The sequence below is a fragment of the Streptomyces aureocirculatus genome (assembly GCF_000720475.1).
In the GTDB taxonomy this organism is placed as follows: Bacteria; Actinomycetota; Actinomycetes; order Streptomycetales; family Streptomycetaceae; genus Streptomyces; species Streptomyces aureocirculatus.
The window spans coordinates 57,672-115,342 of the sequence record NZ_JOAP01000012.1 but is presented as its reverse complement, the minus strand read 5'-3'; the positions used below and the strand labels follow the sequence as shown (position 1 = coordinate 115,342).

Here is a 57,671-nt window from a genome sequence, read left to right as displayed (position 1 = left end):
ACGGACTTTACGCACGCCGGGTGGAAGGCCGCCTCGACCACGACCAGGTGCCCAAGCACATCGGCGTCATCCTCGACGGCAACCGCCGCTGGGCGAAGGCCTCGGGAGGCACCACCGCCCAGGGCCACCAGGCGGGCGCGTACAAGATCGAGGAGTTCCTCGGCTGGTGCGCCGAGACCGACGTCGAGGTCGTCACGCTGTGGATGCTGTCCACGGACAACTTCGACCGCCCCGAGGAGGAGCTGGTCCCGCTCCTCGGCATCATCGAGGACACCGTCCGCAGCCTCGTCGACGACGGCCGCTGGCGCGTCCACCACGTCGGCGCCCTCGACCTGCTTCCCTCCCGCACCCAGGCCGTGCTCAAGGAGGCCGAGCAGGCCACGCACACCCGCACCGGAATACTGGTCAACGTCGCGGTGGGCTACGGCGGCCGCCAGGAGATCGCCGACGCCGTCCGCTCCCTGCTGCTCGACCACGCCGAGCGCGGCACGTCCATCGAGGACATCGCCGAGAGCGTCGACGTCGAACAGATCTCCAAGCACCTTTATACGAGTGGGCAGCCCGACCCCGATCTGGTGATCCGTACGAGTGGGGAACAGCGGCTCTCCGGCTTCATGCTCTGGCAGTCCGCCCACTCCGAGTACTACTTCTGCGAAGTCTTCTGGCCGGCCTTCCGAAAAGTCGACTTCCTGCGTGCCCTGCGTGATTACGCGGCGCGGCACCGCCGTTACGGCGGATGACCCGAAAGCCCTGACGAGGTCGCGGTAACCAGGAGTTAACCAACGCGCCGTCATATGCCATGGCATGGCCGCGCTTGTTCGAGGGAATACCCCTTGCAGGTCGGCGCCCGATTCACGGACGCCGTATCTCAGCGGACGGCACGGGGCCGTCCGCCCGGGAGGCCCTTTGCACCAGGACGACCGCGCGCCGAGCGCGGACGACAGGGAGGGCCGGTGCACGGCCCGCGCAGGGTGGCCAGACACCGGCCCAGTTCCCTCCGTCGCTCCCCGACCTCATCCGAGGGGGTACGTCCTTCCGTGGTGACCAGCACAAAGCGCCAGCAAGGCCGGCGCACCTATGTTCTCGACACCAGCGTTCTGCTCGCCGACCCGAACGCCCTGTCCCGCTTCGACGAGCACGAAGTCGTGCTGCCGATCGTCGTGGTGACAGAGCTTGAGGCCAAGCGGCACCACCCCGAGCTCGGCTACTTCGCCCGGCAGGCGCTGCGCCTGCTCGACGACTGCCGGATCCGCTTCGGGCGCCTGGACGCGCCGATTCCGACCGGCGATCTGGGCGGCACGCTGCGCGTCGAGCTCAACCACTCCGACCCCGGCGTGCTCCCTGCCGGTTACCGCCTGGGCGACAACGACTCGCGCATCCTCGCCGTGGCCCGCAACCTCCAGGCGGAGGGGTACGACGTCACGGTCGTCTCCAAGGACCTGCCACTGAGGATCAAGGCGTCGTCCGTCGGCCTCCTCGCCGAGGAGTACCGCGCGGAGCTCGCCATCACGGACGCCTCCGGCTGGACCGGGATGTCCGAGCTGACTCTTTCGGCGGAACAGGTCGACCTTCTCTTCGAGACGGAGACGCTGTACGTCCCCGAGGTCGTGGACCTGCCCGTGCACACGGGCCTGACCATCCAGTCCGAGCGGGGGAAGGCGCTCGGCCGCATCAGCCCCGAGGGCAATGTGCGTCTCGTGCGCGGCGACCGTGAGGCATTCGGCCTCAAGGGCCGCAGCGCCGAGCAGCGCATCGCCCTCGATCTGCTCCTCGACCCCGACGTCGGCATCATGTCGATGGGCGGCCGCGCGGGCACCGGCAAGTCGGCGCTCGCGCTGTGCGCGGGCCTCGAAGCGGTCCTGGAGCGGCGCCAGCACCAGAAGGTGATGGTCTTCCGGCCGCTGTACGCGGTGGGCGGGCAGGAGCTCGGCTATCTGCCGGGCACCGAGGCCGAGAAGATGGGGCCCTGGGCGCAGGCCGTCTTCGACACCCTCGGGGCCGTGGCCGGCAAGGAGGTCATCGAGGAGGTCTCGGCCCGCGGCATGCTGGAGGTCCTGCCGCTGACCCACATCCGCGGCCGCTCGCTGCACGACGCGTTCGTCATCGTGGACGAGGCCCAATCCCTGGAGCGGAACGTTCTGTTGACCGTTCTGTCCAGGATCGGGGCGAATTCGCGTGTCGTACTGACCCATGACGTCGCCCAGCGCGACAACCTCAGGGTGGGCCGGTACGACGGAGTGGTCGCCGTCATCGAGAAGCTGAAGGGGCATCCGCTCTTCGCACACGTCACCCTCACGCGGTCCGAGAGGTCGCAGATCGCGGCGCTCGTGACCGAAATGCTGGAGGACGTGCAGATCTGACGGGTCTGAGGCCCCTGGTCGAGTTCGGCACCGTTGTGCGGTAGTTGGCGCCGTCCGGCGAAGCGAGTGAGCCTAGCCGGGCGGCGCCTTGGTGTGTCGGTGTTTCCGTAAAACTCGTGGGGCAAACGAGGTGTGAGCTTTCCCACGCAACGCAGAATTGCCTCCCGGCGTCTCGCTACGGCAGAGTCTGGGTCCTGTCAGGCCCCGCATACGGCACTCCTGTACCCCCAGCGGTACAGAACAACAGAACTTCATAGTGGTTGCCGTATGCCGCCCGAGCACCAAGCGGCGCTCCTGTCCCAGGAGTTGTCCACCGGGCCCGCGCCTCCCGTGACCGATGTACCCAGCGGAGGCCAGCGCCAGGGGCACGATTGCGTCCGCGGGGTCACCTATGCGGGCGATGCTGGAAGGAAACCGTGTGAGCCGGATCTCGGTCCGGGGATTCGCAGTGGCGTCGGCCACCGCGGTCACCACCGTCGGCGCCGTAGTGGGTGTTGCCTCGGGCGACACCCAGTCCTCGAACTCGAACGACATCGAGGCCACGGCAAGCGACGCGACTCTCCTCGCAGACATACCCGCGGGTCGGCACGCCCAGGTGCAGACCACGTCCGTGGCGCAGCAGGCGGACGCCCAGGCGATGGCCGCCGACACGGCCGCGAAGAAGTCCGCGGCGGAGTCCGCCCGCAAGCAGGCGGCCAAGGACGCCGTCGCCAAGCAGCAGGCAGCCGAGAAGGCCGAGAAGGCCGAGAAGGAAGCCGCCGCGAAGAAGGCCAAGGAGAAGAAGGAGCGCGAGAAGGAGGCCAAGAACACGGCCAGCCGCTCGTCCTCCCGCGACGCCTCCGACTTCGCGCCGCAGAGCTCCTACTCCGTCTCGCAGGTCCAGGCGATGGCGCGACAGATGGTGCCCGGCGGCCAGTTCCAGTGCTTCAGCAACATCGTGAACCACGAGTCGACCTGGAACTACAAGGCCACCAACGCCTCTTCCGGCGCCTACGGCCTCGTCCAGGCGCTGCCCGCCTCGAAGATGTCATCGGCGGGCGCCGACTGGCGGACGAATCCGGCCACGCAGATCAAGTGGGGCCTGGGCTACATGAACGAGCGCTACGGCAGCCCCTGCGGCGCTTGGGACTTCTGGCAGGCCAACCACTATTACTGAGGTGCTTGCGCTGGGCCTTCAGGAACCCCTCACCGGCCTACGGTGGGGGGTTCCGCCCGTGTACGGTCGGTCCGAACAGTTCCCCGAGGCAGCCGGGGAGACTCGGTGGGGAACGACGGGGTAGAGGACGGATCATGGCGCGAGTTCCAGGGTGGCGCGGCCGGGTGGGCTCCGCGCTGACCAGGATGGGAGAACGCCTCGGCGCGGGCGCGGCCACGGGTGATCCCGCGGACGCGACCGCGGACACGGCGGCGCGGAGGGCCTCCGGCGACGCCGGACCCGAGGCCCCGGCCGACATGTCGGCGACCGAAGGGACCTCGGCGGAAGGGGCGTCGGCCAGCGGGGCGACAGCGCCCGGGGAGACGGAAACCGAGGCGGCCGCGACCACCGGCGCCGTGGCCGCCCCGCCGAAGCTGTCGCTGCGCAAGCGGTACGCGGACCGGGTGCGGGCCGCGCAGGCCGACACCGACGACTTGACGGACGACCCGGACGCGTCCGCCTCCGACCAGGTGCCCGCCCCGCCCACCTACGCCCCCGACATAGGGGCCCGCCCCGACCCCGTGGACGCCGTGCCCTGGGGCATGCGGGTGGCCGCGGAGGCCGGGTGGCGGCTGCTCGTCCTCGCAGGCACCGTCTGGGTCCTGATGAAGGTCATCACCGCGGTGCAGTTGGTCGTGTTCGCGTTCGTCGCCGCGCTGCTCATCACCGCACTGCTCCAGCCGACGGTGGCCCGCCTCAAGCGGCTCGGGCTGCCGCAGGGGCTCGCCACGGTGGCCACCGCCGTACTCGGCTTCGTGGTCATGGGGCTTGTGGGCTGGTTCGTGGTATGGCAGGTCATGGAGAACGTCGACACGCTCTCCAGCCAAGTCCAGGACGGCATCGAGGACTTGCGGAAGTGGCTGCTCAACAGCCCCTTCCACGTCACCGAGGACCAGATCAACGACATCGCCAAGTCGCTGCGCGAGGCGGTGGGCGCCAACTCCGAGGAGATCACCTCCGCCGGGCTCGAAGGCGTCACCGTCATCATGGAGGCGCTCACGGGCATACTCCTCGCGATGTTCTCCACGCTCTTCCTGCTGTACGACGGGCCGCGCATCTGGCAGTGGTTCCTGAAGCTGGTGCCCAAGGCGGCCCGGCCGGGGGTCGCGGGTGCGGGGCCGCGGGCGTGGCGGACGCTCACCGCGTATGTGCGGGGCACGGTGATAGTGGCGCTCATCGACGCCGTCTTCATCGGCGTCGGCATCTACTTCCTCGGTGTGCCGATGGCCGTGCCGCTCGCCGTCTTCATCTTCCTGTTCGCGTTCATCCCGCTCGTGGGCGCGGTCGTCTCGGGTGCCCTCGCCGTCGTGGTCGCGCTCGTCACGCACGGGGTGTTCACGGCGCTTATGACGCTGCTCGTCGTGCTCGCCGTGCAGCAGATCGAGGGCCACATCCTGCAGCCGTTCATCCTCGGCCGTGCGGTGGCCGTGCATCCGCTGGCCGTGGTGCTGTCCGTGGCCGCCGGGGGGATGGTCGCCGGGATCGGCGGGGCCGTGGTCGCGGTGCCGCTGGTCGCCGTGACCAACACGGTGGTCGGGTACCTCCGCACCTACGCCCGCGAAGCGGCCCTCAAGACGGCGCCCCAACCTCGCGGCGCCACCGCCTCCGAGGTGGCCTCACCCCCCACCCCCGACTCCCCCCAGCCCTGACCCGGGCCAACCGGCCTGGCGGCCTCGTCCTCAAACGCCGGACGGGCTGAATCGGCCTGGCGGCCTCGTCCTCAATCGCCGGACGGGCTCAAAAGATCACTCTCGCCCGTCAGGAAGCAAGGGCGGGTGGGTGGGGAAAGCCCGTCCGGCGATTGAGGACGAGCCCGGAGGGCGATACACGTTCACACGCGTAGGGCCCCGCTCAACAAGAAGCGGGGCCCTACGGGCGGCGTAAGAGGAAGCGCGCCGCTAGGCGAGATGCGCCTCGGAGTCGAGCGTAACGCCCACAGCCTGGATCACCGCGGCGATCTTGAAGGCTTCCTGGATCGTCTCGCGGTCGACGCCCGCCTTGCGCAGCACCTGCTCGTGGGAGTCGAGGCACTGCCCGCAGCCGTTGATCGCGGAGACCGCGAGGGACCACAGCTCGAAGTCGACCTTCTCGACGCCCGGGTTGCCGATGACGTTCATCCGCAGACCGGCGCGCATCGTCCCGTACTCCGGGTCGGAGAGCAGGTGACGCGTGCGGTAGAAGACGTTGTTCATCGCCATGACGGCGGCAGCCGACTTGGCGGCGGTGTACGCCTCGGGGGAGAGGTTCGCCTTGGCCTCGGGCTCCAGCTCGCGCAGCACCTTCGGGGAGCGGGAGGCGATCGCGCAGGCGAGCACCGTGCCCCAGAGCTGCTGCTGCGGCAGATCGGAGTTGCCGATGACCGAGCCGAGGTTCAGCTTCAGGTCCTTGGCGTAGTCCGGTACGGCGGACTTCAGTTCGTCGAGTGCCATGTCAGAAGGCTCCGTTCACTCGCCGGACAGCAGCGCGACCGGGTCCAGGGTCTCGTCGCCCTTGCTCCAGTTGCACGGGCAGAGCTCGTCCGTCTGGAGGGCGTCGAGGACCCGGAGGACCTCCTTCGGGTTACGGCCGACGGAACCGGCGGTCACCATCGTGAACTGGATCTCGTTGTTCTGGTCCACGATGAAGACGGCGCGCTGCGCGAAGCCGTCCTCGCCCTCGATGCCGAGCGCACGCATGAGCTCGTGCTTGGAGTCGGCCAGCATCGGGAAGGGCAGGTCCGTCAGGTCCGGGTGGTCCTTGCGCCAGGCGTGGTGCACGAACTCGGAGTCGCCGGAGAAGCCGAGGATCTGGGCGTCACGGTCGGCGAACTCGTCGTTCAGCTTGCCGAAGGCGGCGATCTCCGTCGGGCACACGAAGGTGAAGTCCTTGGGCCACGCGAAGACGATCTTCCACTTGCCTTCGTACGTCTTGTGGTTGATCTGCTCGAACTCCTTGCCCGTCTCCAGCGAGACACAGGCAGTCAGGTCGAACTCGGGGAACTTGTCACCGACAGTGAGCACACGTACTCCTTGCAGCGGAGGAACCCTGTAAGGGGCTCCAGAGGGTTGGACTGCTGTCGATCGTGGCACAGAGTGCATTGATTAGGGAAATAGCTACACTTGGTTGTGTTGATCGGAGGTGGCTATCAGTGCGAGCCATAAATAGGGGTAAGCAACCCAGTCTGGCGCAGCTCCGCGCCTTCGCGGCCGTGGCCGAGCAGTTGCACTTCAGGGACGCGGCGGCAGCAATCGGGATGAGTCAGCCCGCGCTGTCGGGCGCGGTCTCGGCCCTGGAGGAGACACTGGGTGTCCAGCTCCTGGAGCGCACCACCCGCAAGGTGCTGCTCTCCCCGGCCGGGGAGCGGCTCGCGGTGCGCGCCAAGGCCGTCCTCGACGAGGTCGAGGCGCTCCTGGAGGAGGCCGACGCGGTGAAGGCGCCGTTCACCGGCGCGCTGCGGCTCGGTGTGATCCCGACGGTGGCGCCGTATCTGCTGCCGACGGTCCTCGGACTCGTCCACGAGCGGTATCCGGACCTGGATCTCCAGGTGCACGAGGAGCAGACCTCCTCGCTGCTCGAAGGTCTCGCGGCGGGGCGCCTCGACCTGCTCCTGCTCGCGGTGCCGCTCGGGGTGCCCGGGGTCACGGAACTGCCGCTCTTCGACGAGGACTTCGTCCTCGTGACGCCGCTCGACCACTGGCTCGGCGGACGCGAGGGCATCCCGCGCGAAGCACTGCGCGAGCTGAACCTGCTGCTGCTCGACGAGGGGCACTGCCTGCGGGACCAGGCCCTGGACATCTGCCGGGAGGCCGGGCGTGAAAATCTGGGGGCGGGGCGGAGCCCTTCGGCTGAGGGTGGCGGTGGCGGTGGGCGACGGGCGGGCGCGCCGGTGACCACGACCGCCGCCGGGCTCTCCACGCTCGTCCAGCTCGTGGCGGGCGGGCTGGGTGTGACGCTCCTGCCGCGCACCGCGGTCCGCGTGGAGACGAGCCGCAGCAGCCAGCTCCTCACCGGGTACTTCGCCGACCCCGCCCCGACGCGACGGGTCGCGCTCGCGATGCGGACGGGGGCCGCACGGGCGGCGGAGTACGAGGAACTGGCGGCGGCCCTGCGGGAGGCACTGCGACCGCTGCCGGTACGGGTGCTCGGGGCCTGACCGGGCCCGGCACCCGCACCGGCGGCGCGAGTCACGTCGTACGAGGAGTCACCCCCTGAGGGGGCTCACTTGAGGGGGCTCACTCCGTACGCAGCCCGTCCGGGCGCATCATGCGCCACAGCGCCGGCAGGCTCAGCAGTGTCACCGCCGCGACCAGGGCGGCACCCGCGGCGCACAGCGGCAGGAACACCAGCCAGTCGGACACGGTTTTGTCCACCATCCGGCACATCACGAACCCGAGGGCCAGGCCGCCGGAGATGGCGAGGCCGAGGCCGAGCACCACAGGGACCGCCGTCTGCCACAGCATCGACCACGCCATCGAGGAGCGGCGGGTACCGAAGGCGGTCAGGGCGGCGAGCAGCCGCTTGCGCTCGCGCAGTTGCTCCAGGGTCGAGACCAGCATGGACGCCGCGATCAGCATCATGGTGGCGATCGCGCCCGCCTGTAGTCCCTTCTGCACGGAGGCGTACTGCTTGTCGCGCTCGACCATGCGGATGGTGTACACCCGGATCAGCGGGTCGATGTGCGTGGCCGCGTTGCGCACGTACTCCTCGGCGTCCGTGACCTTCGGGTCGATCTGCACCAGGGCCTGGGTGCTCGCGTCCGCCAGCTTCGCCACGTCGATCGCGCCGGGCGTCACGAAGATGCCGCTGTAGCGGTCGCCCGCCGGGTCGGGGCGCGAGGTGATCGTGCGGGCCGACTTCGGCAGCGTCCACGGCCTGTGCTTCCCGCGTGCCTCGCTCGCGTCGTCGCCCCAGCTCTCGCTGTTGAGCTCCACCTGCTCGCCGGGCCGGGCCGTGCGGTCCACCCACTGGTCGAGTTCGCGGTCCCCGGAGTGCACGACGAAGGCGTCGCCGTCCTTGCAGGGGCCGACCCGCGCCAGTTCGCGCAGGGTCGCGCAGGTACCGACCGACAGCTCCGTGGTGGGCCGCATGTCGTCGCCGCTCTTCATCTCGCCCGGCCTGACCACGTACGAGGAGACCCGGCCGATGACACCCTTGACGCCCTTCGCGGCGCGGAAGTCGTCGATCATCCGCTGGGCGAGCGGGCCGCTGGCCTCCGGCGAGCTGACGTTGAGCTGGGCGCGCCGGGGGTCCTGGTCGGTGGTGGTGTTGAACTCGTCGTGCATGGAGGCGAAGAGCATCTGCAGGGCGACCGCGCCCGCCACCGCGACCGTGATGCCGCTGACCGCGCGTGCCGCCGTGCCGCTGCTCAACTGCAGCCGCCGGGTGGCGAGCTGCCACGGCACGGGGCCGCCGCGCAGTTGGGCCACCGCCGCCTCGACCAGCCAGGGCATCAGTGTCGCGAGGCCCACCAGGGTGAGGGTGGCGCCCGCGGCGATGGTGTACACCTGCACGTCCTCGCCGCCGGTGCGGGTCACCTGGTCCTGGTTGAGCAGGACAAGCAGGCCCGCGACGGGCAGCAGCAGCCGCCACCACAGCCGTCGGCGACGGGCCGTCGTGCTGCGCACCACGCCGAGCGGCTCGATGGCGACGGCACGCAGCGAGACCAGCGTGACCAGGACGGAGGAGACCGGCACCGCCACCACGATCACCGCCGTGAGCCCGGGCATCGGCACCATGTCGGACGGGAACGCGCTGACCTTCCAGATGTCGACGACGCCCACAAGCTCGCGTCCGCCGAGGAAGAACACGGCGCCGAGCGCGAGGCCGAGGAGCGCTCCGAACAGCGCCTCGCCCGCCGCGATCCGGCGCACCCCCCGCCGGTCCGCGCCGACCAGGCGCAGCGCGGCGAGCCGCTGATCGCGCCGGTCGCCGCCGAAGCGGACCGCGGTGCCGATGAAGATGAGCACCGGGGTCAGGAGCACGACGCAGATCAGGACGACGAGGACGACCAGGAGCGGGTCGAGCGGCTCGGTCTCCTCGTGGTACCCGAAGGCCTCGACGCGGTGGGCGCCCTGCGCCTTGGAGAGGGTGTCGGAACCGGTGTAGTAGTACAGCTCCTTGGGGCTGATCAGGCCCGGCTCGCCGATGGTGCCGATGATGCGGTAGTCGTCGAAGCGCTGCTTGAGGAGCTTGCCATCGGAACTGTTCATCAGGTCGCGCAGGGCGGGGGACACCACCATCTCGCCGCCCTTGGGCAGCTCGCTCACGCCGGGCGGACGCACGGGGTGGTCGCCGTCGGCGCGTACCGAGCGGCCACCGATCTCCGAGTCGCGGAAGCCGGTGCCCGCGTCGACCGTCAGGATCGTCGCGTCGGTCCGCTCGATCGTCTTGGCGGACATGGTGTCGGCGGGGTTGCGGGCCGCCGCGCGGGCGTCCCGGTTGGCGAGCAGGTCGGGCACGGACGCGGCGCCGAGCAGCAGGGCGACGCCGAGGCCCACGCCGACCGCGGTGAGCACGGTGCGGACCCAGCCCTCGCGGCCGCCGCCGACCGCGAACCGGACGCCCATGGCGAGGTCGCGCAGCCAGGCGCGGGCGCCGGTGGGCCCGGTGGGCCCGGGGTGCGGGACCGCACCTGCGGGCGCCGCGGGCTTCGTACGGGTCGTGCTCATACCAGGCGCTCCATGTCCCGGGACTTGCCGTCGCGGACGACGATCTCGCGGTCGGAGTAGGCGGCGACCCGGGTCTCGTGGGTGACGAGGACGACCGCGGCGTTGGTGGAGCGCGCGGCGTCGGTGAGGAGCTCCATCACGCGCTCGCCGTTGAGGGAGTCCAGGGCGCCGGTGGGCTCGTCGGCGAAGAGCACCCGCGGGCTCGTGACGAGGGCGCGGGCCACGGCGACGCGCTGGCCCTGGCCGCCGGACGCCTGGCCGGGGCGCTTGTCGCGTACGTCGTCGACCTCCAGGCGTTCCATCCAGGTCAGGGCGGTGCGCTCGGCGTCCTTGCGCTTGGCGCCGTTGAGCCGCAGCGGCAGGGCGACGTTCTCCACGCACGTCAGCTCCGGGACCAGTTGCCCGAACTGGAAGACGAACCCGAACTCGCTGCGGCGCAGCGCGCTCAGCGCGGTGTCGTTCATGTCCGTCAGGCGCTGTCCGTTGTACGTGATCTCGCCCGCGTCGGGGCGGACGATGCCGGCGAGACAGTGCAGGAGCGTGGACTTGCCGGAGCCGGAGGGGCCCATCACGGCGACGATCTCGCCGGGGTGGATGGAGAAGTCGGCGCCGTCGAGGGCGGTGGTCGGTCCGTAGACCTTGCGCAGACCGTCGGCGGTCAGCAGGGAACCCGCGGGAGTCATCCGGGGAGCACCTCCTTGGCGAGCTTGCCCAGACGCGCGGAGGTGAGCTCCAGCCAGCGCAGGTCGGCTTCGAGATGGAACAGGGCGTGGTCGCAGATGAGCTGATCGGCGAGATCGCCCCTCCGCTTGCGGTCGGTGAGGATCCGCATCAGGCGCAGGTGTTCGGCGCGCTGGGTGTCGAGGATGTCGGCGGCGTCGCGGTGGGTGAGCAGCGCGAGGACGACCTTGGTGTACAGGGTCGACTGGAGGTACGGCTCGGGCTTCTCCGGCGTCGCGAGCCACCGCTGGACATCGGTGATGCCCGCCTCGGTGATGGCGTACCGCTTGCGCTCGGGGCCTTCGCCCGCCTCTATGCCGTCGACCTCGACGAGGCCGTTCTTCAGTAGGCGGGACATGGTCGAGTAGACCTGGCCGTAGTGCAGCGGCTTGTCGTGCCCGAACTTCTCGTCGAAGGCACGCTTCAGGTCGTAGCCATGGCGGGGCCCGGATTCGAGGAGCCCGAGGAGGGTGTGACCGATGGACATGCGGAGCACTATACACACCACGTATACCCACGGTGTATACCCGCAGTGTCCAGCTCGACGGCAGCTCAGACGTTCGAGACGTGGGCAACCGTCTGTGGCCCTGGTGAGTCGATTTGGGTGGGACAGCACGGGTTCCCCGGTGACGGGTGCTGATTGTCACGTCCGGAAAAGGCCGGATCGTGGGGAGTTTGTCCTGGGGCGCGGTGTTAGCTTCGTGAGCTGACCTGCGTTGCCACGGGTACGGAGACGTACGCGGACGACGAGACGTACGAAGTCGAACCGTACGAAGACGACGAGACGAGCGGAGCAGCCACAGCCATGGGCCGAGCGGAAGACCGAAAAGCGCGGCAGCGCGGTGCGCGCCGGGCAGCGCCCGGTCGTTCGCCCGGCGACGCCCCCGCCACCGGCAGTCCTTCTGCCGCGGGTCTCTCGGGTGGCGGCTCGGCGGGTGGCGGCACCGGCGGCGGGGGCACGCTCGGTGACGGCGCGGCTTCCGGCGACGGCGGGCGCCGCCCGGGCCGCCGGGGCCGTACGGCCAAGCCCAAGCGCACCGGCATACGCCGCTTCTTCACCTGGAAGAAGCTCCTGGGCGCATTCTTCGGCTTCATCCTGCTCGGCATGCTCGGCTTCGTCGTGCTGTACCTGGTCGTGGACATACCCAAGGGCAATGCCGCGGCGAAGATCCAGAGCAATGTCTTCAAGTACAGCGACGGCACGTTCCTCGCCCGCACCGGTGACCTGAACCGTGAGATCGTCGACCTCGACAAGGTGCCGAAGAAGGTCCAGCGCACCTTCGTCGCCGCGGAGAACAAGTCCTTCTACAAGGACTCGGGCGTGGACCTGAAGGGCACCGCCCGCGGTGTCATCAACACCCTGTCCGGCAAGGGCAAGCAGGGTGGTTCCACGATCACCCAGCAGTACGTGAAGAACTACTACCTCACGCAGGACCAGACCGTCTCGCGCAAGCTGAAGGAACTGGTCATCTCGCTGAAGGTGGACCGCGAGAAGAGCAAGGACAGCATCCTCGCGGGCTACATCAACACCAGCTACTACGGCCGCGGCGCCTACGGCATCCAGGCCGCCGCGCAGGCCTACTACGGCGTCGACGCCGAGGATCTCGACGTCTCCCAGGGCGCCTACCTGGCCGCCCTGCTCCAGTCCCCGAGCTCCTACGACTGGACGTCCGCCACCCCGACCGGCAGGAAGCTGGTCAAGCAGCGCTGGAACTACGTGCTCGACAACATGGTCGAGGAGGGCTGGCTGCCCGCCGCCGAACGTGAGGCGCAGAAGTTCCCGGTGCCGAAGGAGCCGAAGCCCGACCCCACCCTGGAGGGCCAGACCGGCTATCTGGTGAAGGCCGCGGAGGCGGATGTGGAGAAGCAGCTCGTCGAGCAGGGGCTCACCAAGTCCGAGGCCGAGGCCCAGCTCAAGGCGGGCGGCTACACGATCACGCTCAACATCGACCGCGAGAAGCAGCAGCAGCTCAAGCAGGCAGTCGACAAGAAGCTCAACGCCAAGCTGGAGCCGAAGCGCAACAAGGCCGACGCGCGCGTGCAGGCCGGTGCGGTCTCCGTCGACCCGAAGACCGGCAAGGTCCTCGCGATGTACGGCGGCCGCGACTACGTGAAGCACTATGTCAACAACGCCACCCGCAGGGACTACCAGCCCGCGTCCACCTTCAAGCCGCTGATCCTCGCCGCGGCCCTCGAAGAGGGGGCGACCACGCAGAGCGGCAAGCCGATCACGGCCGACACGATCTACAGCGGCCGCAGCAAACGCCCGGTCGTGGGCAGTGACATCGGCTTCGCCCCGCCCAACGAGGACAACGTCTCCTACGGCCAGGTCGATGTGCAGACCGCCATGAACAAGTCCATCAACTCCGTGTTCGCGCAGATGGGCGTGGACGTGAAGATGGACAAGGTCCTGGAGGTCGCGGGCAAGCTGGGCATGGACACCGAGGGCCTGCCTGCCGTGCCCGCGCAGACCCTCGGCTCGATGGGGGCGAGCCCGCTGGAGATGGCGGGCGTGTACGCGACCCTCGACAACCACGGCAAGAAGGTCACGCCCGCGCTCGTGAAGTCCGTCGAGCACAAGGACCGCGCGGTCGACATGCCGGACCCGATCGGCGACGAGGTCATCAGCCGGGGCGCCGCGGACTCCGTCACCTCCGTGCTCACGGGCGTCGTCGACGACGGAACGGCCAAGTCCTCGGTGCGCGACGCCCCCGAACGCAACGGCCAGCAGGTCGCGGGCAAGACCGGCACCTCCGACGACAACAAGTCGGCCTGGTTCGTGGGCTACACGCCGAAGCTGGTCACGTCCGTGGGCCTGTTCGGCGAGGCACCGGAGAACGAGGGCAAGGGCAAGCACAAGGTCAAGCGGGGCGACCAGGCCTCGATGAAGGGGGCCCTCGGCCGCACCCGTATCGCCGGCGGCAGCTTCCCCGCCCAGATCTGGGCGGCGTACACCTTCGACGCGTCCGGCTCGCGCACCAAGTTCGACCTCAAGACGGACATGGGCGCCGGTGTCGCCCCGCCGCCCCAGCCGACCACGCAGGCCCCGCCGACCCCGACGATCCGGCCCACGGAGACGAAGGACGAGGACGACAAGCAGTCGACCAAGCCCCCGTCGCCGACGACGACGCCGACGACGACGAAACCGCCGACGACGCCGACGACGACGAAGCCGCCGACGTCCGCGACGACGAAGCCGCCGACCACGCCGACGACGACGTCCCCGCCGACGACGGAGGACCCGGACGACAGGGCGGACCGCTCCGACCGCTCCGACCGCGTGGACGGACGGCGCGAGGACTAGCGGCGGGCCGGGCCGCAGGGGCAGGCACGACGAAGCACTTGGAGCACACGTACGACGAAGGCGCCCGGAACCACGAGGTTCCGGGCGCCTTCGCTCCGGCCCGACCGCTCCGGCCCGACCGCTCTGTATCGGGCGTTCTGGTTCAGCCGCTCTGGTTCAGCTCGAACCAGACCACCTTCCCCGTGCTCAGCCGGGTGGCACCCCACCGCCGGGCCAGCCTGTTGACCAGGTAGAGCCCGCGTCCGCCCTCGTCCGTCGCGCGGGCCTGGCGCAGCCTCGGCAACTGCGGTACGTCGTCGCCGACCTCGCAGCGCAGCACGTCCGTGCGCAGCAGCCGCAGGGTGATCGGCCGGGTGGCGTACCGCACGGCGTTGGTGACGACCTCGCTGACGAGGAGCTCCACCGCGTCGTTCAACTCCGTCAGGCCCCAGCGTTCAAGGGCGCTGCGGGCGAGGCGGCGGGCACGCGCCGGGGTGGCGTCCTCCGGTTCCAGGAACCAGTACGCCACGTCGCTCGGGGCGATCCCGTCGAAGCGGGCCGCGAGCAGCGCGATGTCGTCGTCGCGGTCGCCGGGGCCGAGCATGTCGAGCACCTCGTCGCACAGCGCTTCCAGGGGCGGCGGATGGTCGGGTCCGGTGAGCTGGGCGGTAGCGGCGAGCCGCTCGCGCAGTTGCTCTATGCCGGTCCAGACGTCCCGGAGGCGGGACTCGACCAGGCCGTCCGTGTACAGGAGCAGCGTGGCGCCCGCGGGGGCGTCGAGTTCCACGGCCTCGAAGTCGACACCGCCGACGCCGATGGGCGCGCCCGGCGGCACCCGCAGGACCTCCGCGCGACCGCCCAGATGCAGCAGGACGGGCGGTGGATGGCCCGCGTTGGCGATGGTGATGCGGTGCGAGACCGGGTCGTAGACCGCGTACAGGCAGGTGGCCATGCGGTCGGAGCCGAGGCGCTGGGCCTGCTCGTCGAGGTGGTGCAGGACCTCCTGGGGCGGCAGGTCGAGTCCGGCGAGGGTCTGCGCGGTGGTGCGAAGCTGTCCCATGATCGCGGCTGAGGTCATCGAGTGCCCCATGACGTCGCCCACGACCAGGGCGACACGGCTGCCGGGCAGCGGGATGGCGTCGTACCAGTCGCCGCCGACCCGGGCGGTCTCGGCCGCGGGGAGGTAGCGCGAGGCGAGGCGCACGCCGGTGGCACGCGGCAGGGTCTCGGGCAGCATCGTGCGCTGCAACTCGTCCGCGATGTACGCCTCGCGGCCGTACAGGACCGCCTTGTCGATGCCGAGCGCGCTGTGCGTGGCGAGCTGGGCGGCGACGAGGAGGTCGTCCGCCTCGAAGGGGTGCCGGTCGGGGCGGCGCAGGAAGACCGCGGCGCCGATCACCCGCCGCCTGCCGCGCAGCGGCGCCAGGACGGCCCGCTGCCCGCCGGGCACCGTACGCCCCTCGCCGAGCAGTTCGGGCAGCGCGCCGAGCGCCGCCGTGGCGTCGGCGAACACCGGGCGCACGCCGCGGAGGACCTCGGCGAGGGCGCTGCCCACGCGGACCTCGCACAGCTCGGCCGCCGACGACAGGTCGGACTGCACCTGTAGGGCGGGTAGCGCACCGCCGTCGGTGTCCTGGTCCTCCGGGATGCGGTCGGTACGCCGGAGCCGCAGCACCAGCGGCCCCGCGGGACGCTCGTCGCCGACCGGCAGCGGGTCGCGCAGATAGACGAGGATCGCGTCCGAGAACGTCGGCACCGTGGCCCGGCACAGGCCCATCACGATCTCGTCCAGGTCGATGCCGCGGGCGATGCGCCGGGTGGCCGCGCCCACGAAGCGCAGCCGGTCGCCGTCGCGGCGCATGGCCGCGGGCCCCGGCGGGCGGGGCCTTCCGGTGCGGCGCTCCGGGCCGTCGGGGGCGCCCGGCACGCCGGTCGTGTCGGGTGCGGTCATGGCGCTTTCGCTGTCGGGACGGGCCGCCGTCCCGGAATCGGAGCGGGCGGGTGCGGGTACGCCCCCGGCGCCTTCGGGGACCGGGCGCGGGCGGTGGCTGTCAGGACCTTCGGGGCCCTCGGTGGCCGGCGTGGCGGACTGGGCGTGCTCGCTGCCCGCGCCCGCGTCCTGTTCACCCGTGCGTGCCTGCGCGGGCAGGGCGTTCATGGCTCCGGAGCCGTACGCGTCCGTCTCCGGGGCACGCAGCAGCGCCCCGCGGGGATCCGCGGGGGCTGGGGGCCGGGCACCTGGTGCCTCGCGGCCCTCGTAGGGGCTGAAGTGCTCCGTCACGCGTTTCGAATCCGTCCGTCCGGGGCTGCGCGCCGCGCGCGCCGTCCAAGCGTTGCTCAGCCGCGTCGGCAGTGCAGGAATAGCTGGTGCTCGGGTGGTGCGGTCGTGCTCGCGGGGGCGTACGTGTACGACTCCTCGTGGGCGATGTCGAAACCGGCGTCCCGCACGACCTGCCGCAGTTCGTCCCGCAGGTAACCGGATACCCGGATCGTGTGCCCCAGGAACGGAATCGCCGCGTCGTCCAGATCGGCCTCGACCATGGAAAGCCCGAGCAGACCGCCGGGCCTGAGCAGGGACCGCAGCAGCCGAAGAGCAGACGGTATCTCCTTCCGGGGCAGCATCAACAGCGTGAAGAAGCAGGCGATTCCGTCGAACCGGCCGACAGCGGCGGGTCCCGCACCGGATGCCCGCAGGTCGGCGAGGTCGAGGCGGCGGAACTCGGCCGCGGGCGGAGGGACGTTCGCGCGGGCGAGTTCCAGCATGCCGGGCGACAGATCGACACCCAGGACGGTGTGGCCCGCCTCGGTGAGCTGACGGGCCGTGGGCAGTCCCGTGCCGCAGCCGACGTCCAGGACGCGCGAGCCCGGGGGCAGCTCGGCGGCGAGCCGGCGCCCTGCGGCGAGCTGACCGTCCTTGTGCGGGAACGCGACGTCGTAGGACGCGCCGATGGCGTCGAAGGCCTCGGCCTGGCCCGTGCGGTCGTGGCCGCCAGGCGCGCTGTATTCCTCGCTCACGTTCAGCCGCTCCTTGATGACATCCTGTCAGGCGCTCTGGGGGCACGAGGAGTTACTGCTGTGCGCCCTTGCGGAGGACGATCCTACGTTTGAAGTACGGGGGCGCATCAAGGGTCTCATGAGGACACGTGCGCGGGCGTACGGTCCCAGTCCTGGGGCAGGGCGGGAATCCGCCATGTCGGATCGGGGCGCCAGGTCGGCCATTCGTCACCGAAAGGAGGTCCCCAGGAACGGATGACGTCCACCGCGGCGTGCCCCGCCGCGCGCACCGCGTCGGCCTTCTCCGGGCTCATCAGGCCCGCGTCCTGCGCCTGCGCGAACTCGTCCTCGTCGTGCCAGCGCCAAGTGCCGTCCGAGTCCACCGAGATGTCCAGGAAGTGGTCCTCGGAGTCCACGCCGCCGCTCCACCGGGTGCGCGGCTGCTCCAGGTTCACATACCAGTTCTTGAACCGCCAGCCCGGTTCCCAGAACAGCCACACCGACCACGGGTCGTGCGGCCGGGCCAGCTTCAGGACGCCGGTGCCGAACCAGTGGTCGCGACGGACCGTGCGCGGCTTGGTGTAGCGGGTGGCCAGGGGTTCCCGGTGTACGGGGGTGCCGTCAGCGAGGACCGGCTTCACGCATTCCGTGCCCGGGGCCAGCCACACCGCGAGCAGGTCGTCGCTGTCCTCGACGACCGTGACGGGCCGGCAGATGTGGAAGCGGGGGCCCGCGTTCTCCCGGTACCGCCACAGAATCTGCGTCCCCGGCGCCCAGTGCCGGGCCTTCCCTGGTGACGCCGTACCGTCGAGGTCTGTCATGAACAGATATTAGGTCCTGGCGGGAGCCTCCCCAATCCCGCCCCTTCCCGAACCAGGGGCGCTGCGCCCCCTGGACCCCAGCCTTATCGGCGCTCCGCGCCTCGTCCTCAAACGCCGGACGGGCTGAAACTCTCGCCGGTGCGGCAACGTTTCAGCCCGTCCGGCGTTTGAGGACGAGGCCGAAGGCCGATACGGGGTCTGGGGCGGAGCCCCAGGATCGGAGAAGGGGCGGGACTGGGGCGCCCCGCGAGGGCCTAAGGCCGCGTCATCCGCAGCACATCCAGCGCCTCGTCCAACTGAGCCAGGGTCAGATGCCCCCGGTCCACATACCCCGCGTCCAGAACGACCTCCCGAATGGTCCGCCGCTCGGCAACCGCCCGCTTGGCGACCTTCGCCGCCTCCTCGTACCCGATGTACCTGTTGAGCGGAGTGACGACGGAGGGCGACGACTCGGCGTACTCCAGGGCCCGCTCGCGGTGGGCGACGATCCCGTCGACCGTCCGGTCGGCGAGGAGCCGGGACGCGTTGGCGAGCAGCCGCACCGACTCCAGGACGTTCTTCCCGATGACGGGAAGCATCACGTTCAGCTCGAAGTTGCCCGCGGCCCCCGCCACCGCGACGGTCGCGTCGTTCCCCATGACCTGCGCGGCCACCATCAGGACGGCCTCGGGAATCACGGGGTTGACCTTGCCGGGCATGATCGAGGACCCGGGCTGGAGGTCGGGCAGGCTGATCTCGGCCAGCCCGGTACGCGGCCCGGAGGCCATCCAGCGCAGATCGTTGGAGATCTTCGTCAGGCTCACGGCGACGGTGCGCAGTTGCCCGGAGGTCTCCACGATGCCGTCCCTCGCGCCCTGTGCCTCGAAGTGGTCGCGGGCCTCGGTGAGCGGCAGACCGGTCGCGCGGGCCACCTCGGCGATGACGGCGGCGGAGAAGCCGGGCGGGGTGTTGATGCCGGTGCCGACGGCCGTGCCGCCGAGGGGAAGCTCGGCGAGCCGGGGCAGCGAGGACCGCAGCCGCTCGACGCCGTGCCGCACCTGCGCCGCGTACCCGCCGAACTCCTGCCCGAGGGTGACGGGCGTGGCGTCCATCAGGTGGGTGCGCCCGGACTTGACGACGTCGGCGAACTCCTCGGCCTTGCGTTCGAGGGCGGCGGCCAGGTGCTCAAGGGCGGGGATCAGATCGCCCGTCACCGCGGCCGTGGCGGCGATGTGGATGGAGGAGGGGAAGACGTCGTTGGACGACTGCGAGGCGTTGACGTGGTCGTTGGGGTGGACGTCCCGGCCGAGCCGCTCGGTGGCGAGGGTGGCGAGGACCTCGTTGCTGTTCATGTTGGACGAGGTGCCGGAACCCGTCTGGAAGACGTCCACCGGGAAGTGCTCGTCCCAGCGACCTTCCGCCACCTCGCGGGCCGCGCCGGCGACGGCCTCGGCGATGTCCTTGTCGAGCACGCCGAGCTCGGCGTTGACCTTCGCGGCGGCCGCCTTGATCTCGGCGAGCGCGGCGATGTGGGCGCGCTCGATGCGCTGCCCGGAGATGGGGAAGTTCTCGACGGCCCGCTGGGTCTGGGCCCGCCACTTGGCGTGGGCCGGGACCCGGACCTCGCCCATGGAGTCGTGCTCGGTCCGGTACTCGTCGCTGCCTGCGCCGCCGCTCATGTTCCGACTGTCCTTCCGTTCCGTGGTGCCCGCAACAGGCAGCCACGGAACGGTCGCCCGGCCCATGACTGCCTCTGAGAGGTGAGCCCCCGCCCTGCCCGGAGTATTCCCAGGGTCCCCGCGCGCCAGTGGAGAGCGGCGGGTGTCACGCCTGGCCGGGCGCCCGTACCGGGATGTTCATGATGGTCGGCGGCTCGGCCGGGGCCTGGAAGAAGTCGTTGCCCTTGTCGTCGACGACGACGAACGCCGGGAAGTCCTCCACCTCGATCCGCCATACGGCCTCCATGCCGAGCTCCTCGTACTCGACGACCTCGACCTTCTTGATGCAGTCCTGGGCGAGCCGCGCGGCCGGACCGCCGATCGAGCCCAGGTAGAAGCCGCCGTGCGCGGCGCAGGCGTCGGTGACCTGCTTGCTGCGGTTGCCCTTGGCCAGCATCACCTTGGAGCCGCCCGCCGCCTGGAACTGCTCCACGTAGGAGTCCATGCGCCCGGCCGTGGTCGGGCCGAAGGAACCGGAGGCGTAGCCCTCGGGGGTCTTGGCCGGGCCCGCGTAGTACACGGGGTGGTCCTTCAGGTACTGCGGCATGTCCTCGCCCGCGTCGAGGCGCTCCTTGATCTTGGCGTGCGCGATGTCGCGGGCGACGACCAGCGGTCCCGTGAGGGAGAGCCGGGTCTTCACGGGGTGCTTGGTGAGCTCGGCGAGGATGGCGTCCATGGGCTGGTTGAGATCGATGCGCACCACGGCGTCCTCGGCGGCCTGATCGGCCGCCAGGTGCGCGTCCGTCGTGTCCGGCAGGAAGCGTGCCGGGTCCGTCTCCAACTGCTCCAGGAACACGCCCTCCGCGGTGATCTTCGCGGTGGCCTGGCGGTCGGCGGAGCAGGACACGGCGATGGCGACGGGCAGCGAGGCGCCGTGCCGGGGCAGGCGCACCACGCGCACGTCGTGGCAGAAGTACTTGCCGCCGAACTGGGCGCCGATGCCGATCTTCTGCGTCAGCTCGAAGACCTTCTCCTCAAGCTCCTTGTCCCGGAAGCCGTGCCCGGTCGCCGAGCCCTCGGCGGGCAGCTCGTCCAGGTAGTGCGCGGAGGCGTACTTCGCGGTCTTCAGGGCGAACTCGGCGGAGGTGCCGCCGACGACGATCGCCAGGTGGTACGGCGGGCAGGCGGCCGTGCCGAGCGAGCGGATCTTCTCCTCCAGGAACTTCATCATGGAGGCCTCGTTCAGGACCGCCTTGGTCTCCTGGTAGAGGAACGACTTGTTGGCGCTGCCGCCGCCCTTGGCCATGAAGAGGAACTTGTAGGCGCCGCCGTCGGTCGCGTACAGCTCGATCTGGGCGGGGAGGTTGGAGCCGGTGTTCTTCTCCTCCCACATGGTCAGCGGGGCCATCTGCGAGTAGCGCAGGTTCAGCTTCGTGTACGCGTCGTAGATGCCGCGCGACAGGGCTTCCTCGTCGCCGCCCCGCGTGAGCACGTTCTGGCCGCGCTTGCCCATGACGATGGCCGTGCCGGTGTCCTGGCACATGGGGAGCACGCCCGCCGCCGCGATATTCGCGTTCTTCAGCAGGTCGAGGGCGACGAACTTGTCGTTGCCGGAGGCCTCCGGGTCGTCCACGATGCGCCGCAACTGCGCCAGGTGGGCCGGGCGCAGATAGTGCTGGATGTCGTGGATCGCCTCGGCGGCGAGCTTGCGCAGTGCCTCGGGCTCGACCTTGAGGAACGTGCGCCCGTCGGCCTCGAAGGTGGAGACACCCTCGGAGGTCACCAGCCGGTACGGGGTGGTGTCCTCTCCCAGCGGGAGCAGATCGGAGTACGCAAACTCTGGCATGACGCCCAATTCCTCACTCGGCAGACAGCGGCGCCACCTCCATTGGTGGCGCCCGACCAGCGTAGAGCGCTCCCGTCGCGCGCTTCTTGTGAGGTAAGGCTCAGTTGTCCCAAGCGCGCCCCGAACGGGGGTAGTCGCGATCTATCGCGTTTGGGTACGCTGCGGGGCGTGGACCCAGAGAAGCGTTCCCAGACCCCTTCCCGGTCGTCGTCCGGGCGGCTGCGGGCCTCCGATGCCGACCGCGACCGGACCGCCGACATCCTGGCCGACGCGCTCGCCGTGGGCCGTCTCGACCCGGAAGAACACAGCGAACGCCTCGACGGGGTCTACAAGGCCAAGACCCTCGCCGATCTCGAACCCTTCGTCGCCGACCTGCCGGACCCCGGCGAGAAGGCGGACGCCACGGCAACGGCGTTCGAGAAGGTCCCTTCCTGCCCCTCGCCAGGCGCCGTCCCTGACACCGCCGACGAGACCCTGTACGGGGTCTTCGGGGACGCGGTGCGCAGGGGCCGCTGGCGCGTGGGGCGGCGCACGCACGCGTACGCCCTCTTCGGTGACGTCCTGATCGACCTCAGCGAGGCGGTCTTCGAGCACCGGCAGGTCGTGATCAAGGGCTTCGCGCTGTTCGGCGACGTACGCGTCCGGGTGCCGGAGAACATCTCGCTGCGCGGCAGCGGCTCCGGCGTCTTCGGCACCTTCGAAGTGGACATGCTGGACGCCGAGGACAAGGACGCGCCAGTCGTCTTCGTCGAGGGCCTCGCCGTCTGCGGGGACGTCAGAGCCCGCCCCAAATACGGAAAAATCATCCGTGACCTGCGCGGATATCTGCGCAAACGGCTGGAGGGCTGAGCGGCGGCGACGGCGTGCGCGGCCCTTCGCGACGACACGATCCGGCCACGAGCGGGGCTCAGCAGGAACCGGAGCTTCCGTACGTCGGAACTCAGTGCATAGGCCCGCACACAGCGGGTAGAGCTTCGTGCATCGTCTCTCGCTCGCGAAGCCGTCGTCAGGAGTAGACCGTGCTGCAACCGACGCATCAGTCCCTGCAGGTCGCCGCTGTTCCGGCTCAGCGGGGACCTGTGCCAGTGCGCGAGCGGGACCAGGACAACCCATGGCACTCCGACGCCGTGTGCCGCCGGGACGAGGCCGGTCTGTTCTTCGCCCCCTCCAAGGAGCCCACGGCGGCGCGGCTCTCCCGCGAGGAGGCCGCCAAGCGCGTGTGCGCCCGCTGTCCCGTCCTCGTGGAGTGCCGTGAGCACGCCCTCCTCCAGCCCGAGCCGTACGGCGTCTGGGGCGGCCTCACCGCCGCCGAGCGCCGGGTGGTCCTGGCCCGCCGCCGCCGGCGCGACCTGGAGCTGAAGAAGACCACCCGTTCGACGGCGGGCACGATCGCAGCAGCGGGCTGAGACCGGCCGCCCGGCCGCCGGACCGCTGTCCTTCGGATGTTCTTCGTACGACGACGGGGGGCGCTCCCCGCACGGAGCGCGCGCCCCCGTGGCCGTACGCCGCCCGGCTACTTGGCGCGGTCGAAGTCGATGGCGCTGTAGGCGCGCAGCTTGGCGAGCCGGTGGTCGGAGTCGATCTTCCGGATGGTGCCCGACTTGGAGCGCATCACCAGGGACGACGTCGACGCGCTCTCCGCGCCGTAGCGCACGCCCCGCAGCAGCTCGCCGTCGGTGATGCCGGTCGCGACGAAGAAGACGTTGTCGCCGCCGACCAGGTCGCCGGTGGTGAGGGTGCGGTCCAGGTCGTGACCGGCGTCGAGGGCGCGCTGCCGCTCCTCGTCGTCCTTGGGCCACAGCTTGCCCTGGATGACGCCGCCCAGGCACTTGATGGCGCAGGCGCTGATGATGCCTTCGGGGGTGCCGCCGATGCCCATCAGGAGGTCGACGCCGGTGCCCTCGCGCACGGCCATGATCGAACCGGCCACGTCGCCGTCCGAGATGAACCTGATGCGCGCGCCGGTCTCGCGGATCTCCTTGACGATGCCCTCGTGCCGCGGCCGGTCCAGGATGACGACGGTGACGTCCTCGGGGGCGGACTTCTTGGCCTTGGCGACGCGGCGGATGTTCACCGAAACCGGGGCGTTGATGTCCACGTAGTCGGCGGCCTCGGGGCCGGTGACCAGCTTGTCCATGTAGAAGACGGCCGACGGGTCGAACATGGCGCCGCGGTCGGTGGCGGCGAGCACCGCGATCGCGTTCGGCATGCCCTTGGCGGTGAGCGTGGTGCCGTCGATCGGGTCTACGGCGATGTCGACCTCGGCGCCGGTGCCGTCGCCGATGCGCTCGCCGTTGAAGAGCATCGGCGCCTCGTCCTTCTCGCCCTCCCCGATGACGACGACGCCGTTCATCGACACGGTGTGGACGAGGGTCCGCATGGCCCTGACGGCGGCACCGTCCGCGCCGTTCTTGTCGCCTCGGCCGACCCAGCGGCCCGCGGCCATGGCGGCGGCTTCCGTGACCCGGACGAGCTCCAGGGCGAGGTTGCGGTCGGGGGCCTCCGGGGAGACCTCGAGTTCGGACGGCAGGGAGTGATGCTCGGTCATCGAGGCGCACCTTTCTGATACGAGATAAAGGACTGCGCCCGTAGACGTCCTCGGAAGGGCGGCGGTGCAAGACGGGCGGGCGGCCGGATGAGGGTGATGTCCCTGACTCTATCCGCAGGTCGAAAGAATGAGCAGGGCGCCCTACACCTGAGCGGGGGTGGGGTGGAGCCGGGGCTGCCACGGGGACCTGCGACGATGGGGGACGTGGCAGGCAGAAATGGCAAGCAGACCGTGCGGAACATGCTGCTCTCGATGGCCGTCATCGGCATCGTCGTAGCGGTCATCTACGTCTTCATCCCGCACGACGACTCCGAGGAACCCGTCAAGCGGGTCGACTACCGCGTCGAGCTCATCACGGCCCGGCGGGCCGCGGCCTACCCGGTGGCGGCGCCCCAGGGCCTGCCGAAGTCGTGGAAGCCGACGACGGTGCGCTACAACGGCGCGGACCACGACAGTTGGCACCTGGGCTTCCTCGACCCGGCGGGCGAGTACGTGGCGATCAAGCAGTCCACGGCCAAGCCCTCCGAGTTCATCGACTCGGCCACCCGGAGCGCCAAGAAGACCGACCGCACGGAGAAGATCGCGGGCAAGACCTGGCAGCGCTACCAGGGCCACCGCTACGACGCGCTCGTCCTGCGGGACAAGGGCGCGACGACGGTGGTGCTCGGCACGGCGTCGTTCAGGCAGCTCACGGTGATGGCGGAGTCCCTCGAGATGAAGCGGACGCCGATCCGCACGGACGCGTGACGGCTTCGGACACCAAACGCGTGACGTCTTCGGACACCAGGTGACGCGAGAGGCCCCCGGCGGTTGCCGGGGGCCTCTTCGTACGCGCGTGCCGGTGTGGCTCAGACGGTCGTGATGACGTCGTCGAAGGCCAGGCGCGGGGAGCGCGGGAACCAGGCGTCCTCGCCCGGCTTGCCGATGTTGACGACCATCAGCGGGGTGTGGTCGTCGTCGAGGAACTCCTTCTGCACACCGGCGAAGTCGAACCCGGTCATCGGGCCCGCGGCCAGACCCGCGGCGCGGACGCCCACGATGAAGTAGGCGGCCTGCAGGGAGGCGTTCAGCGCGGCGGCCTGCTCACGGGCGGTGCGCTCGGAGAAGAACGCGTCCTTGGCCTGCGGGAAGTGCGGGAAGAGCTGCGGCAGCTCCTCGTGGAACTCGTTGTCCGCGGAGAGGATCGCGACGAGCGGCGCCGTGGCGGTCTTCGGACGGTTGCCCTCGGCCATGTGCCGCACCAGGCGCTCGCGGGCCTCGGGGGAGCGCACCAGGGTCACGCGGAGCGGGGACTGGTTGAACGCCGTCGGGCCGTACTTGACCAGGTCGTAGATCGCCTGGACCTGCTCGTCGGTGACGGGCTCGTCGGTGAAGGTGTTGGCGGTACGGGCCTCGCGGAAGAGCAGGTCCTGGGCGGCGGGGTCAAGAACGAGGGACATCTTTCAACCTTCTCGGTACGTAGCTGAGGGCTCCGGTCGGCGGCGCGGGGAGCACGTGGGGGGTGCGGGCCACAGGCGCCGGCCGGTGAGATCGACAGTACGTCACTGAGGTTCAATCTTCAACTAAAATTGGGGCGCGGTGATCAGCTTCACAGGGGGAGCGGCGGTTCAGCCGTCGTCGTCCTGGGTGCCGGTGCCGGTGCCGGTGTGGGTGTCGTCCTCACCGTCGGCCAGGGCCGCGTCGAGGCGGGCGCGGGCGCCGTCGAGCCAGCGGCGGCACACGGCGGCCAGCTCCTCGCCGCGCTCCCAGAGCGCCAGGGACTCCTCGAGCGTGGTGCCCCCGGCCTCCAGGCGGCGCACCACATCGATGAGCTCGTCCCGGGCCTGCTCGTACCCGAGCGCCGAGGCTTCCGTGTCCGTACCGCTGGTCATGCGCCCACCCTAATTGTCGACTCGTACCGTGAACTCACCGTCGGCGACCCGCGCTCGCAGCTCCTCGCCGGAGGCCACCTCGTCCGCCGCCCGGACCACCGCGCCGCCGTCCGCCTTCTTCTGGAGCACCGCGTATCCCCGCTGGAGCGTGGCGGCGGGGGAGAGGGCCACCACGCGCGCGTGCGTGTGCGTCAGCTCCGACTGCGCGCGGTCCAGGAGGTGGCCGAGGGTACGGCGCGCGCGGTCCACGTACGCCGTGACCTGCTCCTCGCGCTCCTCGACCATGCGGTGCGGGTGCTCCATGCAGGGGCGGGCCAGGGCGTGCGCGAGGCCGCGCTCCTCGCGGTCCAGGAACGCCGTCACGCTGCGGCGCGCGCGGTCCCGCAGGAACGCCACGCGTTCGTACTCCTCACCGACGTCCGGCACGACCCGCTTCGCGGCGTCCGTCGGCGTCGACGCCCGCACGTCCGCGACATGGTCGAGAAGGGGGTTGTCCGGCTCGTGCCCGATCGCGGACACCACGGGCGTACGGCACGAGGCCACCGTACGCACGAGCTGCTCGTCCGAGAACGGCAGCAGGTCCTCCACACTGCCGCCGCCGCGCGCCACGACGATCACGTCGACCTCGGCGAGCGCGTCGAGCTCCTGCACCGCCTGCACCACCTGCGGGACGGCGTGCACGCCCTGCACCGCGACGTTGCGCACCTCGAAGCGGACGGCCGGCCAGCGGTGCCTGGCGTTCTCCAGGACGTCCCGCTCCGCGGCCGACGCGCGCCCGCAGACCAGGCCGACGAGCTGCGGCAGGAACGGCAGCGGCTTCTTGCGCTCCGGCGCGAACAGGCCCTCGGCGGCGAGGGACTTCTTCAACTGCTCAAGACGGGCGAGCAGCTCGCCGACGCCCACCGGCTTTATCCGCGCGGCCCGCAGGGAGAGCTGGCCCCGCGGCGCGTACCACTCGGGCTTCGCGTGGACGACGACGCGGGCGCCCTCGGACACGACGTCCGCGACGGCGTCGAACACCTGGCGGTAGCACGTGACGCTCACGGAGATGTCGTGCGACGGGTCGCGCAGCGTCAGGAAGACGACCCCGGCGCCCGGGCGGCGGGACAACTGCGTGATCTGTCCCTCGACCCAGACCGCACCGAGCCGGTCGATCCAGCCTCCGATGAGCCGGGACACCTCTCCGACGGGGAGGGGAGCGTCCGGGGACGTATTGAGAGCCATCCCGCGAGCGTATCGGCCCCCACCGACAGCCCCCGGCCACCGGCCGCCGAGCAACCGGCGCCTACGCCTCCCCCCGCCGAACCCCCTGCACCCCCAGGATCACCAACCCCACCCCCAGCCAGACAGCCCCCACCACCTGCGCGGACCCTGAGGCCTCGACGATCACGGCCACCACGATCGCCGCCCCGAGCACCGGCACCAGGATGTGCCGCCACCAGCTCACAGGGCCTCCCCGGCGCCGTACCGCGAACCACCCCACCACGCTCGCGTGCAACAGGAAGAAGGCGGTCAGCGCCCCGATGTCGACGACCGACACCAGATGGTCCATCCCGTCGTCGCGCCGCGCCGCCCACACGGCCGCCACCAGCGTGACGACGGCCGCGAACAACAGCGCGACCCGCGGCGTACCCGACTCGGTCTTCGAAAGGGCCCGCGGCAACCGCCTGTCCCGCCCCATCGCGAACAGCAGCCGCCCCGCGGCCGCCTGCCCGGCCAGCGCCGCGAACGCCGCGCCGATCGCCTTGCTGACCGCCACCAGGTCGTGCAGCCAGTCCCCTACGGACGCGTCCACCGCCGAGTAGAAGGCGGACCCCTGCTTGCCCGGGTCGGCGGCGAGATCCGCGGACGACACCGGCGTCAGCAGGGCCACCAGATACGTCTGCGCCACGAACAGCACACCCGTGAGGACCAGACAGAACAGCACCGCCCGCGCCACCTTCGCCGAGCCCCCCGTCACCTCCTCGGCGAACGAGGCGATCGCGTCGAAGCCGAGATACGAGAGGACCGCCACCGACACGGCACCGACCACCGCCGACAGGGCGAACGCACCCTGCGTGCCGTCACCCGTCAGGGGCGAGAGCCAGCCCCGCTCGGCCCCGTCCCGCGCGAGCACCACGATCGCCGCCACCACGAACACCAGCAGCACCACGATCTCCAGGGCGAGCACCGCGAACCCCACCCGCGCGGCGGGCCGCACCCCCCACAGATTCAGGGCCGTCGTCAGGGCCACCGCGATCGCCGTCCACACCCACCGGGACACCGACGGCACCAGCTCGTGCATGGCGATCCCGGAGAACAGATAGGCGACGGCCGGGATGAGCAGATAGTCCAGCATCGCCATCCAGCCCGCGACGAAACCGGGCCCGTTCCCGAGACCCACGCGCGCGTAGGCGAACACCGAGCCCGCCTGGGGGACCACCTTGACCATCTGCGCGTAGCTGAAGGCGGTGAACGCCATGGCGATCGTCGCGATGACGTAGACCAGCGCCACCGCGCCGTGCGACTTGGCGTCGAGCGTCCCGAAGACGCCGACGGGCGCCATCGGGGCGATGAAGAGGAGGCCGTAGACGACGAGATCCCGGAACCCGAGACTCCGCCTGAGGCCGTCCTTACCGGCCGCACCGTCCTTACTGGCCATACCGGCTGTACCGGCTGTACCGGCTGTACCGGTCCCGGCAGGGGGTACCTCCCCGTCGGGCGGGAGGGGCGCATTCGTCGAGTGGGGGGACATCGAGCCTCCGGGGTGCCTCCGCTGGTCGCGAACTGGCTCCCAGTCTCCCCACTCGGGCGATCTTTGACCTGTCGTACGCGGCCTTACGATGGTCGGTATGACTGCAACGCCTGGCACCCGCCGTGTCCTGCTCGCCGCTCCCCGTGGCTACTGCGCGGGCGTGGACCGTGCCGTGATCGCCGTCGAGAAGGCCCTGGAGCAGTACGGGTCCCCGATCTACGTCCGCCACGAGATCGTCCACAACAAGTACGTCGTACAGACCCTGGAGAAAAAGGGCGCCATCTTCGTCGACCAGGTCGAGGAGGTGCCCGAGGGCTCCATCGTGATGTTCTCGGCGCACGGCGTCGCCCCGACCGTCCACGCCGAGGCCGCCGAGCGCAAGCTCGCCACGATCGACGCGACCTGCCCGTTGGTGACCAAGGTCCACAAGGAAGCGGTGCGGTTCGCCAAGGAGGACTTCGACATCCTCCTGATCGGCCACGAGGGGCACGAGGAGGTCATCGGCACCTCCGGTGAGGCCCCCGACCACATCACACTGGTCGACGGCCCCGACGACGTCGTGAACGTCGAGGTACGCGACCCCGACAAGGTCGTCTGGCTCTCCCAGACCACGCTCTCCGTGGACGAGACCATGGAGACCGTGGGGGCGCTGCAGAACAAGTTCCCGAATCTGCTCTCGCCGCCGAGCGACGACATCTGCTACGCCACGCAGAACCGTCAGATCGCGGTCAAGAAGCTCGCGGAGGACGCCGAGCTCGTCATCGTCGTCGGCTCCAAGAACTCCTCGAACTCGATCCGCATGGTCGAGGTCGCCCTGGAGGCGGGCACCCCCGCCTCGTACCTGGTGGACAACGCCGACGAGATCGACGAGGCCTGGCTCGAGGGCGTCACCACCGTCGGCCTGACCTCGGGCGCCTCCGTCCCCGACATCCTGGTGGACGGCGTCATCGAGTGGCTGGCCGAGCGCGGGTACGCGGACGTGGAGACGGTGAAGACGGCCGACGAGTCGATCACGTTCTCGCTGCCCAAGGAGCTGCGCAGGGACCTGCGCGCGGAGGCCGCGGAGCTGTCCGCGGGGCAGTAGCGGGCGCTTCGTACCGCCGGCAGCTTCGTACCGCCAGCAGCTTCGTACCGCCAGGAGCCGCGTACCGTCGGGCGCTTCGCACCCCGGGGCGCCTGGCACCGTAACGTGGGATCCATGCAGATCTTCGGTGTGGACATCGGCGGATCAGGGATCAAGGGCGCGCCCGTGGACCTGGAGCGCGGCGACCTGGCGCAGGAGCGGCACAAGGTGCTGACACCGCATCCGGCCACGCCCCACGGCGTGGTCGACTGCGTGCGCGAGGTCGTCGAGCACTTCGAGTGGACCGGCCCCGTCGGCGTGACCTTCCCGGGCGTGATCACGCACGGCACGGCGCGCACGGCGGCGAACGTCGACAAGAGCTGGATCGGTACGGACATCAGGCGCCTGGTCTCCGAGCGCATCGGGGGCGCGCCGGTGACCGTCCTGAACGACGCGGACGCGGCGGGCGTCGCCGAGATGCACTTCGGCGCGGGCCGCGGCCGCACCGGCACGGTCATCGTCCTGACCCTGGGCACGGGTATCGGCAGCGCCCTGTTCACCGGCGGCCGCCTCGTACCGAACACCGAGCTGGGCCATCTGGAGCTGCACGGCCACGACGCCGAGAAGCGCGCCTCCTCCAAGGCCCGCGAGGACGAGGACTTGAGCTGGGAGCACTGGGCGGGTCGCCTGCAGAAGTATCTGGCGCACGTGGAGATGCTGTTCTCGCCCGAGCTGTTCGTCATCGGCGGCGGCGTCAGCCGCAAGGCCCACAAGTTCCTGCCCCTGATCAAGGACATCGAGGCCGACATCGTCCCGGCCGAGCTGCAGAACAACGCGGGGATCGTGGGCGCGGCGATGGCTGCGCGGGCGGAGGCGCGGGGCGCCGACGCCTGACGGCGGCGCTTTCTCCGACCCCTCCGGTGGCGGGCCGGGGCGGCGTGCCGCTGCCTGAGGGGGCGGGCACGCGCGGCAGCCCGGGGAGGCGGGCCGCGGCGCCGCTGCGGGGGCGTGCCCTCCGGTGCCTGAGGAGGGCGGTACGCGCCGCTGGGGGGAGGCGTGCGTGCCGGTGCCTGAAGTGGGTGGGCACGCGCCGCTGCGGAGGGGGGCGCGCGGCAGCCCGGGTAGGCGGGTCGCGCCGCTGCGGGGGCGGGCCTGCCGGTGCCTGAGGAGGGCGGTACGCGCTGCTGGGGGGAGGCGTGCGTGCCGGTGCCTGAGGTGGGTGGGCACGCGCCGCTGCGGAGGGGGCGCGTGCGGCGGCCCGGGGAGGCGGGCCGCGCCGCTGCGGGGGCGGGCCTGCCGGTGCCTGAGGAGGGCGGCACGCGCCGCTGGGGGAGGCGTGCGTGCCGGTGCCTGAGTGGGTGGGCACGCGCCGCTGCGGAGGGGGCGCGTGCGGCGGCCCGGGAGGCGGGCCGCGCCGCTTCGGAGGTGTGCCTGCCGGTGCCTCAGGAAGTGGGCACGCGTCGCTGTGGGGGCCGCATCTGCCCCGGGCCCTGCCCGTGCCGCTGCTGTTGCTGCCGCAGCCGCTGCTGCCGCCGGCGCGTCATCAGCTTGATCTTGCGGGTGCTCGCGATGACACCGGCGACCAGCGTCCCGCCGTACAGCCAGCCCGCGTGCATCGCGAGCGCGGTGAGCAGCCCTATGACCTGCCCGCCGAAGCCGTCGGAGCCGCCGCAGATCGGCAGGATCCCGGCCGCGAACGCGATCGGCACCGCGACGGGCGCGCTCACCAGGTCGGCGGGCCGCACCCACAGGGCGGTGAGGGCGCTCACGGGCAGGAAGAGCACGCCGTACGCGACGAGCGAGCCGTCGAAGAGCAGCCGGAGCAGGCACGCGAGCAGGAACATCACGGCGGCGGCGAAGAGACCGCTGCCGAGCCCGGTGAGGCGCGGGTTCGGCATCCGGCGCAGTGCCCGGTACAGCGGCATGCGGCTGATCCTGCGGTACAGCGGGCTTCTGCGCAGGGCGCGGGCGAGCGGTGACGCGGGCCCGCGGGGGCGCGGCGGGGTCGAGGGGACGGGGGGCTCCATGGGGCTGCCTTGTCCGGGCAGCGGCGCGTTCCGGCGCGGCCTGGCGCCCGGCGGACGAGTCCTGTGTTGCTCCACCGGACCAACCTAGGTCCGGCCGTACCGATAATCCGGATTGGGACACGCGTTTTGGCTGAGCTTGGCCGAGCGTTCGACAGAGCGGCGGTACGGTACGGGGCCGACGGCGGGGCGGGGGCGGCGCGCGACACGCCGTAGACTGGTGGATCGCCTGGACCGCTCGGACGAACAGGGCGGTGCGCAGCACCCTCCGCCATCCGGCCGCCCACCCGGCAGTCACCAGCCCCTCACGTACGGGAAGTCGCAACGTGTCGCTCACGATCGGAATCGTCGGTCTGCCCAACGTCGGCAAGTCGACCCTGTTCAACGCCCTGACCAAGAACGACGTCCTTGCGGCCAACTACCCGTTCGCGACGATCGAGCCGAACGTGGGCGTGGTCGGCGTCCCCGACCCGCGCCTGACGAAGCTGGCCGAGATCTTCGGCTCGGCGCGGGTGCTGCCCGCGACGGTCGACTTCGTCGACATCGCGGGCATCGTGCGCGGCGCCAGCGAGGGTGAGGGCCTTGGCAACAAGTTCCTCGCGAACATCCGCGAGTCCGACGCGATCTGCCAGGTCATCCGGGCCTTCAAGGACGAGAACGTCGTCCACGTCGACGGCAAGGTCTCGCCCAAGGACGACATCGAGACGATCAACACCGAGCTGATCCTCGCCGACCTCCAGACCATCGAGAAGGTCCTGCCGCGCCTCCAGAAGGAGTCGCGCATCAAGAAGGACGTCGCCCCGAAGGTCAAGGCCGTCGAAGAGGCCAAGGAGATCCTGGAGAAGGGCGACACGCTGTTCTCCCAGGGCATCGTCCAGGGCTCGGAGCGCTCGGAGCTCCTGCACGACCTGCACCTGTTGACCACCAAGCCCTTCCTCTACGTCTTCAATGTCGACGAGGACGAGCTGACGGACGACGACTTCAAGGCGGAGCAGCGCGCCCTGGTCGCCCCCGCCGAGGCGATCTTCCTCAACGCGAAGCTGGAGGCGGACCTCGCCGAGCTCGACGACGACGAGGCCCTCGAACTCCTCCAGTCCGTCGGCCAGGAGGAACCCGGCCTCGCCACCCTCGCCCACGTCGGCTTCCGCACCCTCGGCCTGCAGACCTACCTCACGGCAGGCCCCAAGGAATCCCGAGCCTGGACCATCAAGAAGGCCGCCACGGCCCCCGAGGCAGCCGGTGTCATCCACACCGACTTCCAGAAGGGCTTCATCAAGGCCGAGGTCATCTCCTTCGACGACCTCGTCACCACGGGCTCGGTCGCCGAGGCCCGTGCGGCGGGGAAGGCTCGTATGGAGGGCAAGGAGTATGTGATGCAGGACGGGGATGTGGTGGAGTTCCGCTTCAACGTCTAATACGTTCGGCGAAAGGCCGTCTGACCTGCGACGGAGTGGGTTGGGCGGCCTTTGCGGTCCGCACAGAGTCCGCAGCGTTTGACGCGTATTCGGTACAGCCCTGGCGGATCCCGTTACGCTCCGACACGTGGTCGCCGGCACGGTGAGCTGACCAGGCAGAGTATGGAAACGAGTAGTGATCGAGTGGGGTTGAGTGCGGTCGGCGCGGGGGAGCAGGAACTCCCTATGCCGTTGACACTGGGGGAGCTGGAGTCGTATCTGGCAAAGGCGGCTGATCTGCTGCGGGGCAGCATCGATCAGGCGGACTTCAAGGCGTACATCTTCCCGTTGATGTTCTTCAAGCGGATCAGCGATGTGTACGACGAGGAGTACGCCCGCGCTCTGGACGAGTCTGGTGGCGACCACACGTATGCGGCGTTCGAGGAGAACCACCGGTTCACCATCCCCGATGGATGCCACTGGGCAGATGTGCGCGAGCGTACCGAGAGCGTCGGTGAGGCGCTCAAGACCGCTTTCCGCGGGATCGAACAAGCCAACCAGGGCACGCTGTACGGCATCTTCGGGGGCGCGACCTGGACTAACAAGGACAAGCTCCCGGACAGCAAACTGATCGACCTGATCGAGCACTTCTCGACCAAGATTCTTTCGATCTCCCAGGCCGCCCCCGACGTGCTGGGGCAGGCCTACGAGTACCTGATCAAGCGGTTCGCCGACCAGTCCAACAAAAAGGCCGGCGAGTACTACACCCCGCGCGAGGTGGTCGCGCTGCTGGTCAACATCCTCGACCCCCAGGAGGGCGAGACGGTCTACGACCCGGCCTGCGGCACCGGCGGCATGCTGATCGAGGTCATCCAGCACATCAAAGCCCGCGGCGGTGACCCGAAGACTGTGCTCGGCAAGCTGTACGGCCAGGAGAAGGTGCTCACCACCTCAGCGATTGCCCGGATGAATCTACTACTGCACGGCGTGGAAGACTTCCATATCGAGCGCGGCGACACACTGCGCGACCCGGCCTACTTCGACCACGGCCGACTGGCCAGGTTCGACTGCGTGATCGCCAACCCGCCGTTCTCGTTGAAGAACTGGGGCCACGAGCAGTGGGCCTCCGATCCGTGGGGCCGCAATGAGCTGGGAGGGGTTCCGCCGAAGGGGTACGCCGACTGGGCCTGGGTCCAGCACATGCTCACCTCCGCCACACCCACCGGAGGAAGGGTCGCGGTTGTCCTCCCGCAGGGCGCCTTGTTCCGTCAGGGCGCCGAGGGTCGCATCCGCGAGCACGTTCTCAAAGCTGGCTCCGTGGAGGCTGTCATCGGCCTGGCGCCCAACTTGTTCTACGGCACCGGCCTGGCCGCCTGCGTGCTCATCCTGCGCCGCCAGCGCCCCGCAGAACAGCAGGACAAGGTGCTCTTCGTCAACGGCGAAAGACGTTTCAAGCGCGGCCGCAACCAGAACACCCTCGAGCCCGACCACGCCAAGTCCCTCCTGAAGGCATACCAGCGGTACGCCGACCAACCCGGCCTGGCCTCGGTCGCGACCCTGGACGACATCAAGGCCAACGGCTGGAACCTGAACATCCCGCTCTACGTCGAGCCGGAAGACACCGGCGAGCAGATCACCCTGGAGCAGGCCTTGGCCGACCTGAAGACCGCGCACGCGAAGGGCCGCGAAACCCGCGCAGCACTGGAGACCGAGCTGGCGAAGTGGGGGCTGGGCGCATGACCACGACGAGTCCGAAACGGATCACCCAGCGGGAGCTGGAGTCCTACCTGTGGGGTGCCGCAGTACTGCTGCGCGGCCTGATCGACGCTGGCGATTACAAGCAGTACATCTTCCCGATGGTCTTTCTCAAGCGTCTCTCCGACGTCTACGACGAGGAGCACGCTGCAGCCCTGGAGATGTACGGCGACGAGGAGCTTGCCGACCTTCCGGAGAACCACCGCTTCGCCATCCCTGCCGACGCCCACTGGGCCGACCTACGCAAGGTCACTAGCAACGTCGGCACCGCGCTCAAGGCCGCGATGCGAGCCATCGAGTCCGCCAACCCCGATACCCTCACCGGCGTCTTCGGAGACGGCGAGTGGACCAACAAGGACCTGCTCCCCGACTCGACCCTCTCCGACCTGATCGAGCACTTCTCGATCAAGAAGCTGTCGGTTGCGAACCTGCCCGAGGACGAGCTCGGGCAAGGCTATGAGTACCTGATCAAAAAGTTCGCTGACGACTCCGGTCACACCGCCCAGGAGTTCTACACCAACCGCACTCTGGTGCACCTGATGACGATGATGCTCCAGCCCGAGCCGGGGGAGTCGGTTTACGACCCCACCTGTGGCACCGGCGGCATGCTCATCTCCACCGTCGCCGAGCTCAAGCGCCAGAGCAAGGAGTGGCGCAACCTGCGCCTGTACGGCCAGGAGCTCAACTACGGCACCTCGGCGATCGCGAAGATGAACCTCTTCCTCCATGGCATCGCCGACGGTCACATCACCCATGGCGACACCCTCGCTAAGCCGGGCTTCCTCGACACCCAAGGCCAGCTGCAGACCTTCAACGTCGTCCTGGCCAACCCGCCCTACTCCATCAAGGCCTGGAACCGGGCCGCCTTCACCAAGGATCCCTACGGCCGCAACATGTGGGGCGTCCCGCCACAAAACCGGGCTGACTACGCTTTCCTGCAGCACATCGCGAAGAGCCTAGACCCGAGAACCGGCCGTGCTGCGATCCTCCTGCCGCACGGTGTGCTGTTTCGCCGCGATGAGGTCGTCGTGCGGGAGGGCTTGGTCGAATCAGACATGGTCGAGTGCGTGCTCGGGCTTGGCGAAGGGCTGTTCTATAACTCGCCAATGCCAGCAGCCGTTGTCATCCTGCGCACGCAGAAGCCACGCGAGAGGCGAGGCAGGATTCTGCTGATCGACGCGAGCAAGGAGGTTGCGCGCGAGCGGACGCAGTCATTCCTCCGCGCAGCAAACCAGGCAAGGATCCTTGATGCCTACCAGGCTTTCGAGCCCGTTGACGGCTTCGCAGCTGTGGTGACCATTGATGAGGTCCGCCAGCGCGGGCACTCGCTGGCCATCTCCTCGTACGTCACCTCAGCGACGGACAGCAGAGCTAGCGCTGGTGGTGAGTCGCTCGATGTCGCACTGAGGAAGTGGCGTGCGGCCGCAGCGGAATCCGACCGGGCGGTCGAGGAAGTCCTGGCCATGCTCGGCGAGGAGGTGTCTCAGTGAACCTCAACCTGGACAAGTCCGCCTGGAAGCGCGTCGCCCTCGGCGACGTCGCAAGGCACGTCACCGATCGCGTCGATGCCGAGATGTCTGGACTCGAGCGCTTCCTCGCGGGTGAGCACATCCCTAGCAACGACCTCGCAGTCACCCAATGGGGCGTCATCGGGCGCGACCCGATCGGGCCCATGTTTTATAAGCGGTTCAAGCCTGGCCACGTCCTCTACGTCTCACGGCGCTCCTACCTGCGTAAGACGGCCGTCCCAGAGTTTGAGGGCATCACTGGAGAAAAGACCTTCGTGCTGGAGAGCCGTGATGAGTCGGTCCTGCTCCAGCGGTTCTTGCCGTTCGTCCTCAGTGCTGAGGTATTCCACTCGTACGCGGTTGCCAACTCCCGCGGTTCGGTCAACCCGTACATCAACTGGACGGAGCTGGCGAACTACGAGTTCGACCTCCCACCCCTTGACGAACAACAGCGCCTCGCCGACCTCCTCTGGACCATCGAGGGGCACAGGCGTTCGATCGTGAGCGCGATGGCAGCAGGCCTCAGTGTTAAGTACGCATGGCTAGGTACTTCGATTGGCAGCCTCGTGGACAGAGAAGCTGTGCCGTTCGAGCGTGTATGGGAGCGATCCCCCGAGAGCGGGTGGTCTGCTGCACCTGTCGACGAGGCGACAGGCCACTATGTGCTGTCGCTGGCAGCCATAGGCCAGTTTGGCTACCGCGCCGGCCAACTGAAGAACGTTCCGGACAGTCCCGAAGTGAGGGCGGCCAGACTCAATCAGGGAGACCTGTTGATCTCGCGAGCGAACACAGTCGAGACCGTCGGCCGCCCCTGCATTTTCACGGAGGATCGGTCAGACGTCTCGTTCCCGGACACGATGATGCGTCTGCATCTCGTTGACGACGTTCAGCCCGCGTTTGTAGAGGCAGTCCTCGCTAGCCCTCACGGGCGCAGGCACATGAGGAGAAACGCCGCCGGGAGTGCGACCAGCATGGTCAAGATCAACCGTCAGTCGCTGTCTCGCTTGGCGTTCCCGACGGCAACCGCTGAGGAACAGAACGAGTTCCTTGACAGGCTTGCGCGATTCGATGAAGCAGCGGAGTTGGTGCAGTCCGATCTCCTCGCACTGAATACCTCACGAGGCGCCGTGTCTGCCGAGATCTTCGGAGGTGCCGCGTGATCTTCAACGAGGCGAACACCGTCCGCGACTTCGTCCGGGATCTGGTGGAGTCGGTGGACGCGCGATTCGTGCCGGGGAGTCATTTGCCGCGGCGCACCGATGAGGTGTTGCTGGAGCAGCAGGTGCGGGAGGCGTTATTCCGCCTCAATCCGACCATCAAGGCGGATCCGCGTCTGGCCGATGAGGTGATCTACCAGCTGCGCGCGATCCTGATCTCCGCGCGCAGCACGCCGAATCCGGTGGTGGCAAACGCGGAGTTTGCGGCATGGCTCACAGGGCAGAAGTCGATGCCGTTCGGGCCCGATGGCGAGCATGTGACCGTCAAGCTGATCGACTTCGATCATCCCGGCGAGCGCAGCGCGAATGACTGGGTCGTCTCCACCGAGGTGGCCTATGGGGTCGGGCGGCTGGAGCGGCGCTTCGATTTGGTGATCTGGTGCAACGGCTTTCCGTTGGTCGTTGGGGAAGCGAAGTCACCGGTGCGGCCGGCGTACTCCTGGATCGACGCGGCCGCACAGATCAAGGAGGACTACGAGGTCAACGTACCGGCGTTCTTCGTGCCGAACGTGCTCAACTTCGCTACCGAGGGCAAGGACTTCCGCTACGGGTCGGTCGGAATGCCGGTGGAGCTGTGGGGGCCGTGGCGGGCGGAAGAGTCTGATGACGACCACACGCCAGTGAAAGTGGGCCTCGCGACGGTCAAGGAGGCGGTTGAGGGCGTTCTGGATCCGGATGCGATCTTGGACTTCCTGCGGTTCTTCACACTATTCGCGACCGACAAGAAGCACCGCAAGATCAAGGTGATCGCACGGTTCCAGCAGCTCCAGGCGACCAACCTGATCGTGGAGCGGGTGCTGCACGGGCGGATCAAGCAAGGGCTGATCTGGCACTTCCAGGGGTCGGGGAAATCGCTGCTGATGGTGTTCACCGCGCAGAAGCTGCGCGCGACGGCGGGGCTGACCTCGCCGACGGTGATCATCGTGGTCGACCGGATCGACCTGGACACCCAGATCACTGCGACGTTCAACGCCTCCGACGTACCGAACCTGGTCTCCACTGAATCCCGCAGGGAGCTACAGGAGCTCCTCGCCGCGGGAGCGCGGAAGATCATCATCACCACGATCCACAAGTTCGGCGAAGCGCCCGGTGTGCTGGATGCGCGCGACAACATCATCGTGATGGTCGACGAGGCCCACCGTTCCCAAGAGGGCGATTATGGCCGCAAAATGCGCGAGGCGCTGCCCAATGCCTTCCTGTTCGGGCTGACTGGTACGCCGATCAACAAGCGCGACCGCAACACGTTCATGTGGTTCGGCGCCGAGGCTGATAAGCACGGCTATCTCTCGCGCTACTCCTTTTCCGATTCCATCCGTGACGGCGCCACTCTGCCCCTGCACTTCGAGCCACGCCTTTCCGAGATCCACCTGGACGAAGAGGCGATCAAAGCGGCCTTCGACGAGCTCGCCGACCGCCACGGGCTCACCGAGGAGGACCGCAGCACCCTGTCGAAGAAGGCCGCCTCCCTGGAGGCGTTGATTAAGGCCCCTGGCCGGGTCCGCAAGATCGCTGCCGACATTGCCGAGCACTTCACTACGAAGGTCGAGCCGCAAGGCTTCAAGGCGCAGGTCGTGGTCTACGACAAGGCCACCTGCGTTGCGTACAAGAAAGAGCTTGACGGCCTGCTTGGCCCGGATGTGTCCACGATCGTGATGTCCGCCGGTCGCGGTGACAAGCTGGCGTGGAAACAGTGGACCCCGGGCCGGGAGGAGCTGGAGCGGATCACCGCCCGCTTCAATGACCCGGCTGACTCGCTGAAGATCATCATTGTGACCGCGAAGCTGCTCACCGGCTTCGACGCCCCGATCCTCTACGCCCAGTACATCGACAAGCCCCTGCGTGAGCACACCCTGCTCCAGGCGATTTGCCGCACCAACCGGGTCTACCCGCCCGCGAAGACCCACGGCCTGATAGTGGACTACCTCGGCATCTTCGATGACGTCGCCAAGGCCTTCGAGTTCGACGACAAGTCCGTCCAGCAGGTCATCTCCAACATCGCTGTCCTCCGCGAGCAGCTCGGCCCTGCGATCGAGGCTGCTCTGGCTTTCTTCCCGGGCGTTGACCGCACCGTCGGCGGCTATGAGGGTCTGATCCAGGCACAGACCGCGATCGGCTCCGACGAGTCCCGCGACGCCTTTGGAGCCGCGTACAGCGTCGTCGCCCAACTGTGGGAGACCCTCTCCCCGGACCCGGTCCTGTCCGAGTACGAGTCGGACTACCGCTGGCTGACCGATGTCTACCAGTCCGTGCAGCCCACCGATGTCACCGGCCGGCTGGTCTGGCACACGCTGGGCGCCAAAACCCTCGAGCTAATAAACGAGCATGTCACCGTCGAGGTCCCTCGCACCGACCTGGAGACCATTGTCCTCGACGCTCAGGTCATCGAGGACCTGATGACCGGCAAGCGCAAGGACATCGACCCCGTCGAGGTCGAGAAGTGGATTACTGCCCGCATTGCCAAGCACGTCGGCAACCCGGCCTTCGTTGAGCTTGGCCAGCGGTTGAATGCCCTGCGGGAGAAGTACGCACACTCGCAGCAGGTATCGTTGGAGTTCCTCAAGGAGCTCTTCGCGCTGGCGCGAGACACGGTCGCAGCGGAGAAGGCCGCCGCTGAGGTGCCCCGCGAGGAGCGCGGAAAGGCTGCCTTGACAGAGCTCTTCGAGTCGCTCAGGGGCGAGGAGACCCCGATCATCGCCGAGAAGGTTGTCGATGAGGTCGACTCCGTTGTCCGTACCGTCCGCTTTGACGGCTGGCAGGGCACCAATGAAGGCGATCGCCTTGTCCAGCAGGCACTACGCAAGGCGCTTTACATCAAGTTCAAGATCCGCGACCAGGATGTTTTCGGGAAGGCGCTGGGATACATCCGGGAGTACTACTAGAGTCGCCGAAGTCTTGGGAGTCTCAGGCTCCGCTGCGGGGAATCTGCAGCGGAGCAGGTCGGGTGGCCTTCACCGTCCGCACTGAGTCGGCAGCGCGCTGGCTTCGGCCAGCCGGGGGGTAGCCGCTATGCCGCTTCAGTGACAAGCGTCTCGCCGTCCGCAGGGCAGTCCGCGTACGCCTTGTCGACGGCGGCCCGGGTCCGCTCCTCGGAGTCGGGCCACAGGTGGGTGTAGATGTTCAGCGTCATGGCCGCGTTGGTGTGGCCGAGACGCTCGGAGACCGTCTTCACGGACTCGCCGTGCTTGATCAGCAGGCTGGCGTAATGGTGCCGGAGGGCGTGGGGTCCGGTGCCCTTCGGTATGCCGGCCTTCGCGCAGGCGGGCCGCCAGGACGCGTCCATGAAGTGCGTGTAGACCACGGGTCCGCCCTGCGGCGCCGTGAAGATCCAGCCCTCGGGCCCATCGGCGGGAAAGTCCCGCAGGTGGGCCTTCATCGCATCCACCGCCATGCGGGGGAGCGGGACCGTGCGGTGCGAGCGAGCGGTCTTGGGCGGGCAGACGTACACGCCGTGCTTGGCGGTCTGCTGGATCTGCTGCTCGACCGAGACGGTCGCGTGCAGCAGGTCCACGTGCCGGAGCTGGAGACCGAAGAGCTCTCCGGGGCGGAGCCCGGTGGCTGCGCCGAGCAGCACGAGGCCCTTGTACCGGGCGGGTATCTCCTCGGACAGAGTCCGTACCTGCTCGACGGCCAGGGGCACGATCTTCTTCCGTGGCACCGAGGGCAGCTTCGCCTCCTGGCACGGGTTGTGGGGGATCATCCGGTCACGGACAGCCGCCCGGAAGACGGCGTTGACCGTGTTGAAGACGGTTCGTGAGGTGCTGGCGGCCAGCCCGTGCGTGGTGGTCAGGCCGGTGACCCAGCTCTGTACGTCGCCAGGCTTGATGGCGCCGAGTGGCCGCTTCTCCCAGGCCGGGTAGACGTAGCAGCGCAGGTGCTGGGCCACCGCCTTGGCCGTGGAAGGCCGGTGCGGTTGGATGGCCCGCCATTCCTCCGCGTACTCCTTGAAGGGCTTCTTCGCCGATCGCGGGTCGACGTACTGACCGGTGACCAGGCTGGCCGTGACCTCGTCGATCCACCGTTGGGCGTCGATCTTGCGGTCGAAATGGCGGGCGTGCTCCTTGCCGTCGAGATCGCGGTAGCGGGCACGCCATTTGCCGTTGGAGCGCTTCTGGATGTTGGCCAAGTGGCCTCTCCTTCGTGTCGGTTGTCAGTAGTGGCCGCCGTCCTCGATGTCGCTGCTGAGGGTGCGAGCGTCCCGCTCGTCGCCCATGAGGCGGAGGCACTGCTCGTGGATGGCCCGCGAGCTGTCGGGGTGGGCCTTGATGTGGTCGGCGATGGCGACCACGGCGTGATGGAGGCGGTCTCGTGCGTCGCGGGTCTCGTAGAACGCCTCGACGGCTTCTTGGACGAGCCGCCGGCTGGCGATGTCGAGCCCTTCCAGGGGCGGTGACATCAGTTCTTCGAGAGGGAGCTCGAAGACGCGGGAGAAGGCGAGGGCCTCGTCGAGGTTGATGCGCCGGCGGGGGGTGGCGTTCTCGATGCGCCAGACCGCTGTCTGGTTCATCTTGACGCCGGCTCTGGTCACCCGCTCGGCCAGCTCGGTCGTGCTCCACCCTCTGACCTCGCGTTCCAGGGCGACGCGTGCGGCCACGTTCCCTTCGCTGTAGAGCAGCGGCACCTCGCCGCCCTCGGGTCTATCGCCTGCCATCGAGCCTCCATCGTCACCGTCGCTATCCCAATTGAAACATAGGCTTCCCGATTTGGTTAACCATCGATCCCGAGGTACAACTCTATGCAGATCGAATCGCCACCTAGCCGAATGGGAATGCATGCGATACCTGACCACTGCCGAGGTCGCCGAGCGCTACCGCACGGCCGAGAGCACCGTCCGCTACTGGCGCCACATCGGAAAGGGGCCGCGCGGCATCAATGTCGGCAAGCGGGTGCTCTACCCCGAGGCCGAGCTGCTGCGCTACGAGCACATCCTGATCCAGGGCCAGGAGGAATGGGGCCTGGCCTCGTGAGCCGCCGACAGGCCCAGACACAGCAACGGCCCTCGGCGCGCCAACGCCGAGGGCCGGAGATTCCCCTGCACGTCGCCCATCCCTGAACGAACGAACCGGTGAGAGGCGGGACCTTGCCCGTCCCGTCCCTCACCTGAGAGGAACGTCAATGGAGGACTCTACGTCCCCCGCCACCTCGAAGGCGTCCGAGGTTGTCTGGCCCACCCCCGCGGTCCCCGGCCAGGGCATCCCCTGGCGCAACGGGGACCGAGGCGGGGACCGAACGGAGTCACGGTCCCCTGCTTCGACGGGTGTTCCGGTCGGGGGCCGAAATTCCCTCAGCACGGAGCATGCGCAGGTCAGCGTCTTGGGGACCGGTCCCGCCGGAGCGGAAGCCGGGGACCGGGTGGAGACTTTCGGTCCGCCGGTCCCCGAGCCTGATCCCCGAATTTCGGGCGAGCACGCCATGCTCCGAGCCGATGGTGAGGGCCACGGTCCCCACGAATCTGCGGGGACCGTGGTCCCCGACGGCGGATCGGGGACCGGGGACCGCGCTAGTACGGGCGGCGAGACGGCCGACGAGGGAGCCGCGCTGCTGGACGACCTGCGCGCGGCGATCGGCCGGTACGTGGTGCTGCCGAGCGACGAGGCTCTGACGGCGGTCACGTTGTGGGTGGCGGCCTCCCACATCCAGCCCGCCCTCCAGCACGCCCCACGGCTGGCGGTGGTGGGACCGACCAAGGGGTGCGGCAAGTCCCGCGTCCTGGACGTGCTCCACGAGACCGTGTCCCGGCCGATGATGACCGTGAACACCTCACCGGCGGTGGTCTTCCGGATCATCGGCGAGGACCCGCCGACGCTGCTGGTGGACGAGGCCGACACCATCTTCGGCCCGAAGGCTGGCGACAAGGAGGACCTCCGGGGTCTGCTGAACGCCGGACACCAGCGCAACCGCCCCGCCTGGCGGATATCCGGCCCGGAACACAAGCCCACCGCGTTCCCCACCTTCGCCATGGCCGCACTGGCCGGCATCGGCGACCTACCGGACACGATCATGGACCGCGCCGTCGTGCTCCGCATGCAGAAGCGCAAGCCCGGGGAGAAGGTCGCCCCCTTCCGCTCCCGGCACTCCGTCCCGGAACTGAACGCACTGCGCGACCGGCTGGCCGCATGGCTGACCCCACTGCGCGGGACAGCGCACCGCCTGGCGCCACCGATGCCGGTCGAAGACCGGGCCGCGGACACCTGGGAGCCCCTGGTGATCGTCGCCGACCTGGCCGGCGGCCACTGGCCCGCCCAGGCCCGTGCCGCCTGCCTGTCGATGACCCGCACCGAACTGGTCCAGGACGAACAGACGACGCTGAAGACCCGGCTGCTCCGGGACATCCGCCGCGCCTTCGAGCAACACGGCGACACGGAGGCGCTGCGCAGCCACGACCTGCTCGCCGCCCTCCTCCAGGACGCCGAGGCGCCGTGGGCCGAGTACGGCACCAAGGGCCTGAACGCCTACCACCTGGCCAACCTGCTGCGGGACTTCGGCATCAGCCCGGCCAACCACCGCTTCGAGAACGGCAGGCAGGCCAAGGCGTACGCCCGCAACCAGTTCCTCGACGCCTGGGCCCGCTACTGCCCCGAACCCGCCCAACCGGCCCCCGCAGCCAACGAGGCCGCGCTCGCACGTCGGTCCCAGGTCAAGCCGCCGACCTCTCCGTCCGGGACGTTGCCCATCGGTCCGCCCGGGGGGCCTGCCAGCCCCAGGCCCACGCGCTGACACCAGCTCCGTATCAATCCGTCGCATCCGTCCCCGCGCAGGTCAGCGCGGGGACGGAGTTCCTTGCCAATACGGATCACTCCGTACCTGCGACCACCTCCGTACCTGCCCTGACCAGCTACGGGACGGATGCAACGGACGTGACGAAGCCCCACCCCACACGACCACCGGAGCAGCACCATGCCCGACACGAGCACCGATGACTCCCCCACCCGCCGCCGCAAGGGCTTCTTCGGCCTGACCCGCCGATCAGCAGCAAGCTGGAGCGAACGAGCCTCTAACGAGGCTTCGTCCGCGCTTGCCCCCGCCCCAGGGGTGGCGGAGGAGAAGGCCGAGCGCCGGGGGGCGCCCGAGCCGGAGGAGGGTATAGCCGAGACCAGCTGCCCGCCCGCAGCCGACTCCATCGCCCCTCGCACTCAGCCGTCGACCGATGTCCACTCGCCCGTCGAGCAGCCCTCCTGGCGAGATCTCGATGCCCCCGTCCTGCCCGCGCTGATGAACCGCAAGCGCACCGTGGAGAAGCGCGACCAGGAGAAGACCATCCGCTTCACGCGAACCGCGGTGAGCGTGATCAGCGCCGCCGCTCACCAGCGCGGTCAGAAGTTCGCCGGATTCGTCGGGGACGCCGCCCTCGCCGTTGCCCTCGGCAAGGCGGGGCTGGTCGGCAGCCCGGAGGACGACCCGGTCCGTCCGCTGATCGAGGCCGTCGAGGCACACACGGTGGCGCTGAACCGCATCGGCGGCAACCTCAACCAGATCACCGCAGCCATCCACCGCGGAACGGTGCCCGAGCGCGCCGAGGCGGTGCTGGACCGCGTCGAGCAATCGGCCGAGAGCAGCTACCGACTGATCGACCAGCTCCTGGCGGAAGGCACCGCGCATGGTTCCTGACGTCTCCACCGGCTCCGACACCCGCGGACTGATCGTCTACCTCTTCGGCCCTGGCCGCCGCGACGAACACACCGACGCTCACATCGTCGCCGCCTGGGACATGGCCGGCGCCCCCGACCCCGGCCGCGACCCGGCAGCCACCTACACCCAGCTCGCCAAGCGCCTCGACCACCACGTCGACCTGCGCACCCGCGAGCTGGGCGGCAAGAAGCCTCCTCAGCACGTCTGGCACTGCCCGGTCCGCACCGCGCCCGGCGACCGCTACCTCACCGACGCCGAGTGGGCCGAGGTCGCCCGCCGCATCGTTCACTCCACAGGCATCGCCCCCGAAGGCGACGAGAAGGCATGCCGGTGGATCGCGGTGCGCCACGCCGACGACCACATCCACATCATGGCCATCACCGTCCGCGCCGACGGCCGCCGCCCGCGCACCCACCACGACGGACAACGGGCCCAAGCCGAATGCCGCAAGATCGAAGCCGAGTTCGGCCTGCGCCGCCTGAAGTCCGGCGACCTCACCGCGCCCCGCTCCCCCACCGGCGCCGAACGCGCCAAGGCCGAACGCCAGGGCCAGACGGTCACGGCACGGCACTGGCTGCGCGAGCAGGCGTACGCGGTCGCCGCCGCCGTACACAATGAAGCCGACTACTTCACCGTGCTGCAGTCACTCGGCATCAAGGTCAAAGCCCGCCTCGGCCCCGAGACCGGCGACGTGATCGGCTACAGCCTGGCCGCCCCCGGCGACACCAACGCGGCCGGCGAACCCGTCTGGTACGGCGGCTCCAAACTCGCCCCCGACCTCTCCGTCAACCGCCTACGCGAACGCCTCCCCGACCAGGAGGAAGCCGACCAACCCCGGTATGCGGCGGACCCCGCCGACCCATGGCGGCACACCACCACCGCCGTACACGCGGCACACACCGCCCTCGGCTCCGATGACGATGCCGCCGCCCAAGGCCACCTGGCCGCCTTCGGCGACGCCCTGTACAACATCGCCAGCGCCACGACCGGCCCCCACCGGGCGGAACTGCAGGCAGCGGCAATGGCGTTCAACCGCGCCCGCCGCTGTGCCACCCGCGCCGACCACCAGGCCGCCACCGCCCTGAGCAAGGCCGCCAAGGAACTCGCCTACGCCTCCAACGAGCCCGGCGGACTCACCATCGCCCTGCTCTTCGCCACCGTGCACCTGGCCCGCGCCGCCGCCAAGTGGCACGAGCAACGCGGCCACGAACAGCAGGCGGCAGCAGCCGAACAAGCCTTCCGCCACCTCCAGGCGGGCTACCAACAGGCCGCCACACCCGTCCTGGCGGACTTGACCCGCCGCGCACCACGAGCCGCAACCGCCCGCCGCTTCGAACAGGACGTTCGCGCGGCTCTCCCCAACCACGCCGACCGGATCCTCGCCGACCCCACTTGGACCGCCCTGACCACCACCCTCGCCCAAGCCGAGACCGCCGACCACAACCCCCGACGTCTCCTGACCGAGGTGGGCGCCCAGCGGGAACTCGACAGCGCCGAGCACCCCGCCGAGGTCCTCAACTGGCGCATCACCGCTCAACCGAACCGGCGGACGCAAGCAGCTCGCAGCCGAAGCACCATCAGCGGAACGCCGTCCATGTCCACCACGCCACACCCTTCGGCCACACCAGCCGCGAGGCCCGAAGAGCGCAGTCGGCACCGCTGACCCCGGTCAGATGCCCTTCTGCGGACGCGCATCTTCTGCCGTAGCCAGGGTGTCCCAGCTGTCCGACGGTCTGGCTGTAGCCCTGACCAGCAAGAACAGCCCGGACAGCTCCACGTGGAGCTGTCCGGGCTGTCCGGGCACTCTAAACGCCAGCTGTCTCGTACCGCTCCCCAGTCGCTTTGATGCGTTCCGCGATGTTCAGCCATTCCTTTTTGGCGTCTTCCTGCTGGAAGAAGGCGTCAGCAGCATGCATTTCCGTCACTACTTGACGCCAGAGCGCTCTGAATTCCGTAGTCCATGCAGCACTCTGGAGTTTGGCCCCCAGGTCCCGCAGAACCTCGACCTGCCTCGGGTGAGGAACGAGTGTCTGTGCTGCTAGCCGGGGGCTGAGCGGGGGCATGTCGACTCGGATCTGGCCCGCAACGTCCAGGAAGAGACCTTCGGCCACTCCTTCGCGGTATCCGGCAGGCCATGCGGCATCGTCTTGACTGGTCGCGCAGGCTTCGACCCCGTCTTCCCTGACCGTGAACGTGTTCCTCGCCGAACGTTGGCCAACCGCCACCCCCAAGCGTCGTTGGTCTTCGAACGGCAGACGTGGAAGATCCGCCGCCTGAAGGCGGGTAGCGAGGTCTCCCGTGCTGAAGGTGCTGCTGTGTAGGTCGGTGACGAGTTGCTGCACGGACCCGATGATGAGGAACTGCAAGCGGCGCAGGGCCCAGCGTGTCCACAGCAGAGCCCCGTCGACGCAGGTCTCGATGACCTCATCCTCAATGAGCGGCAGCGTCGAGCGGCCATGCCCTGTGCCGTAAGAGTTCCGCAGTTCTCGGAGTTGGGCGGCAAGCTTCTTCGCGCTATTCGCCGCTTGGCGAACGGCAGCATCGGGAGACAAGCCCGGTCCAGGCTGGTACTCGATCGCACGATGAGCAAGGTTGAGAACCTTGTCGTACTCCTCGTTGCTGCCTGCGGGCTGTCCTCGCGAGTCAAGTACGACGCGAGCTGTCGCTTCGACTAGATCCTTCGCCGAACCGATGGCCAGGGGCCTGTCGTTGGCACGGACCGCCCCTTGGAGTCGATCGAAACAGTCCCGGATCGCAGCCCACGCGGTTGGATCCAGGGCCTTAGGCTTGAGGATCTCCGCTTGCAGTACATGCGTGTTCATGCCCGTCATTGTCTCCGGGCTAGCCCACTGAACTCCTTGCACACGGAACTCCGCTCAGATCTGTTTCCAGGAGCCCCTGGCACGCCGCCACCTCGTTCAGAGACTGAACGGCGCCCAGGCAGGCTGCGCCCCGGGCGCAGCCTGATGCCCTCGTTGCTCGTGGCAGCGAGGGCATCAGGGCGTCAGGCAGCGCGGGCTGTGGGTAACTGCGAGACCCACGTCGTGAGCCTGGTCAGGTGCTCGGGCTGCAGCCCGTGGTGTGGGTCGGGCTGAATGAGGAGGGTCGACGTTCCCTTCGCAGTGCGCTCCGCCGCCCATTCATGGTCGAGGCCGGTGAAGTCGTCGTCGATCCAGACGGTGGGGGCGTCGCCGAGCCAGTCGTCGACGTGGTCGCGCTTCCAGAGGTAGCCGTTGGGGTGGCTGGTGGTGATCTGCGGACGCGGGAGATCGACGTACGGCAGCGTCGGGAGGCCCAGGAGGGGCCCGATGAGGGTGGTGGCGTCCTGCCGCCAGCTGGTGCACCAGACGGGGGTGACCAGGCCAGCACGGATCACATCCATGAGCATGGGGCCGTGGGCAGGGTCGAGCCAGACGGTGACCGGGTTGTCGGCGCTCCGGCCGGTGGAGACGACGTCGTGGCGGGCGTGTGTGGCCGGGGTCGAGCCGTCCGCGTTGGGGAAGGGTATGAGGACGCCATCGATGTCGAGGAGCAGGTAGGGCGGGCGCATCGGTTCCTCCGGGAAGCCGGGGCGAATGGCTGGTCAGAGCTTGCGGGCGCGGATCAGCAGGGTGGTGGGCCAGTGACCCATGCGGGGGTCGTGGAACTCCTTGGCTGAGGTGAGCCAGAAGCCGGCCTGGCTGAGGCGCTTCGCCCAGCGGTCGGTGTCGAATTCCCAGCGGGCGATGGGGAGCCGGGAGCGGTCGGGGAGGGTGACGAAGTCGCGGCGGGGCCGGTCGTCGCCCGAAGGGCTTCGGCCGCCACGCTGCGGGTGGGGGACGGAGAAGGCGAGCACTCGTCCGGGCATGAGGCGCTGCGCGATGGCCGGCAACAGGAGCTCGGGGGCGACGAGACCGACGGCGCCGAAGACGGAGTAGACCGCGTCGAACTGCTCGTCGGAGGCTTGCAGGTAGTGCAGGGCGTGGCCAGCGACGAAGGTGAGGTTGTTCAGCCGTCCGTAGTGGGAGCGGGCGCGGCGGACCTGGAGGCCGACTAGGTCGACGCCGGTGACGTGGGCGCCGTGGCGGGTGGCGAGGTAGGCGGCGTTGTGGCCGGGGCCGCAGCCGAGTTCCAGGAGTCGTTTGCCGTGCAGGTCGGGGCCGAGGATCTCTGCTCCGGGGCCTTGGCCGGGTCTCGTGGTCCATTCCATCCGGGCAGGCACGGAGAGGGGTTCGGCGAGTCCGGCGGCGGTGCGCTGGAGCGCGTGGGCGTGCCAGGGGGATGCCTGGGCGAGCACGTCAGATCTCCAGGAGGTGGAGGACGTCGGTGAGGTGGCGGCGGACGGCCTTGATGTAGGCGGGGTCGGTGGCCGGGTCGTTGATCCAGCGGATGGACTGCTCCATGAACCACTCGACGGCCCACATGCGGTGCCAGCCCAGGGCCCAGTTCTCGGCGGTGAGCCCGCCGCGCGGGGCGAGGGCGTCGGGGGTGCCGCCGGCGGTGACGTACTGCTCCAGGAAGACGCGCAGGCGGACGGGGTGCGGGGGCTCGATGGTGCCGTGCCAGCTGGCGAGGTCGAGCAGGCCGGGGCCGGTGAAGGCGCGGGCGAAGTCGAGCAGCCGCCAGCCGCGCTCGCCGATGTGGAGGCTGGTGGGGTGGAACTCGGAGTGCACCCAGCCGAACGGTTCCAGCGTCGCTCCGGCGGAGCGGGCTTCGGCGGCCTGGGCGATCCGGTCGAGCGCGTCCTCGACGTCGTCGGCGTCCTGCCACCGGTCGGCCTTGCGCAGCCGTTCGAGGTGTTCCAGCGCCCTGGCCGGGAGCGTCCGCAGCCGGTCCTGGTCGAGGACGGGCAAGGGCGGAGCCGTACGGGTTCCGTGCAGGATCACGGCCGCGGCGACGCCGTCGAGGTCGTCGGCCTCGCGTACGGACGGTCCGAGGTCCTCCATGAGCATGCCGAGCCAGCCGTCCAGGACGGCGGAGGCGTGGACCTGGGGGACGGGTACGCCGAGGGTGTGGGCCAGGCGGAGGGCCTGGTCCTCGCTGTCGAAGGGCTTCTTGGCGTACTTGAAGACGGCCGTGGAGCCGTCGGGGAAGGTGACGCGCTCGACGCCGGACATGGACCACACGCGTACCTCCTCCCGTACGGCGATGGTCCGGCCGGTCGCGGTGAGCAGGTTGTCGAGGAGTTCCGCGCTGGGGTTCGTGGTCACGTGAGGGCTCCGGGGAGGGGTGGTGGCGTCCGGGGCGGGCGAGAGATGCCGGCCCGCCCCGGAGCCTGGTCGGGGTGGGGTTACGCGGCGGGGTTCACGCGGTGGGTGTAGACCTGCTCGATCCAGCCCGCCTTGAAGGCCGCGAGGTCGTCGCGGAAGTTCGCCATCGAGGCACCGTAGGGCGCGACCACGCCGCCGGACTGGTCCGGCACGGACTGGCAGCCGTGCACGAGCCGGCCACCGAGCGCGGCGTGGGCCTTGATGGACTCGATCCGGCGGTGCTCGTTGAACCAGCCGCCGTGGTAGACCTCGTCGAGCATCCCGCCCATCTCGTCGTCCAGGTCGAAGACGACGGAGGTGGCGGCGGGGAAGAACCAGCACGGGCCGACGTTGGAGATGTGCCCGTCGAGCTCGACCTTGTTGAGCGCCATGAGCGTGGCGGCCTCGCGGAGCATCCTTAGGTGGGCGGCGGTGATCTGCGGCAGGCCGAGGCTGGCCAGGTGCTCCTCGCGGAAGAGGTACGCGTACACCTCGTACGCGGTGGCCAGGACGCGGGCCGCGTCGGAGATGGACTCGCTGTGCTGCTTGATGAAGTCGAGCGCGAGCTGCTCGACCGCGCTCTCGGTCGTCTCGTCCACGTCCAGGAGCTGGGACTTGACCAGCTCCCAGTCGGCGACGAGCCACGTGTTCGACTCGAAGCGGAAGAAGTACTCGGCCGGGTCGATCGTGATGCGCCGGCCGTCGACCTGGATGCCGGGCAGGCGGCTCCAGCGCGGGTCGAATGCCTCGGGCAGCTCGACCGTGATGGCCGTGGTGTCGATGGTGGTCTCCGTGTCTCCGTCTCTGATCGGCCAGGTTCGGGCACAGGCATGCCCGAGCCTGGTGTGGGCGTACGGAACTTCGGGGTGCCGCCCGGACCAAGGGGGAGCCTGGATCACGGTCGCGCCGTTCCGGGCGGCTGCTGATAAGTGAACCGGTGGTCACGCTCAGTGGGTACGGTGGAAGGCAGTTGAAGCGGTATACGCGGTTTACAGCTCCGGAGTGGAGGCGATCGTGGCGGCGCAGAGAGAACCCAACTCCCGTCTGCGTGACGTCATTGAGGCGGTCGACTGCACCTACGAGGCTCTCGCCAGAGACGTGCGGCGCATCGCCGCCGAGAACGGCGAGATCCTCCAGACCAACAAGTCGGCCATCTCGCACTGGGTGAACGGCACCCGAGCACCGTCAGGCCGGGTAGGCCAGTACCTGGCCGAGGCACTGTCCCGCCGAGCCGGACGCATCATCACCCAGGTCGAGATCGGCCTCCAGACCGGTGATGCCGAAGAGCCGGCGGAATCCGACCCCGTCCTCGCGGTCACCGACCTGGGCCGGGCCGACGTCGAGCGCCGCCGCTTCCTCGCCATCGCTGCCTTCACTACCGCCGGCGTCGCCATGCCGCTCGGATACGACCACGAGGCCACCGCCCGCATGCTCCGCGCCCGCACCGGCACGTCAGTGGTCGGCGCGGAGGACGTGGACGTCGTACGGCAGATCACGGCCGCCTTCAGCGCGGCCGACGAGCGCCTCGGCGGCGGGCACGGCCTGACCACGGTCACCGCCTACCTTGCCGACACCGCCGCCCCGATCCTCCGCGGACGCTTCCCCAGCGAAGCGTTACGCCGAGCCGCCTTCGGAGCCGTCGCCGAACTCGCCTACCTCGCAGGCTGGAAGCACCACGACCTCGGCCAGGAAGGCGCCGCCCAGCGCTACTACCAGGTCGGCTACAAGCTCGCCTGCGAAGCCGACCCCCACGGCCACGCCGCCTGGATGATGCGCGCCCTCGCCCACCAGGCCCTCAGCCTCAAACAGCCCCACCACTGCGTCGACCTCGTCGAAGGCGCCCTACGCACAGGTCTCGGCCACGTCGACGGCCAGACCGAGGCGCTCCTCCACATCACCCACGCCCGCGCCTACGCCGCCACCGACGAGAACCCGTCGGCCGCACGCGCCCTGCTCGCCGCCGAAGACGCCCTCCTCCGAGACGACGGTCCCCAGCCCAGCTACTCACGCGTAAGCGGCCCTGCCGCCGGCACCGTGGCCAGCCACACCGCCCGTACCCTGACCGACCTCGCCGACCACATCGGCACCGAGCAACAGCACCGAGACGCCCTCACCCGATGGGACTCGGAGAAGTACAAGCGCGTCCACGCCCTCACCCACGCCGACCTCGGCGACAGCCTCGCCGCCCAGGCCCGCGCCGACGAAGCCGTCGCCGCCTGGACTCAGGCCCTGGTCCTCATGGAAGGCATGACCTCCGACCGCACGCGCAAGGCGATCACCTCGATCCGCTCCACCCTCGCGGTCTACCAGCGTCGCAAAGTGCCCGGCGCCGCCGATCTCGCCCGCCGCGCCCGCGAGGCCCTCGCCTAACATGCCCAACAACCCGCCCGACGAAGGGAACACCGTGGCCCAGCAGACCGACGACCAGCCGAAGGCCCTCAAGCCTGCGCTCGAATCCATGACCCTGCTGGTCGCCGCCGTCATCGTCCACGACACGGCTACCAACCGCGTCGTCCTCCTCCAGCGCAGCGAGAACGCCAAGTTCGCCCAGGGAATGTGGGACCTCCCCGTCGGCAAGAGCGAGCCAGGCGAGCCCATCACCGAAACCGCGGTCCGTGAGCTCTACGAGGAGACCGGCCTCACGGTGAAGCCCGAGTCCCTCAAGGTCGCCCACATCATCCACGGCGCCTGGGGCGTCGAAGCCCCCAACGGCTTCCTCACGGTGGTGTTCGCCGCCCACGACTGGACAGGCGAACCCGAAAACCGCGAACCCCGCAAGCACTCCCAGGTCCGCTGGGTCGACGCCAACGCCATCCCCGAAGCCTTCGTTGACACCACGGCCAGCGCCCTCCACCACTACCTGACCAATGACGTGGAAGTCTCCCTGGACGGCTGGGGGTGAGCACAGTCCGTCCAGGGTTCAGCCTTCGTTGTGCCGTAGCGGCACACAGGAAGTGCGCATGATGGAGCTCACGAGAGGCCGGGATTACTCCAGCTCCGCAATGTGGTGCGCCTGAGGGCTGAGATGAGGGTGGCGGGCCAGAAGATCTTTCGCGAGAGCCAGATCTTCCTGCGCTCTCTGAGTGAGCCCCGCTCGTCGATAATTGATGATCCGCGTTTTGAGGGCCATGAGTAGGGTTTCGCTCGGGACATCTCGTGCAGATTCCACGGTGATGATCTCTGTGAATTTTGCGATTGCTTCATTGGTTTCCCCGGCGCGGCTCAGGGCAACGCCAAGCTGGTGAAGCAGTACGAGGTCTGCTGGTGAGAATTCCACAGCGCGCCGCAAGGCGTGAACGCGCCCGAACTTATCTCGCTGGGCATCACACACCCTCGCCTTTGTGCTGTACGCGAGCCCGCCAGTGAGACGGCTCGCGCGCGCACATGCGACATCGGCAAACTTTATGGCTTGACCGATCCTGTTGCGTGCGAGCTCGTAGCTTGCGCTCATTGCGAATACGTAGGCGCTGGTCGGTGCGACATCGCGTGCCTGCTGGAAGAGCGCGTCAGCTGCGTCCATGTTTCCAGAGAACGTTTCAGACTCGCCTCGTCGACAGAGGATCACCCCACGCTTCTCGCTGTCCGCTTGAATGCCGTAACGCTCGAATACTCCAACGAACCTTTCTACCTCCCACGACTTCAGTTCCATTTGTTGCGTGTACTGTTGGACTCGACGTCGGGCGCCGGTCTCCAAGCCGCTAAAGCGAGCTAGCTGGTTTGCGGCGAAGGAGAGGGTAATGGGCAGGCTGCTGTAGGTTGCCTGCCCATCGGCCGGATGTACTTGGCGGCTCACCAGCGTGGCCTCTTCCAGCTCATGCAGGGCTGAATCGAGCCGTTCGCGGGGAATTTCGGCAGCGAGGGCGAGTAGGTGATCCCCTGGCGGCGTGTCAAAGATGGACATGACGCTTAGTACAAGTTTTGCGTCCGCAGACAATACGTCCCAGATGTTACGGAAGCTGAATTCCAGGACCGGGGAATCTTCGCCTTGCACCGCGCCTAGGGCGTCATTGAGATCGCCGCGCAATTTGTAGCGACCCAGGGCCCATTGGATCGCCAATGGTAGACCCCCGCACGCCTTGTTGATTTCGCTAATCCGGCGTTCTGTAATCGGGAGGTCGATCCTGAGTTCTCCAGACTTCACCGCCACGAAGTCGCGAGTCTCCTCGTGGTTCAGTTCTGGGACGGTGACGGGATACTCCCACCCGCCTGTCTTGCGGCGGCTCGTGATGATGACCTTGGCTTGCGAAGTCGGAGGCAGGTCCTGAATGAAGGAGATAATTCTCCCATCGTCGACAGTCTCGAGATTGTCTAGGACGATAAGAGTAGGCCACACTGAGAGCCATTCCAGGACGGTGTGCTTCTTTTCGTCAAGGGCAGCTGGTGGTTCCTCGCCGAAAAGCAATAGAATCTGGTCGAGAAGCCCTTCGAGGGAGTATAGTGTCCTGGTTTGAGAGCGGGAGATACCTCCAGATGTCAGCACGGTCTCCTTCGCCGTGAGCTGCAGGATCGCTTCAAAATCCCTTTGATCGTAGAAATGATAGGCGGCCCAGGTCGCAAGAGCGGATTTTCCGACACCGCCAGGGCCGTGGACGTTGATGATCCAAATTCTGGGGTCCTTCGTGACGGCCGAGATCAGCTGCTCCCGCAGTTGTTCGCGTCCGACAAAATACTGGAAGTCTTTCTCCAGGAGGCGGTAGGTCCCCGTGTCTACGGCGAATGGAGTCTTCGATTGTTCACGCTCGAGGCTATCCTGGTCCGCTCGTTCTTCTAGATCGTCAAGAAGTTCCTCGAGTTCCTCTGCGCTATCCAGTCGCACGGTAGAATCGCCGCGACGGAAGTAGATATCCCCGCGACGAAGACCGTATGACTCTTTCGGTTGAAAGTCGTGTTTTACGAGGGAAGGTGTGCGCCGCTTTCTCCTCTTTGCCGCCGCCCTCACGAAGATCACGGCAAACCATCGTGGTTCTCCCGTGTAGCGGAGCTGATGCTGGACGATATCTACCGAAATTTCTAGTCCGGTGGCCCGGCGGATCTTATCGCGGAGAAGTTTCGCATCGTACGGGAGTTCGGAATTGAGGCCGACTGGCACCCAGGTTTTGTCCTGGACGCCAATAACGAGATAGCCACCCCCTGTATTTTTCATGGCGATCACGTCTTTGGCGAAAGCGGCGGCATCGTAGTCGCTCTCAAGCCGGAGGAGCTGCTTGAAATCTAGCCATTCGCACTCGCCGCGGCAGTCAATGAGGTATTTGAGCGCGTCGAGACTCAGATCTCCGTCTCGAACCATTCGCTCGATTGTGGCGAGGTTCATTCCTGGCTACTCGCTCTCTGGCCGGCGGCCGGACGTCAGCAGGGTCAGCATCGTATCGGCACCGCTTGCGCGAGGGGGCCCTTACTGGGAACCACCTGGTGGTAGCGAACCCTCTTCGTAGCCACAGGCGTTGAGGGGTGATCAGAGTTGGGGCGAGCCGTTGGCGAAGTCGTAGTGGAGGTCCGTCCAGCGGCGAAGGTCGGCGGGGGCGTGGCTGGGGTAGCCGGGGCGTCCCACGCCTTTGACCGAGTGATCCCAGAGGCCGTCGGGCTCCGTGAAGCGGTCGGCGTGGTGGGTACCGAGGAGGGCGTCGAGGCGGAGGAGGGCGCCCAGGGCGAAGCAGTAGGCGCCGCCGGAGTAGCAGACCTCGGTGGCCAGGAGCAGGTCACCGATGCGTGCCCGGAACCGGTCGCGGCGGTCGACGCCGATCAGCCAGCTCGTACCTGAGGAGGGCTTCCAGTTCCTCGTCAGTGATCGCGGCGGCGTCATTGAACAGGTGCCGGGTAAACCGTGTGGTGTGCCACCACCGGGGGCCCAGGAACCGCCCGCCATTCAGTACGAGATAGCCTCGTCACGTAGCTCTCGACCACGTGGCCGTAGCCGACTTCCTCGGGGTGCTGGGACGGCATCGGTCACCTCTCCGGGTGCAGGTCGGTACGGTCGATCCAGGTGGGGGCGACGAAGATGTTGTCGCCGACGGGGGCTTCGGAGGCTTCCAGCAGGGACCAGGTGCGGGACTCTTCGACCAGGTGCTGCCAGGGCGCGGTCCAGTCGAGTTCCCAGTCCAAGCCGGTGTCGGAGACGCCGTACGTGCGGCCGGCGTCCACTCGCCAGAACTGGGAGTAGAGGATCACCTGGGCGTGGTCGGCCAGGTCGTTGATGATCTCGGTGAAGTGGGTCGAGGGCCAGCCAGGGGCGTTGTCCGCCGCGGTGGCGCGTATGCCCGCTGTGAGCGGTGGGACTACAGGGTTGCGGGCGCCGAGCTCCGTCAAGGCCCAGCGGATGCCGCATGGCTCGGTCCAGTCCGGCGGGGTCGCCCGTTCCAGGCAGGCGCGGTAGGCGCGGTGCAGGGGCTCGATGGCGCCGTCGATCTCCAGGCTCGCCAGAGCCATGGCCGCCCATTCGCGGACGGTCGGGTTGTCGCTGTCCAGCAGGCCGATGAGAGCGGGGCCGCAACGGGGATCGCCCACCTCCTCGAAGACCTCGATCGCGGTCAGCTGGCCGAAGCCGCCGAGGGAAGGAAGGCCGTCGATGACGGCGGGTATGGCGTCGGCGCCGATCCAGATCAGCTCCGCGCGGGCGTCGTAGGACTTATCGGCCTTTCCGTCGAGCTGCTGGACGAGTGTCTCGATGTGGGAGGTCATGACGCGGAGCAGTCCCGGCGCCAGAAGGTGGGGAGCCACCAGCAGAGCACCGAGCGGTCGTCTGGCCACGGGGCGCGGTCCTGGGATTCCCAGTCCTCCAAGGAGTCGCGCGTCAGGTCGATGGGCCGCCATGCGGGGTCGAGCGGCTCGTCCTCGGCCGGCAGGCGGACGTACCGGAGGCCGTGTTCGTCGCAGGCGCCGAAGTTCTGGTAGTTCCGCTGGGCCTCGATCAAGGAGATCTTGTTCGCGCCGCCGTCCATGGTCGGCCAGCGGAACTGGACCCCGTCGTCCTCCCAGAAGCAGACGGGGCAGATCTCGTACGAGCCGGGCATTGCGTCCAGTACGCGGTGCCCGCAGCAGGGACAGGGGTAGGAGTCACTCACCTGCGCAGTCTCCTTGCAGGCCCCGCCGGTGTGCCAGGGATTTCGCAGCCTCGGAGCCTCCGGCCAGTCCGCAGCCAGTCCGCAGGACACCCGTAAATGGCCCTCGGGAGCCAACGCGTGCCAACCAGGAAAGCCCAGGTCA

48 protein-coding genes and 1 pseudogene (1 of these 49 only partly in view) are annotated in these 57,671 nt (G+C 68.9%); 22 read left to right on the top strand and 27 right to left on the bottom strand.

Annotated elements, in window-relative coordinates; genetic code table 11:
* The 4 genes from IG78_RS0113760 to IG78_RS0113745 form a co-directional block, all read left to right on the top strand.
* Positions 1 to 740, top strand: the 3' portion of a protein-coding gene (locus tag IG78_RS0113760; RefSeq protein WP_030562729.1) for an isoprenyl transferase. 22 nt of this gene lie to the left of the window's left edge; only the last 740 of its 762 coding nucleotides appear in the window; its start codon lies off the left edge, out of view; the stop codon is at positions 738 to 740.
* Positions 741 to 1,037: 297 nt separating this feature from the next.
* Positions 1,038 to 2,360 (top strand): RNA 5'-3' helicase PhoH2, encoded by a 1,323-nt coding sequence (gene phoH2 / locus IG78_RS0113755; RefSeq protein WP_030562727.1) that lies wholly within the window; start codon positions 1,038 to 1,040, stop codon positions 2,358 to 2,360.
* A 418-nt stretch (positions 2,361 to 2,778) separates the two neighbouring features.
* Entirely contained in the window at positions 2,779 to 3,516 is a 738-nt protein-coding gene (locus IG78_RS0113750) for an aggregation-promoting factor C-terminal-like domain-containing protein (RefSeq protein WP_030562725.1), read from the top strand.
* Between the two features lie 134 nt (positions 3,517 to 3,650).
* The gene (locus tag IG78_RS0113745) at positions 3,651 to 5,204 is read left to right on the top strand and encodes an AI-2E family transporter (RefSeq protein ID WP_037685543.1); all 1,554 of its coding nucleotides are present in this window, start codon (positions 3,651 to 3,653) and stop codon (positions 5,202 to 5,204) included.
* A 249-nt stretch (positions 5,205 to 5,453) separates the two neighbouring features.
* Here IG78_RS0113745 and IG78_RS0113740 read toward each other — a convergent pair whose 3' ends face one another.
* Positions 5,454 to 5,984, bottom strand: coding sequence for an alkyl hydroperoxide reductase (locus IG78_RS0113740; protein ID WP_030562721.1), 531 nt, complete (start codon positions 5,982 to 5,984; stop codon positions 5,454 to 5,456).
* Between the two features lie 15 nt (positions 5,985 to 5,999).
* A complete protein-coding gene (locus tag IG78_RS0113735) occupies positions 6,000 to 6,554 on the bottom strand; it encodes a peroxiredoxin (protein ID WP_030562719.1) in 555 nt (184 codons plus the stop codon).
* 128 nt (positions 6,555 to 6,682) lie between these two features.
* On the opposite strand from IG78_RS0113735, the gene IG78_RS0113730 reads away from it, so the two are divergent.
* The gene (locus IG78_RS0113730; RefSeq protein ID WP_078965132.1) at positions 6,683 to 7,687 is read left to right on the top strand and encodes a LysR substrate-binding domain-containing protein; all 1,005 of its coding nucleotides are present in this window, start codon (positions 6,683 to 6,685) and stop codon (positions 7,685 to 7,687) included.
* Between the two features lie 79 nt (positions 7,688 to 7,766).
* Here IG78_RS0113730 and IG78_RS0113725 read toward each other — a convergent pair whose 3' ends face one another.
* Genes IG78_RS0113725 through IG78_RS0113715 form a run of 3 tightly spaced genes read right to left on the bottom strand, consistent with a single transcriptional unit; the run spans position 7,767 to position 11,409 of the window.
* Positions 7,767 to 10,202, bottom strand: coding sequence for an FtsX-like permease family protein (locus tag IG78_RS0113725; protein ID WP_030562715.1), 2,436 nt, complete (start codon positions 10,200 to 10,202; stop codon positions 7,767 to 7,769).
* Positions 10,199 to 10,885 carry an ABC transporter ATP-binding protein gene (locus tag IG78_RS0113720; protein ID WP_030562713.1) on the bottom strand — a complete coding sequence of 229 codons (687 nt, stop codon included), beginning with the start codon at positions 10,883 to 10,885 and terminating at the stop codon, positions 10,199 to 10,201. The genes IG78_RS0113725 and IG78_RS0113720 overlap by 4 nt, the downstream gene beginning before the upstream one ends.
* Positions 10,882 to 11,409 carry a PadR family transcriptional regulator gene (locus IG78_RS0113715; protein WP_030562711.1) on the bottom strand — a complete coding sequence of 176 codons (528 nt, stop codon included), beginning with the start codon at positions 11,407 to 11,409 and terminating at the stop codon, positions 10,882 to 10,884. Before IG78_RS0113715 ends, IG78_RS0113720 begins: the two co-directional genes overlap by 4 nt.
* Before the next feature lie 318 nt (positions 11,410 to 11,727).
* Between IG78_RS0113715 and IG78_RS0113710 the strand changes: the two genes are divergently transcribed.
* The gene (locus IG78_RS0113710; protein WP_030562709.1) at positions 11,728 to 14,226 is read left to right on the top strand and encodes a transglycosylase domain-containing protein; all 2,499 of its coding nucleotides are present in this window, start codon (positions 11,728 to 11,730) and stop codon (positions 14,224 to 14,226) included.
* 142 nt (positions 14,227 to 14,368) lie between these two features.
* Here the strand turns inward: IG78_RS0113710 and IG78_RS0113705 are convergent, their stop codons facing one another.
* From IG78_RS0113705 to IG78_RS0113685, 5 genes are all read right to left on the bottom strand, one after another.
* Positions 14,369 to 16,486, bottom strand: coding sequence for a SpoIIE family protein phosphatase (locus IG78_RS0113705; RefSeq protein WP_030562708.1), 2,118 nt, complete (start codon positions 16,484 to 16,486; stop codon positions 14,369 to 14,371).
* Positions 16,487 to 16,542: 56 nt separating this feature from the next.
* The gene (locus IG78_RS0113700; RefSeq protein WP_030562707.1) at positions 16,543 to 17,220 is read right to left on the bottom strand and encodes a class I SAM-dependent methyltransferase; all 678 of its coding nucleotides are present in this window, start codon (positions 17,218 to 17,220) and stop codon (positions 16,543 to 16,545) included.
* A gap of 116 nt (positions 17,221 to 17,336) precedes the next feature.
* Complete coding sequence (fomD, locus tag IG78_RS0113695) at positions 17,337 to 18,020, bottom strand: cytidylyl-2-hydroxypropylphosphonate hydrolase (RefSeq protein WP_030562706.1); 684 nt, start codon at positions 18,018 to 18,020, stop codon at positions 17,337 to 17,339.
* Positions 18,021 to 18,274: 254 nt separating this feature from the next.
* On the bottom strand, positions 18,275 to 19,678 hold the full coding sequence (locus IG78_RS0113690) for a class II fumarate hydratase (protein ID WP_030562705.1): 1,404 nt from the start codon (positions 19,676 to 19,678) through the stop codon (positions 18,275 to 18,277).
* Positions 19,679 to 19,823: 145 nt separating this feature from the next.
* Positions 19,824 to 21,512 (bottom strand): fumarate hydratase, encoded by a 1,689-nt coding sequence (locus IG78_RS0113685; RefSeq protein WP_078965130.1) that lies wholly within the window; start codon positions 21,510 to 21,512, stop codon positions 19,824 to 19,826.
* A gap of 159 nt (positions 21,513 to 21,671) precedes the next feature.
* Here IG78_RS0113685 and IG78_RS0113680 point away from each other — a divergent pair, with 159 nt between their 5' ends.
* On the top strand, positions 21,672 to 22,352 hold the full coding sequence (locus tag IG78_RS0113680; RefSeq protein WP_030562703.1) for a DUF1707 domain-containing protein: 681 nt from the start codon (positions 21,672 to 21,674) through the stop codon (positions 22,350 to 22,352).
* Between the two features lie 170 nt (positions 22,353 to 22,522).
* Positions 22,523 to 22,909: a WhiB family transcriptional regulator gene (locus IG78_RS0113675; protein ID WP_030562702.1), complete on the top strand. Its 387-nt coding sequence runs from the start codon at positions 22,523 to 22,525 to the stop codon at positions 22,907 to 22,909.
* A 107-nt stretch (positions 22,910 to 23,016) separates the two neighbouring features.
* On the opposite strand, the gene glpX is transcribed toward IG78_RS0113675, so the two are convergent.
* Positions 23,017 to 24,051, bottom strand: coding sequence for a class II fructose-bisphosphatase (glpX, locus tag IG78_RS0113670; RefSeq protein WP_030562701.1), 1,035 nt, complete (start codon positions 24,049 to 24,051; stop codon positions 23,017 to 23,019).
* A gap of 204 nt (positions 24,052 to 24,255) precedes the next feature.
* Between glpX and IG78_RS0113665 the strand changes: the two genes are divergently transcribed.
* Complete coding sequence (locus IG78_RS0113665) at positions 24,256 to 24,798, top strand: DUF4245 domain-containing protein (protein ID WP_030562700.1); 543 nt, start codon at positions 24,256 to 24,258, stop codon at positions 24,796 to 24,798.
* Positions 24,799 to 24,899: 101 nt separating this feature from the next.
* Here IG78_RS0113665 and IG78_RS0113660 read toward each other — a convergent pair whose 3' ends face one another.
* The 4 genes from IG78_RS0113660 to IG78_RS0113645 all read right to left on the bottom strand — a co-directional run bounded on the left by IG78_RS0113660 (position 24,900) and on the right by IG78_RS0113645 (position 28,563).
* The gene (locus IG78_RS0113660; RefSeq protein WP_030562699.1) at positions 24,900 to 25,490 is read right to left on the bottom strand and encodes a malonic semialdehyde reductase; all 591 of its coding nucleotides are present in this window, start codon (positions 25,488 to 25,490) and stop codon (positions 24,900 to 24,902) included.
* Between the two features lie 168 nt (positions 25,491 to 25,658).
* Positions 25,659 to 25,922 carry an exodeoxyribonuclease VII small subunit gene (locus IG78_RS0113655; RefSeq protein WP_030562698.1) on the bottom strand — a complete coding sequence of 88 codons (264 nt, stop codon included), beginning with the start codon at positions 25,920 to 25,922 and terminating at the stop codon, positions 25,659 to 25,661.
* Between the two features lie 9 nt (positions 25,923 to 25,931).
* Entirely contained in the window at positions 25,932 to 27,146 is a 1,215-nt protein-coding gene (xseA, locus tag IG78_RS0113650; protein WP_030562697.1) for an exodeoxyribonuclease VII large subunit, read from the bottom strand.
* A gap of 61 nt (positions 27,147 to 27,207) precedes the next feature.
* Positions 27,208 to 28,563, bottom strand: coding sequence for an APC family permease (locus tag IG78_RS0113645; RefSeq protein ID WP_030562696.1), 1,356 nt, complete (start codon positions 28,561 to 28,563; stop codon positions 27,208 to 27,210).
* 190 nt (positions 28,564 to 28,753) lie between these two features.
* On the opposite strand from IG78_RS0113645, the gene IG78_RS0113640 reads away from it, so the two are divergent.
* Positions 28,754 to 29,740: a 4-hydroxy-3-methylbut-2-enyl diphosphate reductase gene (locus IG78_RS0113640; protein WP_078965129.1), complete on the top strand. Its 987-nt coding sequence runs from the start codon at positions 28,754 to 28,756 to the stop codon at positions 29,738 to 29,740.
* A 114-nt stretch (positions 29,741 to 29,854) separates the two neighbouring features.
* A complete protein-coding gene (gene ppgK / locus IG78_RS0113635) occupies positions 29,855 to 30,613 on the top strand; it encodes a polyphosphate--glucose phosphotransferase (protein WP_030562694.1) in 759 nt (252 codons plus the stop codon).
* 548 nt (positions 30,614 to 31,161) lie between these two features.
* On the opposite strand, the gene IG78_RS42075 is transcribed toward ppgK, so the two are convergent.
* Positions 31,162 to 31,644, bottom strand: coding sequence for a DUF6542 domain-containing protein (locus IG78_RS42075; RefSeq protein ID WP_037685539.1), 483 nt, complete (start codon positions 31,642 to 31,644; stop codon positions 31,162 to 31,164).
* A 425-nt stretch (positions 31,645 to 32,069) separates the two neighbouring features.
* On the opposite strand from IG78_RS42075, the gene ychF reads away from it, so the two are divergent.
* The 5 genes from ychF to IG78_RS0113605 all read left to right on the top strand — a co-directional run bounded on the left by ychF (position 32,070) and on the right by IG78_RS0113605 (position 40,496).
* On the top strand, positions 32,070 to 33,158 hold the full coding sequence (gene ychF, locus IG78_RS0113625; protein ID WP_030562691.1) for a redox-regulated ATPase YchF: 1,089 nt from the start codon (positions 32,070 to 32,072) through the stop codon (positions 33,156 to 33,158).
* Positions 33,159 to 33,347: 189 nt separating this feature from the next.
* Complete coding sequence (locus IG78_RS0113620; protein WP_225882081.1) at positions 33,348 to 34,877, top strand: type I restriction-modification system subunit M; 1,530 nt, start codon at positions 33,348 to 33,350, stop codon at positions 34,875 to 34,877.
* The gene (locus tag IG78_RS0113615) at positions 34,874 to 36,382 is read left to right on the top strand and encodes a type I restriction-modification system subunit M (RefSeq protein ID WP_030562688.1); all 1,509 of its coding nucleotides are present in this window, start codon (positions 34,874 to 34,876) and stop codon (positions 36,380 to 36,382) included. The genes IG78_RS0113620 and IG78_RS0113615 overlap by 4 nt, the downstream gene beginning before the upstream one ends.
* Positions 36,379 to 37,560 (top strand): restriction endonuclease subunit S, encoded by a 1,182-nt coding sequence (locus IG78_RS0113610; RefSeq protein WP_051852605.1) that lies wholly within the window; start codon positions 36,379 to 36,381, stop codon positions 37,558 to 37,560. The genes IG78_RS0113615 and IG78_RS0113610 overlap by 4 nt, the downstream gene beginning before the upstream one ends.
* Positions 37,557 to 40,496 (top strand): type I restriction endonuclease subunit R, encoded by a 2,940-nt coding sequence (locus tag IG78_RS0113605; protein WP_030562684.1) that lies wholly within the window; start codon positions 37,557 to 37,559, stop codon positions 40,494 to 40,496. The genes IG78_RS0113610 and IG78_RS0113605 overlap by 4 nt, the downstream gene beginning before the upstream one ends.
* Before the next feature lie 125 nt (positions 40,497 to 40,621).
* On the opposite strand, the gene IG78_RS0113600 is transcribed toward IG78_RS0113605, so the two are convergent.
* Together IG78_RS0113600 and IG78_RS0113595 are read right to left on the bottom strand one after the other, a co-directional pair.
* Complete coding sequence (locus tag IG78_RS0113600; protein ID WP_030562683.1) at positions 40,622 to 41,740, bottom strand: tyrosine-type recombinase/integrase; 1,119 nt, start codon at positions 41,738 to 41,740, stop codon at positions 40,622 to 40,624.
* Positions 41,741 to 41,764: 24 nt separating this feature from the next.
* Complete coding sequence (locus IG78_RS0113595) at positions 41,765 to 42,265, bottom strand: helix-turn-helix transcriptional regulator (RefSeq protein WP_030562681.1); 501 nt, start codon at positions 42,263 to 42,265, stop codon at positions 41,765 to 41,767.
* Between the two features lie 121 nt (positions 42,266 to 42,386).
* Here IG78_RS0113595 and IG78_RS0113590 point away from each other — a divergent pair, with 121 nt between their 5' ends.
* The 4 genes from IG78_RS0113590 (at position 42,387) to IG78_RS0113575 (ending at position 46,906) form a co-directional block, all read left to right on the top strand.
* Positions 42,387 to 42,581 carry a helix-turn-helix transcriptional regulator gene (locus tag IG78_RS0113590; RefSeq protein WP_030562679.1) on the top strand — a complete coding sequence of 65 codons (195 nt, stop codon included), beginning with the start codon at positions 42,387 to 42,389 and terminating at the stop codon, positions 42,579 to 42,581.
* 445 nt (positions 42,582 to 43,026) lie between these two features.
* A complete protein-coding gene (locus IG78_RS0113585; protein WP_225882080.1) occupies positions 43,027 to 44,331 on the top strand; it encodes a DUF3631 domain-containing protein in 1,305 nt (434 codons plus the stop codon).
* Between the two features lie 315 nt (positions 44,332 to 44,646).
* Positions 44,647 to 45,222, top strand: coding sequence for a MobC domain-containing protein (locus IG78_RS0113580; RefSeq protein ID WP_030562674.1), 576 nt, complete (start codon positions 44,647 to 44,649; stop codon positions 45,220 to 45,222).
* Positions 45,212 to 46,906 (top strand): relaxase/mobilization nuclease domain-containing protein, encoded by a 1,695-nt coding sequence (locus IG78_RS0113575; protein WP_030562672.1) that lies wholly within the window; start codon positions 45,212 to 45,214, stop codon positions 46,904 to 46,906. Before IG78_RS0113580 ends, IG78_RS0113575 begins: the two co-directional genes overlap by 11 nt.
* Positions 46,907 to 47,048: 142 nt before the next feature.
* Here the strand turns inward: IG78_RS0113575 and IG78_RS0113570 are convergent, their stop codons facing one another.
* From IG78_RS0113570 to IG78_RS0113550, 5 genes are all read right to left on the bottom strand, one after another.
* Positions 47,049 to 48,065: an abortive infection family protein gene (locus IG78_RS0113570; RefSeq protein ID WP_157855788.1), complete on the bottom strand. Its 1,017-nt coding sequence runs from the start codon at positions 48,063 to 48,065 to the stop codon at positions 47,049 to 47,051.
* A gap of 182 nt (positions 48,066 to 48,247) precedes the next feature.
* Positions 48,248 to 48,793: an HAD domain-containing protein gene (locus IG78_RS0113565; RefSeq protein ID WP_030562667.1), complete on the bottom strand. Its 546-nt coding sequence runs from the start codon at positions 48,791 to 48,793 to the stop codon at positions 48,248 to 48,250.
* A gap of 33 nt (positions 48,794 to 48,826) precedes the next feature.
* Entirely contained in the window at positions 48,827 to 49,519 is a 693-nt protein-coding gene (locus IG78_RS0113560; RefSeq protein WP_030562665.1) for a class I SAM-dependent methyltransferase, read from the bottom strand.
* A 1-nt stretch (position 49,520) separates the two neighbouring features.
* Positions 49,521 to 50,432 (bottom strand): phosphotransferase family protein, encoded by a 912-nt coding sequence (locus IG78_RS0113555; RefSeq protein WP_030562663.1) that lies wholly within the window; start codon positions 50,430 to 50,432, stop codon positions 49,521 to 49,523.
* 80 nt (positions 50,433 to 50,512) lie between these two features.
* Entirely contained in the window at positions 50,513 to 51,280 is a 768-nt protein-coding gene (locus IG78_RS0113550; RefSeq protein WP_030562661.1) for a hypothetical protein, read from the bottom strand.
* Between the two features lie 205 nt (positions 51,281 to 51,485).
* On the opposite strand from IG78_RS0113550, the gene IG78_RS0113545 reads away from it, so the two are divergent.
* Positions 51,486 to 52,841 (top strand): NsdA family TPR-like regulatory protein, encoded by a 1,356-nt coding sequence (locus tag IG78_RS0113545; RefSeq protein WP_030562659.1) that lies wholly within the window; start codon positions 51,486 to 51,488, stop codon positions 52,839 to 52,841.
* Position 52,842: 1 nt separating this feature from the next.
* Positions 52,843 to 53,373 carry an NUDIX domain-containing protein gene (locus IG78_RS0113540; RefSeq protein ID WP_030562657.1) on the top strand — a complete coding sequence of 177 codons (531 nt, stop codon included), beginning with the start codon at positions 52,843 to 52,845 and terminating at the stop codon, positions 53,371 to 53,373.
* Positions 53,374 to 53,457: 84 nt separating this feature from the next.
* Here the strand turns inward: IG78_RS0113540 and IG78_RS0113535 are convergent, their stop codons facing one another.
* The 4 genes and pseudogenes from IG78_RS0113535 to IG78_RS0113520 all read right to left on the bottom strand — a co-directional run bounded on the left by IG78_RS0113535 (position 53,458) and on the right by IG78_RS0113520 (position 57,529).
* On the bottom strand, positions 53,458 to 55,782 hold the full coding sequence (locus tag IG78_RS0113535) for an RNA-binding domain-containing protein (protein ID WP_078965127.1): 2,325 nt from the start codon (positions 55,780 to 55,782) through the stop codon (positions 53,458 to 53,460).
* 141 nt (positions 55,783 to 55,923) lie between these two features.
* A pseudogene (locus IG78_RS44020) lies at positions 55,924 to 56,320 on the bottom strand (DUF6000 family protein).
* Between the two features lie 94 nt (positions 56,321 to 56,414).
* Complete coding sequence (locus IG78_RS0113525; RefSeq protein ID WP_030562653.1) at positions 56,415 to 57,146, bottom strand: HEAT repeat domain-containing protein; 732 nt, start codon at positions 57,144 to 57,146, stop codon at positions 56,415 to 56,417.
* Positions 57,143 to 57,529, bottom strand: coding sequence for a CPCC family cysteine-rich protein (locus tag IG78_RS0113520; protein ID WP_030562651.1), 387 nt, complete (start codon positions 57,527 to 57,529; stop codon positions 57,143 to 57,145). The genes IG78_RS0113525 and IG78_RS0113520 overlap by 4 nt, the downstream gene beginning before the upstream one ends.
* Between the last annotated feature and the right edge of the window lie 142 nt (positions 57,530 to 57,671).

Coding starts and splice junctions, on each gene's coding strand:
- IG78_RS0113745 (WP_037685543.1), top strand. CDS start 3,651: ATGGCGCGAGTTCCAGGGTGGCGCGGCCGGGTGGGCTCCGCGCTGACC.
- IG78_RS0113740 (WP_030562721.1), bottom strand. CDS start 5,984: ATGGCACTCGACGAACTGAAGTCCGCCGTACCGGACTACGCCAAGGAC.
- IG78_RS0113725 (WP_030562715.1), bottom strand. CDS start 10,202: ATGAGCACGACCCGTACGAAGCCCGCGGCGCCCGCAGGTGCGGTCCCG.
- IG78_RS0113720 (WP_030562713.1), bottom strand. CDS start 10,885: ATGACTCCCGCGGGTTCCCTGCTGACCGCCGACGGTCTGCGCAAGGTC.
- IG78_RS0113715 (WP_030562711.1), bottom strand. CDS start 11,409: ATGTCCATCGGTCACACCCTCCTCGGGCTCCTCGAATCCGGGCCCCGC.
- IG78_RS0113710 (WP_030562709.1), top strand. CDS start 11,728: ATGGGCCGAGCGGAAGACCGAAAAGCGCGGCAGCGCGGTGCGCGCCGG.
- fomD (WP_030562706.1), bottom strand. CDS start 18,020: ATGACAGACCTCGACGGTACGGCGTCACCAGGGAAGGCCCGGCACTGG.
- IG78_RS0113690 (WP_030562705.1), bottom strand. CDS start 19,678: ATGAGCGGCGGCGCAGGCAGCGACGAGTACCGGACCGAGCACGACTCC.
- glpX (WP_030562701.1), bottom strand. CDS start 24,051: ATGACCGAGCATCACTCCCTGCCGTCCGAACTCGAGGTCTCCCCGGAG.
- IG78_RS0113660 (WP_030562699.1), bottom strand. CDS start 25,490: ATGTCCCTCGTTCTTGACCCCGCCGCCCAGGACCTGCTCTTCCGCGAG.
- IG78_RS0113655 (WP_030562698.1), bottom strand. CDS start 25,922: ATGACCAGCGGTACGGACACGGAAGCCTCGGCGCTCGGGTACGAGCAG.
- xseA (WP_030562697.1), bottom strand. CDS start 27,146: ATGGCTCTCAATACGTCCCCGGACGCTCCCCTCCCCGTCGGAGAGGTG.
- IG78_RS0113645 (WP_030562696.1), bottom strand. CDS start 28,563: ATGGCCAGTAAGGACGGTGCGGCCGGTAAGGACGGCCTCAGGCGGAGT.
- IG78_RS0113640 (WP_078965129.1), top strand. CDS start 28,754: ATGACTGCAACGCCTGGCACCCGCCGTGTCCTGCTCGCCGCTCCCCGT.
- ppgK (WP_030562694.1), top strand. CDS start 29,855: ATGCAGATCTTCGGTGTGGACATCGGCGGATCAGGGATCAAGGGCGCG.
- IG78_RS42075 (WP_037685539.1), bottom strand. CDS start 31,644: ATGCCGCTGTACCGGGCACTGCGCCGGATGCCGAACCCGCGCCTCACC.
- IG78_RS0113615 (WP_030562688.1), top strand. CDS start 34,874: ATGACCACGACGAGTCCGAAACGGATCACCCAGCGGGAGCTGGAGTCC.
- IG78_RS0113595 (WP_030562681.1), bottom strand. CDS start 42,265: ATGGCAGGCGATAGACCCGAGGGCGGCGAGGTGCCGCTGCTCTACAGC.
- IG78_RS0113590 (WP_030562679.1), top strand. CDS start 42,387: ATGCGATACCTGACCACTGCCGAGGTCGCCGAGCGCTACCGCACGGCC.
- IG78_RS0113585 (WP_225882080.1), top strand. CDS start 43,027: ATGCTCCGAGCCGATGGTGAGGGCCACGGTCCCCACGAATCTGCGGGG.
- IG78_RS0113575 (WP_030562672.1), top strand. CDS start 45,212: ATGGTTCCTGACGTCTCCACCGGCTCCGACACCCGCGGACTGATCGTC.
- IG78_RS0113570 (WP_157855788.1), bottom strand. CDS start 48,065: ATGAACACGCATGTACTGCAAGCGGAGATCCTCAAGCCTAAGGCCCTG.
- IG78_RS0113565 (WP_030562667.1), bottom strand. CDS start 48,793: ATGCGCCCGCCCTACCTGCTCCTCGACATCGATGGCGTCCTCATACCC.
- IG78_RS0113540 (WP_030562657.1), top strand. CDS start 52,843: ATGCCCAACAACCCGCCCGACGAAGGGAACACCGTGGCCCAGCAGACC.
- IG78_RS0113535 (WP_078965127.1), bottom strand. CDS start 55,782: ATGAACCTCGCCACAATCGAGCGAATGGTTCGAGACGGAGATCTGAGT.
- IG78_RS0113525 (WP_030562653.1), bottom strand. CDS start 57,146: ATGACCTCCCACATCGAGACACTCGTCCAGCAGCTCGACGGAAAGGCC.